This window comes from Haemophilus haemolyticus (assembly GCF_001008275.1).
In the GTDB taxonomy this organism is placed as follows: Bacteria; Pseudomonadota; Gammaproteobacteria; order Enterobacterales; family Pasteurellaceae; genus Haemophilus; species Haemophilus haemolyticus_P.
The window spans coordinates 1-53,089 of the sequence record NZ_LCTH01000002.1 but is presented as its reverse complement, the minus strand read 5'-3'; the positions used below and the strand labels follow the sequence as shown (position 1 = coordinate 53,089).

The window sequence follows — 53,089 nt, the reverse complement described above, 5'->3', positions numbered from 1 at the left end:
TTCAACTGCAGACAGCAAAGCAACTGCGGCGTCTACAGCAGCATCTACTGCAAACAGCAAAGCAACTGCAGCAGACTCTAAAGCAACTGCAGCGTCTACAGCGGCTTCAACTGCTGACTCTAAAGCAACAGCAGCTGACTCTAAAGCAGAAGCAGTGAAAGAAACTGTTAATCGTTCAGGTTTAGAAACTGATGGTCAAAATACGAAGATCGGAAGTGGAGCAACCTACGCAGGCGGTTCAAATGCAACTGCAATTGGTGGATCAGCTAAAGCAACTGCGGAAAATACAACTGCAGTGGGTCAAGGATCTGAAGCGACTGCAAAAGGTGCAACAGCAATTGGCCAAGGTGCGAAAGCAACCGCTGAAAATGCTGTAGCAATTGGTACTGGCTCTGTAGCTGCTGAGGCAAATACAGTGTCTATCGGTTCACAAGGTAATGAACGTCGAATCACGAATGTCGCTGCAGGTGTGAATCCAACTGATGCGGCTAATGTTGGTCAAGTCAATGCGGTAGAAAACCGTATCAATAATAAACTTGGTAAACTTGATAAGAAACTCCGTAGTGGTGTTGCAAGTGCAGTGGCAGTTGCAAACATTCCACAAGTAACCATCCCTGGAGCTAGCATGGTTGCACTTGGCGTAGGTAACTACAAAGGTCAAAGTGCCGTAGCAGTCGGTTACTCAAGAGCAAGTGATAGCAACCGAGTTATTATTAAGATGACAGCAGGTGCAAGTACACAACGTGATTACACATTCGGTGCTGGTATTGGTTACCAATGGTAATAACTAAATAGTTAATCTAAATTAGTTGATTAACTAAAAAAGAGCGGTATTTTTATCATTTATTTGGTAAAATAGCCGCTCTTTTATTATATGGGTATTGAGAATAAAATATGTCTAGGAAATACAACGTAGGTATTACGTTTAATTTAGAAAGCCAAATTAGAGATATTTGGTCTAATGGCGTTAATCAAAATTTAATTTTTTTATATCAATTATTTGAAGAATTAGATATTGTAAAAAATATTACCTTTGTTTGTTGGGGGCCTGAGGGCATAACAACACCAGATAAAAATTTTATGTTAGAAAATTTAAATCTTAAATTCTCACACATTGATGATGTTATTGAAGATTTAGATCTTTTGATTGAAGGATCATTGTCTATTGAGCCGAACCAAGCTGAGATCATTCATAAAAATGGCGGCAAGGTCATCTGTTATAAAATGGGAAATGATTATATCTATGATATTGAGGCTGTCATACATAATAAATCAGCAACAAGAATATTTAATGGTACTAAGTTTGATGCGAATTGGATTATTCCACAGAATATGAATACAAATTCGGCTTATTTTTCAATTATGCATCGTTGCCCATCTAGACAAATTCCATTTATTTGGTCTTCAGTTTTTTGTGATAAAGGAATTGCTGAATTGAATCGACCATTTGGTTATATAAATAATTTGGATAAGTCTAAAAAATCTCGTCGAATATCTTCTTTTGAACCTAATATATCTATTTTTAAAAATAGTTTTACTGATATTTTAATTGCAGAGCAAGCATATCGACAAAGACCTGATTTAATTGAACATGTTTATATGTGTAATACTTATGATATTAAAGATCATCCTACTTTTTTTAATTTTATAGGTAGAACAAATTTAGTTAAAGATGGCATTATGAGTGTAGAAAAACGATTTGCCATGCCATTATTTTTATCAGAATATACTGATATTGTATTAAGTACACAATGGGAAAATGGGCTAAATTATGCATACAATGATGCTCTTTATGGTGGCTATCCATTTATTCATAATTCTAAATTATTACCTAAAGGCGTAGGGTATTATTATGATCAATTTGATGCATTTGAAGGAGCAAGAGTATTAATTGATGTGATTGAAAATCATGATAAATATCACGATGCTTATGTTCAACGTGCGAATGAATATTTAGATTCTTTACACCCGCATAACCCTATAAATTTAGCGGTTTATGAACTTGAATTAAAGCGTTTATTTGAATAAAAGAGTAAAAGAATGAGAAAGTATAAGATTGGTATTACATTTAATTTAGAAGGGAAAATAAGAGACATTTGGGCAAATGGCGCAGGACAAAATATCATTTTTCTCTATAATTTATTAAAAAGCTTAGATTGTGTTGAATCTGTTGTTTTAGTGAGTGATGGGCCGAATAAAATCGCTGTACCTGATAAAGGTTTTATGCTTGATGATTTTGATTTATCTTTTGCTTATATTTATGATGTGATTGATGACTTGGATGTATTAATTGAAGGGACGTTAACTATTGAACCTGATTATGCTAATCGAATTCATCAAAGAGGAGGAAAAACGGTTGTTTATAAAATGGGAAATGATTATATCTATGATATAGAATCAACCATACATAATAAATCTCCTATTCATCAATTTAATGGAGCAAAAATTGATGCAAACTGGATCATTCCACAAAATATGAATACAAATTCGGCTTATTTTTCAATTATGCATGATTGTCCATCTATTAAAATTCCTTTTATTTGGGAAGCCTTATTTTGCCAATCTGCAATTGCTCAACGTCCTGATTTATCTTTTGGTTATTTAAGTAATATAAATAAACATAACCATAAGCGTAGAATATCCTCATTTGAACCCAATATTTCTATTTTTAAAAATAGTTTTACCGATATTTTAATTGCAGAACAGGCATATAGAGAAAGACCTGATTTGATTGAGCATGTTTATATGTGCAATACCTATGATAAAAGAGAACATAATACTTTCCATAACTTTATTGGCAGAACAGAGCTAGTAAAAGATGGAGTCATGAGCGTGGAAAATCGCTTTAGAATGACAGATTTCTTATCTATTTATACGGATATTGTCCTCAGCACTCAATGGGAGAATGGATTGAACTATGCCTATAATGAAGCACTTTATGGAGGATATCCTCTAGTACATAATTCGACCTTGCTTCCAAAGGGTGTAGGGTATTACTATGATCAATTTGATGCATTTGATGGGGCAAAAAAATTAATTTATGCGATAGAAAATCATGATAAAAATTATGATGAATATATGCAAAAAGCAAATGATTATTTAGATTCATTAAACCCTTACAACCCAGTAAATTTAGCTATTTATGAAAGAGAATTAAAACGTTTATTTAAGTGAGAAAAAAATGAAAAAATATAAAATAGGCATTACATTTAATTTAGAACATAAAATTAAAGATATTTGGGCAAACGGAATCAACCAAAATATTGTTTTTTTATATCAGCTATTTAAAGCATTAGATATTGTTGATGATGTTATATTATTAAGTTGGGGCCCTGAAAATATAAAGGAACCAGACAAAGGGTTTATGTTAGATGATTTAAATTTAAAATTTGCATTAATTGATGAAGTAATTGAAGAATTAGATATTTTGGTTGAAGGATCACTATACGTTGAACCGCGCCATGCGGAAATTATAAGAAAAAATGGTGGTAAATTAGTTTGCTATAAAATGGGAAATGATTTTATCTATGATATTGAAGCTTTTTTACATGATAAACCAGGCTCTGGAAGTTTTAATGGTACACTGTTTGATGCTGATTGGTTAATTCCACAACATATTAATACTTGTTCATCATATTTTTCAATTATGCATCGTTGCCCTGTTCGAGCAGTGCCTGCAATTTGGTCTCCTTTATTTTGTGACAAAGTAATAAAGGATATAGAAAAAGATGGGAATATATTTGGCTATCAAATTAAAAATAAAGATAAAAAATCTCGTCGAATTGCAACATTTGAATCTAACACTATAATCCTAAAAAACTGTTTTACAAATATATTAATTGCAGAGCAAGCATATAGAGAAAGAAATGATCTAATAGAAGATGTTTTTATTTGTAATGCATATTATAAAAGAGAAAACAAAGTTTTTAGTAGTTTTATTGGTAACACCGATTTATTAAAAAATAGAAAAATATTTGTTGAAGGGAGGTTTAAAATGCCTGACTTTCTTGCCCGATATACAGATATTGTTCTTAGTCATCAATGGGAAAACGGTTTAAATTATGCTTATAATGATGCGCTTTATGGTGGTTATCCATTTATTCATAATTCTAAACTTTTACCTAAAGGTGTAGGATATTATTACGATCAATTTGATGCTTTTGATGGTGCAAAAGTTTTAATTGATGTCATTGAAAACCATGATAAACATCATGGTGAATATGTTGCTAGAGCAAATGACTATTTAGCTTCGCTACATCCATATAATCCTATTAACCTTGCTATTTATGAAAATGAATTAAAGCGGTTGTTTAAATAGGTAAATATAAATGAAAAGAATTATTTTAACACCATTAGATAACAATAATACTATTTGGTATGATCAATTCTTACCCTTTATATTAAGTTTACAGAAAACAGATTTCTATACCGAGAAAAAAGGTGATATTGGTGTATTAGATTATGGTCTTTCCTTGGAAAAAAAGCTGTTTTAGAGAAAAATAATATTTTTTGTTTTACCCCTTATCATTGTTATAGTGAAATGCTTTTAGATAGACATATTTCTATTGCAGATATTGCAGACAAATATGCTTATGAGCAAATTGCATTTTATGATGCCGATATTTGTTTTCCCTCATAAACACTAACTGTTTTTTATCAGATTATTCATCAAGATCATTTATATTGTGCTTAGGATGCTTGGCGTTGTAGTTTTCTAGCAAATGTTATTTCAGAAAATAAAATTGATGAATTTAATAAAAAAATTGATATGTTAGAGGAAAAAATGGACATGTATGGCAGGTTGGGGGGGTAGGAAGTAAAAAAGCTTTTTTAAATTATAAAGAGTATGTTCAATATCAGCTAAATACAAATTTATATTTTAATATAAAGTACGATATTGATACATTATTAATTAATCTCTATTCCTATGATGAAAATAAAGTAAGTATACTACCTACTAAATATAATTGTACGCCTGTTTAGGGTGTAAACCATCTTTAAAAAAAATAACCAGCATCTTTTTCTTATAGAAAATGAGCAAGTAGAGGGATTTAATATTATAAGAATCGGGAAGATAAATTAATTACGTTTACCTGATAATTTTTATAAGAGGGGAAAAGCCTTCCAAACGAAAGATTATATATCTTTATAACATTACGAGAGTAAAATTTAGTGACAAATAATAGTGATAACCAGGCTAAATTATCACTAGATTATGCAAAAACTAATGGACATCTTTTAATAAAATTTGATGATAATGGTGACCTTTTTCAAAAAGGTGCGTTATGTATTAAATATTCAGGAGACGATACTATCTCCTTTATAAACCGTCAAGATTCTCCAGTAATTTTATATTAGCTTTATAATGAAATTGCAACTTATCTTGAATATACTCGCATCTATATCCATTGTAACGGTATATTTACTCCTAAACGTAATTATTATAAAACCAGATAAAAGCATTAGTTTTAACACTCAGGATTTGAATGTTAAGGATGGATTTTTGCGGATTTACAGATTATTTAATATATGGTGGAAAAGTATGAAAAAATATGTACTGTTTGATAAAAAAAAACCGAAACAGTTGGAAAATTTTTACCAAAATACAATTAAAGATGGTTTTATTGAAATAGAAAATACTCCGTCTGAACTAATAGACTTTTTTTCAGATAAGTCTCTCGTTTTTAATTGTTTAAAGTTTCAAGAAATCTTTAATAGAGAAGTAAAAACTAAGGATATTTGTCGCACACTATCTCATATTCAATGTTGGAAAGCTATTTCAGAAAATCAATTAATCGATGATAATGATATGGTTCTAGTTGCTGAGGCAGATATTATACTAGTACCAAATGCGATTGAATTATCAAATGAATATGCAAAGAAATATTCTTCTTATAATGTAATAAAATTACAGCGTGATTTTCCAACATATAATCAAGAAACTTTGTTTAAGAAGGGAGATATTATTGATGCATTAGTTTATGGAGATAAAGAAAACTATAATAATTCTGGCGCATCACTTTATCTTATTCGTAAAAGTATCGCTAGGAAGTTATTTGAATATACAATAAAAGAAAAGCCTTATTGGAAAGCTGATTATTTTGCTGATTTCATTTCTTTAGTTGATAGCATTAGTCATATTGCACAAGCAGAAAAATTATTGGGACATATACCAAAATACAAGAAAATACCTTCCTCCCCTTTATTTAGTATCATTATTCCTATTTATAATACGAGTAATTATTTAGATGAGTGTCTAAGATCTGTTGTAGAACAAAATTTTGATGATTATGAAATAATTCTTGTTGATGATGGATCAACAGATGATTCATTTGATATTTGTGCTAACTATATGAAGCAGTATGGAAATATTTCACTGGTAAGTAAGCCAAATGGCGGATTATCTGATGCGAGAAATACAGGAATCCATTTGGCAAGAGGAAAATACTTAATCTTTCTAGATGGCGATGATTATTGGCATGGTACAGAGATATTATCTGATTTATTTAAGATTTATCAAGATTCTAACCCTGACTTAATTATCAATTTCTTTACTTCGGTTTACCCTGATAGGATTGCTCCTCATGAACCTTGTAAAGAAAAGTTCGGTGATTTTAATAGCGATTTTGAATTCTTATTTACTCAAGAGGTTTATCTAGGGTTTGCTTGGACAAAAGTGATAAAAAGAGAAATTATAGTAAATAATAATCTCTATTTTATTAAAGAAAGAAAATTTGAAGATATTCCTTGGAGCTTTAATTTAGTTAAACATATTAATAGTTATGCGGTTTATCCTAATGCATTTTATATGTATAGAAGAGAAAGAGAAGGTTCCATCAGTAGATATGTTAGTGTAACGAATCAAAAAAGTTTATTTGATAATTTTATAGATGTAAATAAAGAATTAGCTTTTTTTAAAGAAAATATTCCATCCCTTTATTCTATAATGCTAAAGTACGTATTGAGTATAGATGAATATATAATGATTTGTTATAATTTACTTAGTAAAGAAGAGAAAGAAAAACTCCATGATATGAAGACAAGACATGATAATTTAATGGCTAAATTATAATATATATTATAATGGTCGCTATTTAATATAGCGCCCATTTATTCTTATTTTTCGGCATTATGTAAAGTTTCACAAAGTAATTTTTATCATAAACATCATCGTTTTTCCATAATGTTAGAGATATATCTAAAATTACATAGTGGTGATAAACTATACCTATATAAGAACATCAAGTCAATTGTACAATTTCTATACAATACCATATTTTTAGTTACTTATTCTTTATAAATAAGTTTATTCTCAGTAAAATAAATAAAGCTATTCACATCATTGATATGAGAATTAAAGATCCCTAACCTATAGTTCGTTCTATAAAATCATTCCAAGAAAATAATTGTTCTTCTTTTACACATTCAGTTCTGAGTAATATGTCAATAAACTTCTGGTTAGAAATTTCATGGCTATAATATTTTTTATCAGTAAACACAACGTGATTAATATTCTCTTTTGGCAATGAGAAAAAGACGGAACTATTTATTCCGCCAACCTTGCTAGGAAGTAAATCTGTTATTAACAGTACTTCAATGGGAAGTTCTTTTGGGATTTCTATAATATTATCAATAGCTTGTAATATAGGATAATTAAATTTATCGGATAAATAACTTGGGTGACCTTTAAAAAATAACGCATCATAATCACCAGATGTTGATTTTTGTGCTATCTTTAATAACTCATCTAGATAATTAATTTCAACGTCATCTAGATAGTAGGTTACTCCACCGATGAACATAAACCCATTACGACTTTTTCTAAGTTTATTTTGAAGTTGCTCATTTAGCCCCACCATTTTACATAAACAATCTTTATTTTGTGCAGAAAGTGATTGTTCTGAAAAATCGATAGACAGACAGTTTTGCTCAATTTGTTGAAAAATAGGTTGAATAAAATCAGTTTTTATAAAATAGTCTTTTTTTAGTAAGTAATAGGTGGTGGGATAGAAATGTCCCCAAAGGTATTGGGCTATAATCGGGTTCGTAAGAGTAACGCCTGCCTTTTTTAAATAGGCATGCATATCCATTAAGCTTATATTCAATAAATAATGCAAGTTTGTGTGTTTGAGTGATTCCAAATCGAGGTACTCTTTACTGCCATCATCATAAAGATGAAGATGGTCAATATGAATATTTTTATTTTTTTGAGCGAGTTGTGTTATTGGGGAGATAAGGGTTAGCGAATGCCCTAAGTTCGCGTGAATTTCCAGGGATATATTTTCTTTTAATGCGCAATCACTAATTAATGTTAAAACACTTTCAGGGCAATATGCCCACATGCCACTTTGTGGAACGTCAGAAAAGAAAGCCTCAATCCCCATTTCATTTTTGATCACATTTTCTAATAATGGATAGCGGTTATAACAAAATATTCTAAAGGTCTCTTCCTCTTTATTCTGTAAAAAATGGATAAGCTGAGCTAACGCAGGTAATGTTGCTGGATCTAAATAGAGTGTAATTTTTTTCATAACCTAAAACATAATAAATAAATTCTGCAGCATTGTATCTCAATATAACTAAAATTTACAGATATTAACTATTTAAATAAGCTATTGATCATTTCATTAGGTTATCTTTAATCCGTTCAGCAAACATACCGATGCTCAACGCAAAATAATTAGATTTATTCCAATCCAAAATAGTACGGAAATTATTTGAAACTAAAAATGCTCTGCCCGCTTCACGATCAGGGCGAACTAACCAAAGCTGAGCATTTTCAAGTGTATTTAATTTTGCTTGCTCCTGTGGATTGGTGCTTTTTAATATTAGCCCCATCGCTTGCCAATCTTTTAAAGAACGAGTTTTATTGCTTTCTGTACCAGAATAACTCAAATCAATAGGTTGCGTAAGCATCACCTCTACGCCCCAAGGCAAACTATTATCCCAGCCGACTGTATGCAAATAATTTGCAATAGAAGCAAAAGTATCAAATTGGTTTTTCCAAATATCTTTTACGCCATCATTATTTCCATCAGCCGCATAACGTAAGAAAGTGCTTGGCATAAACTGAGTTTGTCCCATCGCGCCCGCCCATGAACCTAACATACGTTCACGTTGAATATGATCTTTTTCAAGCATTTTCATAGCTGAGATAAATTCTTTCATAAATAATTTTTCTCTACGACCTTCAAAAGCCAAGGTTGCCACTGCAGAAAGTACATCATATTTACCTTGATAATGCCCGAAACTACTTTCCATTCCCCATAACGCAAGTAAATACTCCTGCTGAACACCATATTTTTGGCTTGCTTTTTGCAATGGCGCTTGCACTTCCCAATAACGCTCAGCCGCGACATTCACTTTATTTTGAGTTAGCACTCTATTGAGATAATTGCTCGTGCCATTCGGATTAGACACTGGAGGGGAATTAGGATCTCTTTTACGAATTTTACCGGCTTGTTCACGATCTAAATCTACTGCCTTTTGCATATAGAGAATATTATTTTGAGCATTCAATACCGATAATGACACACCTTCAGCGGCTGCTTTACCTTTTAAAAATTGAACATAATCATTAAAATTTTCTGGTGTTCTTTGCTTAGTATAACTAGTGCTATTAACTACAGGCTTAATATCAGACGAACTAGAACAGCCAACTAAAAAAAGTGCGGTCGATAATACAGAAATTTTAAATAACATATTCAATTTCATTGGATTTCCTATTTACGTAAAAAAGTTTGATAAAGGTTTTTTAATAACGAGGTTGGCAATAAACGAGAACCAAAACGCAATGCAAAAGTAAATAATCCAGATAACAATCCTTGAATTCCCAAACGATATTTTAATTTGAATAAACGCCATTCTGCTTTGGCTTGATTGACACCACGACGGCGACTCACCATGCCATTTCCTACTCGTGCATAAACTAAAATATCAGGCAAATTCGCGACATGTAAACCTTGCGCGACAAGTTTTATCCACAAATAATAATCTTCTTGAAGATCTTCATATCCACCACAATTAATGACCGCACTTTTTTGATATGCCACCGTCATGTGATTAAACGGACAACGTTTTTGCGTGAATTTGATAATTTCTTGAGCTGACGTTGGCACATTACGATATGCCACAATATCATTTACATTTTCACCAAATTCAGCAATTTGTCCGCCAAAAATAATGGTTTCAGGATGATTTTCAATAAACGCCACTTGCTTTTCAAAACGATCAGGCACGCAAATATCATCGGTATCCATACGGAAAACCCAGTCATAATCACAATGCAATAAACCTTCGTTCAAGGCTTTGCCTAATCCTCGATTTTGCGGCAATTTAACTAATTTTAGTGGCAGTTTTGTTTCAAACTCCGTCACAACAGATTCTAATTCTGGCGTTACTGCGCCATCAAAAACCAATACAATTTCATCTGCTTGACGAGTTTGTGCAACAAGACTTTCAAAACACTCCCGTAAGAATTGAGGATTTTCCTTAATATATAAGGACATTAGGACTGAAAATTTCATTTTATTTTCCCAACCGTTTTAAATTAATGGCTAATTTTGGCGAAATTAAAATAACCAAAGTAATAATAAATTGTTTAATGCTTTTTGTTTTCTTAAAAATATCAAAATAATATTTTGCTGCTTTACGCGATAAATTCATGATATGGGGATAAGCCAAAATATAGCTCGCGTTAATATCAAAATTACGAGCTTGCTCTACCGTTTTCACATAATGCTCGCGAATATAATCAATGGCTTTTTGTGTGTTGGTAGTATCCGTAGACACACTTGAACGTTTGGTATGGAAAGTACAATAAGTTAGAGGTTCATTAATTTTATAAGGGGTAAAACTTGGCTCTTGTAGCAGTTTTAATAAGAAATCATAGTCTTCCAAAGAACGAAGTGCGGTGGATAATCCACCTATTTTTAAAAACATCTCTTTTTTAATTGCAACCATTGGCATGCCACCAATCTTATTGGCTAACAAAATACGTTCTGTCGAGATTTCTTGGGGTTCAATCGGTTGAGTCACATAAGTAAACCCTTCATTGACCATTTCACACTTAGCTGGATGATAAATAAAATTAATATCTGGATTTTGCTCAATCACTTGTAATATTTTTTCGCATTTTTTCGGCATAAAACGATCATCATCATCGAGAAAAAGCAACCAATCTCCCTTTGATGCACGCGCGCCAATATTACGACTTTCTGCTGCACCTTGATTGGTTTCGTTACGGATGACCTTTACCACAAATGGATAAGATTGTGTCACTTCAACGGGGTCTTTCGAGCAATCATCCACAATAATCACTTCAAAATTACTTGATGTTTGTTGAGTTAAACCTTCTAATAAAACTGGCACTTCTGCTTTTCGATTATAAGAAGGCACAATAATGCTTAACATAATTCCTTCCTTTAATTAACCAAATTTTTCTTAATCGCAAAGATTTTTTTCAATGGATATTTCATTAATTTTTTAAACAAATTATTGGATAAAGATCCACGAACACTTTCTAAATTGCTTATCAATACAGGATTTTCAATGACCATGAGAGGGCGAACCACTTTATTTCTTATATTAAAATCCTGTTCAAAGAGTAAAAAATCATCCGCTAACCAAAATGGTTTGTTTTGAGAAATTTGCTGAATAAATCTTCTTGCAGCTGATTTTTTAATAAGATAGCCCACCGTTCCTGCAAAATAACTTTTATAAGGGAAAGCGTAATTTACATTGCCTGTTTTTTTGCATAAAAAAGAAAAGGTTGTCGGATAATTAATTTCTAAATCAAAATCATTGAAATCATTAATTTTTGACTGCCCAACCAATACAATTTCAGACTCAAGTTTTTCTGCTAAAAGTGCGGTTAAATTTTGCTGAAAATTTGAGTGCAATAAAGCATCATCTTCACAAACTAACGCATAGCTATCTTCAGCGATGTCGTTATCTTCGACAATTTTTTGGTACACAGAAAGATGACTTAATGTACAGCCTATTTCGCCCTTAGTGACATTACGGCCATAATGTGCTTTAAATTGTTCAATATTAAAAATATCAGCTAATTCATCCCAATCTTTTTGCATGGTATTAATGGCCGGAAAAATTTGAAAATCCTCAGTGTTTTTTTGAGAAAAGAATAATTCCCGACGCTGAATATCTTTATCTAAAGAGATCAAATATTTTTTTAACATAAAATTATTCCTTATAAAATCGCTTTCCATTCTTCAATAATTTTCTCAATGCCATAATCTTCACTCATTACACGAGATTTGTCTGACATTTGTTGATAAAGCTCAGGATGATTCATTAATAAATCTAAACCGTTAACCATTTCTTCAATATTATTTTTTTCACAAAGAAAACCATTTTCTTTATGCTCCACTAATTGCTTGACGCCAGGAGAACAATTAAAGGCAACAATAGGTAAGCCAAATGCCATTGCTTCAATAACAACTAAAGGCAAGCCTTCTGTTTGTGAAGGCAAACAATAAATTGAACTGCTTTCATAATAAAAAGCGACATCATTGGTACGAGGAATAAAATTAACTGAATCTTCAATATCCAATGCTTTAGCAAGATTTTTTAGATTCCCTTCTTCCTCACCCGATCCCACTATTTTTAAATTCCAATCTGGGTGATTTTTTGCTAAAACTTGCCAAGCTTTTAATAAATAATCAAAACCTTTATAAGAAAATAAATGCCCTACAGATAAAATAGTTTTATTTTCCCATTTTGCTAATTTATTTTTTGGCAAAAGCGTATTTGGATTAGCAATACTGATTATATTGTTCGTTTTAAATTTTTCTTGCCACAGCGTTTTTTCTGCGTCGGTTAATGTGACGACTTTATCACATCTTGTTGAAGCTAAATATTTACCGAGAGTGCGAACTAGGCGATTACCAGTAAAGTTAAAAGAATAATGCTCCCATAAAATATGCTTTACATGTAAATTGACCAACGCCAAAGCAGAAAAGAGCATAATCGCACCATCAACCACAATTAAGGTATCCAGCTGCAATTCTTTAACCAATTCTCTTAATTTTTTTGTGATAGAAAAATAATCTTTTTTCAATGAATAGGGCAATTTATTCATTGCATAAATATTAACTCTTTCATCAACTTGGAAAAAAGGCTTGTTGCCGCCAATGCTAATAAAAGAAACATCATATCCCTGTTTAGCAAGAGCATTAGCAACATTAATGGAAACACGCTCCGTTCCACCCGCACTTTCGATATTCATAATAAAGAAACCAATTTTTTTCATCTTAAATTTCCTTATAAATCGTTAATCCAAGGTCTGGAAATGAATCGTAACAGAATTGCCATCTTGGAATACTCGTTCTAATAAAACGAATTTCTACATTAGGATGACTTAATAAATTAAATGCAACAGAACTGAAGAACGTGTAAATAATCACCTTTTTATTCGCTAAATGTTTAAATACGTAATCTTCAAAAATGAGTTCTGATTCAACATAATTTACCCCATCCACTCGGTAATCTTCTGCTGGATGAGGAAAATAATAGTCAAAAGGAATTTGTTCTTTTAACTTTTTAATTAATGAGATGTTTTCCTCTTTTGTATTTAACAATGGTTGCCCAATAAAAAATGAGACCTCGCCATCTATCTCACAATCTATTTGATTATCCCATAGAGATATTGATTCAACATTGGAAACAATATTTTTGTAATCAGGATAAACAGTATAATGTTTTTTGATTTTATTAAATAATTTATGCACACTATATTTATCGCCAATAAAGGCTTTAATCAGTTTATATTTAAATGTATCAGGCTCTCTCAATAAATTGGGGTGTGGGAAAATATTATCTGAGCCATCATCAAAGGTATAAAGCTCTTTAAATGAAACATGGCTAAGATAAGTTTGTAGCCATAATGAATTAAGATTGGCGAGAAAAACCTTATCAAAACTTTTATGCGTAATTTTATTCTTAAGCTGACGCATTAACTTGAGAGAATCGAAACCTTTTAAATCTTTTCTTGTATCAATATTGATCGAATCATTACAAACTTCTGCTAATTTACTCGCATACAAGGTTCTTTTTTTATCCCATACACCACCAAACATGACGCCAAAGAATTGCTCGTTAGGATGTAATTCAATTATTTTTCTCGCAATTAATACTTGCAATGGTGTGCAACAAAGAATGAGATTCATAGGGTTTTACTCACTTTAGATGTCATAAAATAAAGAATAGGAATAATGGAAAGCGAACCAATAATTCCAGCATAAGGGATATATTTAATTTCTGTAAAAGTTAAAGCCACAAGGCTCGCTACATAAATGATTGTAGATAAAACCGAACATTGGGAAATAAGTTTATTTTTTCCATAATAGAAAAGATAATTAACTAAAATCAAATAAGGAATACTTAATGTGGTAGAAATTAAAAATAAAATAAAATAATATTTCGTCCCCACAAATTGGCTACCTAAAATCCAAACTAACACATCTTCAGGAATAATCCACATGACTAAAGCAGGAATAGGTATCAGTAAAAAGGAAAATAGCGCCCATTTATGTAATTGTTGAATCACTAATTTTTTTTGTTTTAAGGCTTCATAAAAATAGGGAATAATCGCTTTATTAAGTGCTTGAATCGCAATAGAAACGACCAAAGCAAGTTGAGCGCCCATGGCATAAAGCCCTAAATCTGTTTCACTGAATTTATGATAAATAAAAATACGGTCTAACTGCCCTTTTAAGAAAAAGCTCGCATGATGCAAAATAAGCGGCAATCCAAATCCTAAAATATAAAATAATGCAGATTGATAATGTTTAAATTGATATTTTTTAGATGTCGCACTCTTTCTGTAAAGAAAATAAGAAAAAAACCAAACGACTAAATTACTCAATAAAATGGCCAAAATTCTTTTTTCAACAAGATCATTTTGATAATACTCAAGCAATGCGACGGTAAATACCGCACCAGTAACAGTGAGTGAAAATTGAATAAAAGCATAGGACCAAGCCTTTTTCTGGCATTGTCTTACACTTAGCTGAACATTTAAGAAAGATTGAAAAATTGAGGAAAGTGCAGCATAAAATAATATTTCAGACTGAGCAATCCAACAACCAATTAAAATAATACTGCCAATTATCGTGGTATAAGCATAACCAGTATTCACCACTAAATTTAATGAACGTTTTCCGTAAAAATAAAAATAACGGGAAATTGCGCCCTCTTGAGTTAAGGAAACCACAATTAAAAATAAACTTAAAAAAGTTTGATAATAAGAAAGTGAGCCATACCCTTCTACGCCCAATTTACGCGATAAATAAGGCAAAAGTAAAAAAGGAACTAACTTTGACGATAATTCCCCAACAAGGTAAATGACACTGTCTTTAAAAACTTTCATAAATATAACCGCACTTTTTGTAAATTCGAGCGTTTGTTTATCAAAAAATAAGTGGCTCATTTTAACAAAATCAACATGGACAAGCTATGACTAATCATTATAATGAAACCGCACTATATCAAGGATCTTATCTATGTTGGAACTAGGAAAACTTCTTACTACGCTTATCGCACCACCTCTCAATACCTTTGTATTACTGATTATTGCAGCGATTCTTTATCGTGTTCATTTTAAAAAATTAGCCAAATTTATTGCGCTTATCAGTTTCACTTGGCTTTATGTCATGAGTGCGCCTTTTACTGGTTTATTGCTAACAGATAATGATGATTCTCCAGCCCTTGCCCTAGATGACTATAAACAAGCTCAAGCCATCGTCATATTAGGCGGTGGATCTTATCCCACTAAAGAACTGTATGCAGAAACGGCTTCTGGCGCAGCGCAACTAGAACGTTTACGTTATGCGGCATTTTTACAAAAAGAAACGGGCTTACCTATTTTAACCACGGGCTATTCTCTGATAGGCATTTCTGAAGGCGACTTAATGGCAAAAGAACTGAAACAATTCTTTAATGTGCCAACGCAATGGATCGAAAATAAAGCCCGTAATACGGAAGAAAATGCCAGTTTCACTAAAAATATTTTAGTGAAAGATAATATTCAAAAAATCATTTTAGTAACAAATCAATGGCATATGAAACGGGCCAAATACCTTTTTGAAAAACAAGGATTTGATGTGCTTCCTGCTGCAGCGGCAAGCTATGGCAGCAAAGGAAATCTATCTGCAAAATCTTTTGTTCCTGACCTAGGTGCGTTGAATAGCAATATGGTTTTACTAAAAGAGTGGATTGGTTATTGGAAAGCCTATTACGCACAATAATTTGCTTATAAAAACGAATCTTCTTTGATGAAAATCACAGCTTGCACATATATTTTCGGTTACCATAAAAATCACTCAATTTGATGTAGAGAACAAGTTATGAACGGAATCGAATTACGCATTAAAGGCAAAGTGCAAGGTGTGGGATTTCGCCCTTTTGTGTGGTTGTTAGCAAATGAATATGGCCTAAAGGGTGATGTAAATAATGATGGACAAGGGGTATTAATTCGATTTGTAAATCCAGAAAAAGAAGCACTCACGCATTTTTTAAAAGATTTACAGGAAAAACTACCGCCTTTAGCACTGATCACAGATATTCAGCAATATGAAAAACACTGGGAAAATCTACCGTACTTTGCTGAATTTGTCATTCGAGAAAGCGAAAACAATGCAATGGACACGCAAATTGTGCCTGATGCCGCCACTTGTCCCGCTTGCGTAGAAGATTTATTTAATCCTGAAAATCGTCGTTATCACTACCCTTTCACTAATTGCACCCATTGCGGGCCTCGTTTTACGATCATCAAAAAAATTCCTTATGATCGTAAAAATACATCGATGTCGGATTTTCCTTTCTGCCCAGATTGTGAACACGAATATAAAAATCCAGCAGATCGCCGATTTCATGCCCAACCTAATGCCTGCCCAGTTTGCGGCCCGCATATTTGGCTACAAGATACCGAACATCAACTTGCAACACATCAAACAGCCTTAAAACAAACCGCACTTTTGCTCAAAGAAGGAAAAATTTTGGCAATCAAAGGGATCGGCGGTTTTCATTTAGCTTGTGATGCACAGAATTTCGATACAGTTCAATTACTGCGAGATCGTAAACATCGTCCGAGCAAACCTCTTGCCATAATGGTGCCAAGTTTAGATTTTTTACAAAATTTAACAGAAACCGAAATCAAATTACTCACTAGCACAGCTGCACCAATCGTTTTGTTACAAAAAAATAAAGTGTCAAATCTGGCAAAAAATATCGCCCCAAATCTAAATGAAATTGGGGTAATGTTACCGAGTAATCCATTACAGCATTTGCTTTTACGTGAAATCAATCAACCGCTCGTTATGACATCTGCCAATCCTAGTGGTGAGCCACCTGTTTTAGACAACGAAAGTGCGGTGAAAAAATTGAGTAATTTGGCAGATTTCTATCTTTGCCATAATCGCGATATTTTGCAACGCGCTGATGATAGCTTAGTGAGATCTTCTTTTGATGGCATGGAAACGCTACGTAGAGCACGCGGCTATGTTCCTGATGAAATGCTATTGAAAACGGAAAATACAAAAAATATCTTAGCGTTGGGTTCCGATCTTAAAAATACATTTTGCCTACTAAAACAAAATAAAGCCGTTGTTAGCCAACATATTGGTGATACCGCCAATGAGCTTGTGCAACAACAATTAGAAAATAATATCGACTTATTTTGCCAAATTTATCAATTCAAATCGGATTTAATCGCGGTGGATGCTCACTCAGGTTATTTTTCATCAAAAACGGGGAAAAACCTCGCACAAAAATTATCGGTACCTTATGTGGAAGTGTTACATCATCACTCACATATCGCCGCTGTATTGGCAGAACATCATTGTGACGAAAAAGTCATTGGTCTTGCTTTAGATGGAATTGGAATGGGGGCTAACGGGCAACTTTGGGGCGGTGAATGTTTATTAGTAGATGGCGAACAATCTCAACATTTAGGTGGATTACCCGCCGTTGCTTTGCCAGGAGGCGATCTTGCAGCCACCCAACCTTGGCGTAATTGGCTTGCTCATCTTCAAAAATTTGTACCCAATTGGCGTGAAATTGCGGCTAAAACTTGTTCCAAATTGCCTTGGGAGCCTCTTTCCAATGCCATTGAACGTAATCTTAATTCCCCTCTTATTTCATCGGCTGGTAGATTATTTGATGCCGTAGCTTATGGGTTAGGTATTGTGGGTGACAAACTCTCTTGGGAGGGGGAAGCAGCTTGTTATTTAGAAGCGCTAGCCACAAAATCTGACTTTATCAAAGATGAAAAAAGTGCGGTCAATATTCACGTTAAAATGCCAATCAAAAATAATCAATTAGATTTAGCCACATTTTGGCAAAGTTGGCTGGCTTACAATGATTCAAAAGAAAATAAGGCATTTGTTTTCCATTATGCTCTGGCAAAAGGTTTTGCTGAGTTAGCTAGTCAGCAAGCAAAACGCCACAATTGCAAAACCATTGTACTTTCAGGCGGAGTAATGCATAACCAATTATTACGTCATTTATTGAAGCAGGAGCTTGCAGAATTTAATGTGTTAAGTGCACATCAATATCCAATGGGAGATGGCGGATTAAGTTTAGGGCAAGCGATGATCGCAGCGAGATTGTCTAACGAATACTAAATTCATTTAAGCAAATGCTCTTATTCGCATATAAAAAAACGATCGCAAGTTAAGCGATCGCTTTTTATGAATGAAGGCAATTACAATCGAGTAATTTCGCCTAAATCGCCCCCATCCTTCAAAAATTCATAGAAAAACTCCACCGCACTTTTTACAGCTTCACTCATCGGAAAACCAAAAGAAACAAGATCGGGTTGAATACCAATAAAAATAACCTCTGGAATATCTTCCTCTAATTGCTCGATTAAAAAATTAAGTGGCAAATTATGCGTGCTGACGAAGAACATTTCGGCGATAAGTTCTTTGTCGATAATGCGAATTTTGCCAACGGGAAGTTCCATTTCTGTGGCATCAAAGATAATTAAACGCTTTGATTTCATGGCTCGGATCTGATGCACAAGATTTTCTGGTGCTGAACCACCATCAAGTGCGGTCCAATTTGGCAACGGATTTTCACTACAAAGCTGAGCAAGATAAGGGCCTGCACCGTCATCGCCCATCATTGTGTTACCAACAGTTAGGATTACATTTTCATTCATCACGACGTTTCACCATAATATACATCACAGGTTCACGCTGGATGGAAGCAAGCGTGTCCATTAAAATATCGACCCATTTTTGATGTTCAGGCGAAAAATTATCTCTATTTTCATCAAGTGCCTTAGCCAATAAATTCACATGACTTGAATCAATCACTATTTCACCAAATTTCATTAAGCCCGCAAACTTACGCTTTGCATCCCCTTCAGGGAAGGTATCTACAAAACGTTGGTAATCTGCATAATCGCAGATGAGTAATTTTTTAAAGCAATCAATTACACCAACATGATGACCAATCGCAAGGGAATAATACATTACTTGCTTGGCTTGCTCTGGAACTTGCTCATCGTTTTCAACAAAACGCTCATTGAGTAAATAGAAAAAAACTTGGGTTGTCATGGTACGTCCTATAAAACTTGTAAAGTAATTTCTTCGCTAATCAATACTGCCAAATCTCCCCTTACCCCTCTTTGCTAAGAGGGGGATTTCTATTTAGCAATAAAGCATCTTCTCTCTGATTTTAATTTTCTGTTGTTAATACAGAAAACTAGATTGAAATTGACCGTTCTTATTCCCCTCTTTAGCAAAGAGGGGTAAGGGGAGATTTGGCAGAAATCAAAACGGAGCTATTAGTTTATTTAGCAATCGTTAGACTATCCCGAAAACGGCATACTAATTGCATGTAATCGGTTTACGATTTCACTCAAGCGTGGATCCGCTTCACGTTCCAAAAATTCGCCAAGGCGAACACCAAATGGAACCCGATCTTTTTCAGACATCATACTCATAAATTGATTAGCAATGTCTCCACCTTGTCGATAACCCGCCAAACGACGCGCTTCACGTTCTAATTCCACGCGTAAATCTAATGGAATATTTGGGAAACGTAATTTAGCCTCGGCATTAGGATCGGCAATTTCTTGTTTACCTTTGAGTTTTTGATCAAGTAAACCAAGTGCCATTGCAAAACCATAAATAGTCGCGGCTGGAGTTGGAGGGCAACCAGGAATATACACATCAATTGGCACAATTTGATCGCTACCGCCCCACACGCAGTACAAGTCATGGAAAATACCGCCACCACAACCGCACGCCCCATAAGAAATACAGATTTTTGGATCAGGTGCAGCTTGATAAGCACGCATTGCCGGTGTACGCATTGCACGAGTTACCGCACCAGTGAATAATAAAATATCCGCATGGCGAGGTGATGCAACAACCTTAATCCCAAAACGTTCTGCGTCAAAGGTTGGTGTAATAGTACTAAAAATTTCAATTTCACAACCATTACAACCGCCACAGTCAACGCGGTAAACATAAGCGGAACGTTGAATATTTTTCAACAAAGTTTGTTTCATTTTCGCAATGTTTTCATCCACACTAAATGGCGTTGAAATACCATTCACGGGCATTGGGATTTGTGTGTTCATCTTGCAATCTCCCTAACGTGATCAAATAACGCCAATTTCACGCGCATATTGGATTCCATATCGGCGGTTTTTTCCAAACTGTTTTGGCGTTTACAGGTTGGGCAAGTGTTGAGCACCGCTAATTTATGTTTAACCAGTTCATCGTTATCCAATGTTTGTTTGAATAAATCTACTGCATAATTAAGTTCTTTATGAGAAACGAAAGGTTGACCACATTGATGACAAATCGTTGTAGTAAAGGTTGTTTCTTGATAAAGATCCTGTTTATTGCTGACTGATAATTCAAAATCTTGGCTTAAACGAATGGCTTTTGTTGGGCAAACTTCTTCACAACGGCCACAGAAAATGCAGCGACCTAAAAATAATGACCAAGTACGTTCGCCTGTTTCTGGATCGGTACGCATGGTAAGCGCATTAGCTGGACATGCCATTGTACAGGCTGCACAAACAATACATTGATCAGAGTTCAGTTCTGGTTTACCACGGAAATCAGGATCAACTTCATAGGGTTTAAACGGATATTTAGTGGTAACATCCCCCGCATTTAATACGGTTTTAAGTAATTTAAACATTGTGCGCCCCCTATTTTAATGGTGAATTTTTACGTTCAATGCCGTAGCGTTCGATTTCTTTGTAAGAAACCGTTTGTGCTTTGCATTTACGAACATCCACCACGGTCACACGGTCAGTACAAGAATAGCAAGGGTCAAGGCTACCAATGATAAGTGGCGCATCTGATACCGTATTGCCACGCAACATATAACGTAAAGTTGGCCAGTTTGCATAAGTCGCTGCACGACAACGCCAGCGATATAATTTTTGGTTATCACCAAGCATTGACCAGTGAATGTCTTCACCACGCGGTGCTTCCGTGATACCTAAGGCAAAACGTCCAGGGGTGTAATTGAAACCTTCAGTGATAATCGCACCAGTAGGCAAGTTATCTACCATATAATCAATGATATTCATGGATTCAAATACTTCATTTACCCGCACTTTCACACGAGAAATCACATCGCCACCTTGTTCGGTGAACATATTGAATGGTACATCGCCATAGCCAGAGAAGGGGTGAATTTTACGCACATCACGTGCGAAGCCAGAACCTCGAATCATCGGTCCGACCGGGCTGAAATCACGCGCAACTTGACGATCAAGCACTCCTACGCCCACAGTACGTTGTTCCATATTTGGCGTATTGAGTAAAATATCTACCAAAGTTTTAAGCTCTTCACGCATTTCTGCAATAAGCTTAATGCATTGTTCACGTTGGTGTTTCAACATATCGCGGCGTACACCGCCGATTAAGTTAATACCATAGGTTTTACGCGCACCAGTAAGCACCTCCGCAAGTGTCATCGATTTTTCACGAACACGGAAGAATTGCATAAAGCCTGTATCAAAACCAGTAAAGTGGCTAGATAAACCTAAGTTCAATAAATGACTGTGCAAGCGTTCAACTTCCAACAAAATTGCACGAATCCATTGTGCACGTTCAGGAATTTGAATACCTAACGCATTTTCGACTGAGTTAGCATAAGCAACACTATGGGTAAAACCGCAGATACCGCACACACGGTCAGCCAAGAAATTGACCTGATCGTAATCCATTCGGGTTTCTGCCAATTTTTCCATACCACGGTGTACATAGAATAAACGGTAGTCCGCATCAATAATATCTTCCCCATCGACAAACAAACGGAAGTGTCCAGGTTCATCAGATGTAATATGGAGAGGGCCGATAGGCACAATACGCGCTTCGCCTTTTTCGTTAATAAACTCATAGGTTTCCGTTGCCGTAGTCGGATCTGGACGCAAACGGTAATCCATCGAATCTTTACGTAATGGGTAAAGATCATCTGGCCAATCATCTGGTAACACTAAACGGCGTTGATCGGGAAGACCAACGGCTTTTAAACCGTACATATCAAATAATTCACGTTCACCCCACACCGCCGCTTTGACTTTCGGTGTGACGGAAGGAAATTCCAGTGTGACAGGATCCACTAGTGCTTTAATCGTCACAAAAGTTTTGACGACACCTTCCATAGAAAGCACGTAATACACTGCATAATGACCATGAATTGAGCGTTCATCGTTACCAAAAACTAATGGCAACCAGCCTTCATGTTGATAGTAAAGATATTCCACCACATCAGGTAACATATTAGTTTTCACCGTTAACGTTACTTGATTCGGTGTAGACCACTCCTCATCTAAAATGGTATTCGGAAATTTTGCATTAACGGCTTCAATATAATTTTTGCCGAGCATTTTTACCGGATCGACCGATGTATTTTTAGTTAATTCCATTTTTTCCCCCAGTTGTCGATCATTTCGCTAAACTTTGCCAAGGTAAAACTAGCATATCGCCAAAGGACACATGTTCAGATCCAAGCACAATTCCTACCGCACTTTTTAGTAACTGCAAGATTGGCTCTGCAATATGGATACCCATTACAAACATTAACAACAATAGTATGGCCATTGCCGCCAAAAAGACTTCACTGACTTCGCCTGCTTCAACATTGTCAGGTTGTTTACCAAGCACTGTTTTTAATAGCATTAAGGCAAGTCCTGCAAGCACGATAGTGAGTAAAATTAAGCATAAAATAACTAACCAAGTTTTACCCGCTGTAATCCCTGCGACCACAACACTAAATTCACTCACAAATACGTTAAATGGAGGGATACCGCCCAATGCCAACGCACCACCGGCAAAAAGCACCGCACTCACTGGTGCAACACGCCATAATCCACGCACTTGATTCATATCACGGGTTTTATATTTCAATAGAATATTACCCGATGCACAGAATAATAAAGTTTTAGCAAGACTGTGGTTGATGGTGTGAAGTAAACCTGCAAATACCCCAATTGGACCACCAAGACCGAAAGCAAAGCTGATTAAGCCCATATTTTCGATACTTGAGTAAGCAAGCAAGCGTTTAATATCAAATTGCACGATGATAAATAACGCCGCCACAAGCACTGAAAGTAAACCGAAGATCAACATTAAAGTTTGTGGAAATTCTGCGCCAACTGCTTTTGAAACCAATGTGTAGTAACGCAACACCACAAGCATTGCACAGTTTAATAACACCGCTGATAAAATTGCACTCACTGGGCTTGGTGCTTCACTGTGTGCGTCTGATAACCAAGTATGCATTGGAAATAGACCGCACTTCGTGCCGAAACCAATCAATACGAAAGCGAATGCGATATACATCAACATTGGGTTTAAACCTGTGGCTTGTTGATTCACGGCTGACCAGAAAATCGCTTGGCTTGGATCGGCAAGCACGCCATTTGCATTAGCAAAGGTTAAAAGTGTGCCGTATAAACCGAAGGCAACGCCCACAGAACAGATGATGATGTATTTCCACGCGGCTTCAAGAGATGTTTTTTGTTTGTAAGTACCGACCAAAAACGCGGAGCTTAATGTTGTCGCTTCAATGGCAACCCACATTAAAATCAAGTTATTGGTGATAACTGACACAATCATCGTAAAGAAGAATAAATGTAAGAAACCGTGGTAATGAGCATAGGTTTTAAAATCAATATGCCCTTCTTCCAATTCTGTGTTCATATAACCGATGGAATACACACCAGCAAGTGAACCCACGACAGCAATTAAGCCTAAGAAGATGGCAGAAAGACTATCAACATACACCCAGTTGTTAAATGCACTGATACTGCCTTTTTCCAACACGCCAGAAATGACTTGTATGGAAAAGAACAACATCAAAATTAACCCAGTAATATGGAATGCGGTACAAACTGTCCGATTTTTTGTTCCGCGTAGTGCAAAGCTTTCAAAAGCGATGACTAAAGGTGCGACTAATAACGCAATTATCCATTGTTCATACATAGCGTTACCCCTTCAAACTCATAAGTTGTTTGGCATCAACAGTGTTGAAAGTGCGGTAAATTTTATTCACCAACACCACCATAATGATGACCGCAAAAATCGCATCGGTGGCAATGCCGATTTCAACTAATTCTGGCGCATTGTTGGCAAGTAAAGCCAAAGTTAAATGCGCACCGTTTTCCATTAAACAATAACCGAAAACTTGCTTCACAATATTGCGTTGGCTCATAATACACACTAAACCTAAAAGGAAGTGGCTAAGTGATACTGACAACGCAGGTTTTAAATGTTCAACTAACGGTAAGTTCACTGGAATGACAACAAAGTAACATAAGCAAACGATGATAGATGTGATCGGGATCAACCAAGCGACATTCATTCCTGCAGGAGTTTGACTTTCGTCAATTTTTCGTAAAGAAAAGATTAAAATTCCTGGCACTAATAATACTTTCGTGATGAATGCACTAATGGACCACATATAAAGTTCGTGAGCTTGCATTTCAAATGCCAAATAAACGAATAACACCACCAATACAAGAGACTGTAAGCCATAGCACAACGCGGATTTTTTTGCGGTTTTTGCCATAATGACACAAAGCGATGTAATGATGAGTAAACTCGCTAATACATTAATCATTAACATAATTCTCTCCTTAACCCGCAAGGCCTAACCAATAGGCAGCGATAAAGCTAGAACACACAGACATCACCATTAAAATCACTAAAACAAATGTCATAGAGAATGGCAATGGTTGTGCATTTTGCACGTCTTCAGATGGTTTACCGATAACACATTGACCAAATTTATAAAGCAACCAAACAAATGTTGCTGTAGATTCAATCAACGCAATCACCATTAACCAAGTTACCCATGAATATTCTTGCCCGAGGTCGAAACCAGCGGCAAACAATGGGAATTTGCTGAAGAAACCGTTAAACGGTGGCACACCAGCAATAGCCAATGCGGCAATACCAAATCCTGTACCAACAACAGGCATGGTGCGCATAATCCCTTGTAAACGAGGCATTGAACGTGTACCTGTGGCATAGCTCAATGAACCTGCAACTAAGAAGAATAAACTTTTCGCAAAGGCGTGGTTAAAGATATAAGCAATCGCTGCAACAAAAGCTAATTTAGAACCTAATGCTGCAAGAGAAAGCCCGATGAAAATGTAAGAAAGTTGAGTAATGGTTGAATACGCAAGTAAGCGTTTTAAATCTGCTTGTGGCAAGTACATTAAGAAACCATAAATCAATGTAATCATTGCCATCACAATTCCCACTTCACCCACAATGTGCGGAATTTCACCAGCTGACATCACGGAACGCGCGAAAATATAGACGCCCACTTTTACCATTGATGCCGCGTGCAAATACGCACTGACTGGTGTTGGCGCTTCCATCGCATTTGGTAACCAAATTTGCATTGGAAGTTGTGCTGATTTACCCCATGCGGCAAACATCACACCAAATAACACAATGGTTTTCGCTTCTGGCGCAAGATGTTCTAACGCTGTGATAGAGAATGTGCCAGATTGGCTAAATAAATAAGCCGCAGCAAGATATAAACCTAATGAACCTACGTGAGTGATAATCAATGCTTTCATCGCAGCCGCCATTGCTTTTTGGCTTTGATAATAGCTGATTAATGCCCAAGAACATCCCCCAGTGATTTCAAAGAAAAGCAACTGGCCCGCTAAAGTAGATGAATACACCAAGCCTGCCATTGCACCAATGAAAATCAATAAGAAAGCATAAAAACGAGGTAATCCGTTATGCGGATGTTCGCGGTTTTTATCGGTTAAGTAGCCACAAGAATATAAGCAAATTAAGAAACCTAAACCTACAACGGCAAAGGCAATTAATGTACTCACTGCATCTAAGGTTACGCCGAAGATGGCGGTATCACCAAATTTAACTAAATCATAGGTAACAGATTGTGCGCCATTTGCATACCACTGCCCCGCCACAGCAAGTGTGCCAAGGGTAGCAAGTGCGGCAAAAATTGTGGCAATTTTTGGGAAAGATTGTTTGTTCAACCCCACAATAAACGCACCGACAAACGGCAAAATGATTGTAATTAGTGCTAAACGTTCCATATTTTCTCCTTACAATCCTGTGAAGTAAAACACAAACGCCAACACTGAAATGCCGAAACCGACCACAGTTAAACGTCCTGTTAGCATAAAGCGGGTACGTGCCAATGTGTTTTCAAACACACATGCAGCGATAAATACCACGAGCAATTTCACAAAGAAAGAAACGATACCTAAAATGACCGCACTTACCGTGAACTCTTGTGCTGCACCGAATGGGAAAAGCACGCTCACAAAGATAGAGGCAACCACCATTGATTTTAAACTCAAACCGACTTTCAATAAGGCGAAAGAAGGGCCTGAATATTCAGTAAGTGGGCCTTCTTGAAGTTCTTGTTCTGCTTCAGCCAAGTCAAATGGAATTTTGCCCATTTCAATAAAGATCGCAAAAGCGGCGGCAACTAAGGCAATGACTGTTGCAACAGGATATTGCCAAGGTTGGCTAGAAAGTGCGGTGCTAATTACTGCAAAATTTGTAGAACCTGCTATTAAAGCGATCACAATGAATGCCAACATTAAGATTGGTTCAACAAGTACGCCTAATGTCACTTCACGGCTTGCACCTAAACTTGAGAAAGTACTGTTAGAATCCAAACCCGCAATTGAAAAGAAAAAGCGGAACAACGCAAACAAATAAATAACGGTGATTAAATCACTGCCTGCCCCAAACGGTGAGTGATGAGTAAACATGGGTAAACTCATCGCAACCACCATGACGGTGCTAATTAACACATAAGGCATAACACGAGATACCCAGCCCGCATTATCTGGACAAATATTTTGACGTGTCATTAATTTAGCAATGTCGCGATAATCTTGTAACAAGCCTGGGCCACGACGAGATTGAATACGAGCCCGAATCATCCGTGAAATGCCTGAAAAGAGCGGAGCCAAAGCAAGAAGAATTAACGCTTGCACAATGGCTAAAAAGAACATTCCAGCGGAAGTGGAAATTTCTGAAGGTAATGAAATCATAATTTCCTCCTACATCAACGCAATGGAAAGTAATAACACAACCAAGGCAATCACGAAGTACACGCAATAAACGCGGAAGTCGCCTTGTTGTAGCCATTGAATTTTACGACCTAACCATGGGATAAAATGCGCAATCGGCATTGTTACTTTTTCTTCCCAGAATGGTTCTGTTTTGGTCGCACCTGAAATTAATGCATTGATACCTTTTTCACCAGCAGGCGCAGGATCAAGCACTTGACGCAAGGTATAAAGTGGTTTGAAGATAATACGAAGCGGACGAGTAAAACTACCCGCAGAGGCTGCCATATCCATTTCGTAAGCATAACCACAAGCCCAAGGATTGCCTTTGGCACGATCTGACATACGATTGCCTTTGGTATAAGCGTAATACATAAACGGCAACACAAAGAATGCAATCAACATAATGCTCACCATTGGTGTAGAAAGCACAGTATTCGGTGTATTGCTTGCTACCACTACGCCATTTTCAGCTAAATTAAGCATTTCATTATGAGAAAGTGCGGTTGCAATATTGGCAATAATTGGGGTTACCACAGAAGCGCCCACGCCTAAAAGTACGCAGAATAATGCCAAGATTGCCATTGCAATCACCATTGGTTTTGGCACTTCGCGTGCATGTGCTGCTTTTTCGCTACGTGGTGCACCACCAAAGCTAATGCCATACACTTTCACGAAACAAAGTGCGGCAAGTGCACCTGTTAAGGCAAGCATAATAATTGCAACAGGGCCAGCGATACGTAATACCACATCATTGTGTTGGCTTAGGCTGAATAAAGATTGATAAGTAAACCATTCACTCACAAAACCGTTAAACGGTGGTAACGCAGAAATTGCCATAGTACCTATCAAGAAACAGAAAGCAGTAAATGGCATTAATTTGCCAAGTCCGCCCATTAAATCCATATCTTTTGAATGTAAACGGTACATCACAGAACCAGCACCCAAGAACAATAAGCCTTTGAATACCGCATGGTTAAGTAAGTGATATAAACCGCCAAGTAAACCGACAATAGCAAGTACAGGATTATGGATTGCCATACCAATCATACCGACACCCACACCCATCATAATAATGCCGATGTTTTCTACGGTGTGATACGCCAAAAGTTTTTTGATGTCATGTTCAGCTAAAGCATAAAGTACGCCAAGCACAGAAGAGACTGCGCCAAAAGCAAGCACAATCACACCAAACCACATATTGTGTGCGCCAAGTAGATCAATACCGACTTTGATAATCCCGAAAATACCGATTTTAACCATCACACCAGACATCATTGCAGAAGCATGAGAAGGTGCAGCTGGGTGAGCTTTTGGTAACCAGCTATGTAACGGAATCATCCCTGCTTTTGCGCCGAAACCAAGAAATGCCAAAATAAATACCGTAAAGGCTAAAGGCATTGAAAGCTCAGTGTGGCGGAAGGCTTCAAATTCAAAGCTACCTGCGTAGCAATAGAAAATAAAGAAAGCGATCATAATCAACACAGAACCAGCGTGAGCAATGAAGAAATACAATAAGCCCGCATTAGTTGCGTTATCATCTTGTTCGGTTAGTACTAAGAAGTAAGATGCCAAAGACATCATTTCAAAGAACACTAAAAAGTAGAAAGCGTTATCGCTGGTGACTAAAGCAACCATTGAGGCGATAAACAAATTCATAAAGAAGCCCATCGTGCCAGCGCCTTTGCCAATGTATTCTTTCACATAGGAAAAGGAATAAAGTGCGGTGATAATAACCATTAAAGAAATGACACACACCATAAACGCAGCTAATCCGTCAATGCGGATTGAAAATTGGGCGAAGTCGAAAGGGGTTGAAAACACATCAACGACCGTATCGTTGCTGATAAGCACGGGAATGCAGGCAACAATGCCTAACAAGCCACCAAGTACACCGGTCACGCCGGATATATTGATTGAAAGTTGTTCATTTTTTCGCATAGCGAGAGAAATAAACGCACCAACGACATAAATCAACAAGGACGTGATGAGTAAACTGATTGAAGAACTCATAATTTCACTCCATTGATTAACGAGTAAACAAACAATAAACTTTTATCTTGGCACGACAGGTGAACCCATCATTGCCATTTCGCGTTTTTTGCGATTTGCTTGTTCGATACTCTCATCACTAATTAAGAATAAAGTTTTTGTTGGGCAAGTTTGCATACAAGCAGGACCTTCTTCACGGAAATAGCAAAGGTCGCATTTCACCGCAATGGCTTTTACACCTGGTTCCCATGCAAGCATATTATGAACATCGGTATTATTCGGTGCAGTGCGAATATCACGTTTTACCGCATCAGTGAAAGAGAAACTGTCGTAGTGGTTTGGTGCGTCTAATGGCGCGCTACCATGTTGAGTAATCGCCCCGAATGGACAAGCAATGGCGCAAAGTTTACAGCCAATGCATAAACTTTCATTAAGTTGAATGGTGTCATTATCATGCTTTATCGCGTGTACAGGACATACTGTAGCACAAGGTGAATCATCACAATGACGACATAAGATCGGCACAGTAATATCGTCGTTGCGCATTACTTGTAACCGCGGAAAGGATTGTAATCCAAAAGCTTTGTGTACTTCGCTGCAAGCAGCCATACAGGTATTGCATCCAATGCAATCTTTCGGATCACCTATAACAAAACGGTTCATATTTTCCCCCAAATTATAATAGATAGAAACAGAAAGTAAGTGGAGGGCATTACACCCAAACGTCCAATAACCACTCTGAAAATAAGGATACTCCTTCAGAGTTACCCAGACTAGAGTAAAACGATTGTTTTATTGACTGAGATCATAAATTTTTTTGTTTTTATCGAAGGGAAAATTTGGTATTGAGATTGACTCTCAATTCAATTTGTTAATATTGTAAGTAATTGAAACTATTAAACTAATTATTGAAAAACAATTGCTAATGCAATGTTAAAATCCTGTTGGTATTTTCTCATTTAACACAAAAGTGCGGTAGGTTTTTCGCAAGTTTTGGAGACTGCTTTGAAGTGGATTTTCATTATAAAAATCCTCTTTTCTAAATGGGAATAAACAGAATAGGCATAAAAAAGACCGCAAAGTGCGGTCAATTTTTTTAAAATTCTTTTGAAATTAAACTTTCTGCTAATTGCAAATCAAGTGTGGAATCAATATCAATGGAACGATAAGTTGGCATTAAATAAAAACGCATTGGCGCAATAAAAAAGCGTTTTTCTTCAAAGAGACTTTCGATGTCATTAATATAAATTGCGCCATTTGCACGATAAGATTTCGGTAATTTTTGGCGAGGGGCTTCAAAATCCGTTAATTCGTGAATAGGCTGAACTTCGGTGCCTTCTAAAGTGAAGGATTTATAAGGATGGTGCTCACATTCACAAGCGGAAACCACGGATTTATATTTGCCACCAAGGAAAATTTCCATTGCATTACGAATATCTAAAGCATTGCGTAATGGGCTGGTTGGCTGCAAAAGTGCGGCGGTGCCTTGTGAAATATTGAGTGTTTCTAAGCAATGCAAAATCGCATCAATGGTGCGTGTATCACTTTGTGCCAAACTTTCAGGGCGTGCCACGGCTTTTGCGCCGTATTTTGTGGCTTCTTTTAAAATATTTTCACCGTCTGATGTCACCACAATTTGATCAAACATGCCCGATTCTTGCGCCGCTAAAATCGCTCGCCCGACCAAAGAAACGCCACCCACAAGCTGTAAATTTTTGTCTTTAATTCCTTTAGAACCTGCTCTAGCAGGAATAATTGCAATTCTTGTCATTATTTTCACCCTCTGTGATAAAAGTGCTGACTATTCTAGAATCTTTCCCTTGTTTTAGCAAAAACTAATCTTTAATATGGCAGCACATTTTGTTTAAAAAAGAGGAAATAAAATGACTCAACTTACTCGTGAACAAGTTCTTGAACTCTTCCATCAGCGCAGCTCAACACGTTATTACGACCCAACAAAAAAAATCAGTGATGAAGATTTTGAATGTATTTTAGAGTGCGGTCGATTATCGCCGAGTTCTGTAGGCTCTGAGCCTTGGAAATTTTTAGTGATTCAAAATAAAACCCTGCGCGAAAAAATGAAACCTTTTAGCTGGGGAATGATGAATCAGCTTGATCATTGCAGTCACCTTGTGGTGATTTTAGCGAAGAAAAATGCCCGTTATGACAGCCCATTTTTTGTGGATGTGATGGCACGCAAAGGCTTGAACGCAGAGCAACAACAAGCCGCCCTCGCAAAATACAAAGCCCTGCAAGAAGAAGATATGAAATTGCTGGAAAGCGACCGCACTTTATTTGATTGGTGCAGTAAACAAACTTATATCGCCCTTGCCAATATGCTTACTGGCGCTGCCGCCCTTGGCATCGATTCTTGCCCTATCGAAGGTTTTCATTACGATAAAATGAACGAATGCCTCGCCGAAGAAGGATTATTCGATCCTCAAGAATATGCGGTTTCTGTCGCCGCAACCTTTGGCTACCGCTCACGCGATATTGCGAAAAAATCCCGTAAAGGGCTGGATGAAGTGGTGAGATGGGTGAAGTAAATAAAAATTGCCCTAGCAAAACTAGGGCATTTTTTAATCTCTTAAAATCGCTTCAACAATGTCTTGAACTTCAAATAAAACATAATCTGGTACAGATTCAACTTTTTTCGCGTCTCTACCTCGAAAATCAATTATTCTGGCTTGATATGCAACAACGACACCTTGTGTCTTACAGCCTGTTCCACTTAGCGTTACCGCAAAACCATTTTCTCTGGCAAGCGCCGCATTTCCTTGTGTAATCGGTGCTATCATCATAAATCCCAAATTATGAAATTTATTATCGCTTAATACTAATGCAGGACGCTTCTCACCCTGCAATTCATTTCCTACAACGGGATTTAAGCAAACCGTGATAATATCGCCTCTTTTAAATTGTTGTTTAGCCATCAAATTTCCTGCCCTGTCGGCTCAAGTAAATCCCATTCTTGAATGACGGGTAATTGTTTTGATGAGGTCATTGCAAGGCGTTCATCTAAGGTTAATCTTTTTCTTTTTTTCAGTTTATTAGGAACAACAATCACTTTAATTGTAGTGTCGCTGATTTTTTCTAGTTCCAAAAAATCCCCCATATCTAAATTCATAGAATCGGTAAAGTCCTTAGGCAAACGAATCGCTTTACTATTTCCCCACTGTTTTACTTGTAATCTCATATTCATCGTTATATAGCTGACAAAAGTTTATTTTTAATAAAAAATAAGTCAAAAATCAGCCTCTCCTTATACTAATTAACTATTGGCAATAATGTATCACTTAATGATACTCTGCTAGTGTAGCTTTATATTTGTTTATGTCAAATAAAAGGATCATTTCATCGTATTCAAGGTAAATTAGATGAAAATAAATTTTAAGGGCTGCAAATGCAGCCCTATCTTTTTTTCGATTATTTCACTTCTTTAAATAAAATCTCACTTGGGATTACGGAACCTTGCCAGTAAAGTTCTGTGGAGACTTTTTCTGCAAGTTGTAGGAATGCTTGTGAAATTTCATTTTCAGGCACTCGCACAACAGTTGGGTTGCCCGCATCTAAATCTTCACGGATACGAATGTGTAAAGGAAGTTGAGCTAATACTTTTACATTGTATTTTTCAGCCATTTTCTCTGCACCGCCTGTACCAAAAATCGCTTCGTGGTGACCGCACTCGCTACAAATATGCATTGACATATTTTCCACAATACCCAACACTGGTACGGAGACTCGCTCAAACATTGCAATACCTTTCACCGCATCAAGCAAAGCAATATCTTGCGGGGTTGTCACTACCACGGCGCCAGTCACAGGGATTTGTTGTGATAAGGTAAGTTGAATATCGCCGGTGCCCGGTGGCATATCGATAACAAGATAATCTAAACTATCCCATAGGGTTTCATTTAATAATTGGCTTAATGCGCTACTCGCCATTGGGCCGCGCCAAATTGTTGCGCTATCTTCATTCATCAAAAAGCCAATGGAATTTGCAGATAAACCATGTGCTTTAATTGGAGTGATGTGTTGATTATCTGGCGAAGTTGGACGTTGATCCGCTGCGCCTAACATATGAGGAATAGATGGGCCATAAATATCCGCATCTAAAATCCCGACACGTGCGCCTTGTGCTTGTAATGCTAAAGCGAGATTAACAGAAACCGATGATTTCCCTACACCGCCTTTGCCAGAACTCACCGCAATAATATTTTTCACACCTTTTACGGCGGGTTGATTATTCGCACGTTTGAGTGTGGCGATTTGATAAGTCACCGCCCATTTAATTGCTTTGCAATCTGTTGCTTTCAATAACGCATCTGAAACCGCTTGTTTTAACTGTTCTGCACCCGAATTCCACGCAAAAGGTAATTTCAATTCAATGCGTAAAGTATCACCGCCCTTTTCCACTTTTTTCAAAGTATTAAGCGCAATCAAATCCTTTTGCAGAGTTGGATGCTGAAATTGTTGAATAATCTGCTGAACTTGATTTTGCTGCTCAGCAGTCAAATTATCAGAAAAGTAGGTTGCCATAATAACTTCCTGTTTAGTAGAGTAAATTTGTCGGGCATATTTAATCACGGAAAGTGCAGTATGTTAAGTTAAAGTTTTTCAAACTAGAAAAAAAGCCCTGTATCGGGTAAGATGTCCACAGTTTTTATATGCTAAAAAAGAGAATAATAAATGACAACTCAACCCCGTAAAATTTTAGTCACTTGCGCCTTGCCTTATGCCAATGGGGCAATTCATTTAGGCCATATGTTAGAACATATCCAAGCGGATATTTGGGTGCGTTTTCAACGTATGCGTGGCAATAAAATCCATTTTGTCTGTGCAGACGATGCGCATGGCACACCGATTATGCTGAATGCTGATAAATTTGGCATTACACCTGAAGAATTAATTGCTAAAGCAAAAGCCGATCACGTTCGTGATTTTGCAGGTTTTAATATTAGTTTTGATAACTATCATTCCACTCACAGCGAAGAAAACAAACAACTCACTGCAGAAATTTACAATAAACTCAAAGCCAATGGATTTATTAAGAGTAAAGTTATTTCTCAGTTATTCGACCCTGAAAAAAATATGTTCTTGCCTGATCGTTTTGTGAAAGGCACTTGCCCGAAATGTAAAGCAGAAGATCAATATGGAGATAACTGCGAAGTGTGTGCTTCAACTTATAGCCCAATGGATTTAATTAATCCTCGTTCAGCTGTTTCTGGCGCAACACCTGTTGTAAAAGAATCTGAACACTTTTTCTTTGACTTACCTGCATTTGAAGGTATGTTAAAAGAATGGACACGTTCTGGCTCACTTCAATCTGAAATTGCGAACAAAATGCAAGAATGGTTTGAGAGTGGTTTACAACAATGGGATATTTCACGCGATGCGCCTTATTTCGGTTTTGAAATTCCAGGCGCAAAAGATAAATTCTTCTATGTTTGGTTAGATGCGCCAATCGGCTATATGGCTTCATTCAAAAATCTATGCAATCGTGAAGGCATTGATTTCAATGAATTTTGGGCGGAAGGCAGTAATGCGGAGCTTTATCATTTCATCGGTAAAGATATCGTTTATTTCCACAGTCTATTCTGGCCGGCAATGCTTGAAGGCAGTGGCTATCGTAAACCGACTAATGTGTTCACTCACGGTTATGTCACGGTGGATGGGGCGAAGATGTCAAAATCTCGCGGGACTTTCATTCAAGCCAGCACTTATTTGAATCATATCGATCCTGAATGTTTGCGCTATTACTATGCGGCAAAATTAAATGATCGCATTGAAGATTTAGACTTTAACCTTGAAGATTTCGTACAACGTGTAAACACGGATATTGTAAACAAATTAGTGAATTTGGCTTCACGCAATGCAGGCTTTATTGCGAAACGCTTTGAAGGCAAACTTGCAAATAAACTGGAAGATGAAACATTATTTGCAGAATTTACCGCTCAAGCCGAGCAAATCGCCGCTTATTACGAAAGCCGTGAATACAATAAAGCCATTCGTGAAATTATGGCATTAACAGATAAAGCCAATAAATACATTGATGAAAAAGCCCCTTGGGTGATTGCAAAAGAAGAAGGCAAAGAGGCAGAATTGCAAGCCGTATGTTCAATGGGTATTGAGCTTTTCCGCGTGTTGATGTCTTACTTAAAACCTGTTCTTCCAAAACTGGCAGAACGTGCAGAAGCCTTCTTACAAGCTGAATTACGTTGGGATAATATTCATCAACCATTGCTTGGCCATACTCTTGCACCATTCAAAGCCTTATTCTCTCGTTTAGAGAAAAAACAAATTGATGCCGTTGTAGAAGAAACCAAAGCCTTATTTGCCGCAGCCAATAAAGCCGCCGAAAAAACTGAAGCAAAACCAACCGCACTTTCTGCTGTTGAACCTATTGCGGAAACCATCACTATTGATGATTTCGCTAAACTTGATATGCGTGTAGCAAAAGTATTGAAATGCGAAGCTGTGCCAGAATCTAATAAACTTTTACGTTTTGAATTAGATCTTGGCGATCATACTCGTCAAGTCTTCTCTGGCATTAAAGCGGCTTACAATAAACCTAAAGAATTAGAAGGTCGTTTTGTGATTATGGTGGCAAACCTTGCGCCACGTAAAATGAAATTCGGCGTATCTGAGGGAATGATTCTATCCGCAGGCACTGGCGGTAGTGATTTATTCTTGTTGTCTGCCGATAGCGGTGTCACTGCAGGCATGCAAGTAAAATAATCAATTCAATCTAAATGAGGGCAACATTACGTTGCCCTTTTATTTTCTTGTTGAAAATAGGCGACTTATAACCTACTATAACACTCAACTATTTATCTGTTTGGAGAATATTATGAAAAACGAATTAATTTGCTATAAACAAATGCCAGTGTGGACAAAAGACAAATTGCCACAAATGTTCCAAGAAAAGCACAATACAAAAGTCGGTACTTGGGGGAAATTAACCGTATTAAAAGGTAAGCTCAAATTTTATGAGCTAACAGAAAATGGCGATGTCATTGCCGAGCATATTTTTACACCAGAAAGCGACATTCCTTTTGTTGAACCTCAAGCATGGCATCGTGTTGAAGCACTTTCAGATGATTTAGAATGTACGCTAGGTTTCTATTGCAAAAAAGAAGATTATTTCAGTAAAAAATACAACATGACTGCCACTCACGGCGATGTAGTGGATGCAGCAAAAATTATCTCGCCTTGTAAAGTATTAGATTTAGGTTGCGGACAAGGGCGTAATTCACTTTATTTAAGTTTATTAGGCTATGATGTGACCTCTTGGGATCACAATGAAAACAGCATTGCCTTTTTAAATGAAACCAAAGAGAAAGAAAATCTTAATATTTCTACCGCACTTTACGACATTAACTCTGCCAACATTCAAGAAAACTACGATTTTATTGTTTCAACAGTGGTGTTTATGTTCTTAAATCGTGAACGTGTGCCGTCAATCATTAAAAATATGCAAGAACACACCAATGTTGGCGGGTATAACTTAATCGTTGCCGCTATGTCCACAGATGATGTGCCTTGCCCACTTCCGTTCTCTTTCACCTTTGCTGAAAATGAATTAAAAGAATATTACAAAGATTGGGAATTCTTAGAATATAACGAAAATATGGGCGAATTACACAAAACCGATGAAAACGGCAATCGCATTAAAATGAAATTTGCCACAATGTTAGCGAGAAAGAAATAACCCGCTAATTAAAAAAATCACCGCACTTTGTCCTCACCCAATATTAGAAAATATCTTTGGCCTTACGAAGTGCGGTAAATTCTTCAAGTGTTTTTGCTTGTAAAAACGGATTAATTTCTCGCTCTAGTTTTAAGGTTGTCGGCAAACTAGGTTTATTTTCAGACCGTTGTTTTTCAACAAAAATACGTTGTTTTTCTACCGCACTTTTATCCATCAGCACTGTTTCTGCAAACGCTAAATTCCCCAAGGTGTATTCGTGAGCAGGGCAAACAATCGTCTCATCAGGCAATGTGTTCAAACGCTGTAAACCTTCAAACATCTGTGCGTAATTACCCGTGAAAACACGCCCGCAACCAGCTGAAAATAACGCATCACCACAAAATAAATGGTTATCCACTAAAAAACTAACGTGCTGTTTAGTGTGTCCACCAGTCGGAATGACATCAATTTGATAATGTGCGGTAAGGATCTTCCCTTTGTTCACTATTTGAGTTGCGCCTTTTTTCTCACATTCTTGCGACCCATAAATCGGCACCGTTGGATAACGTTTTTTAAATGCCGACACACCTTGTGTATGATCATCATGTTCGTGAGTAAGCAACACAGCTTCAACCGTTGCGTTTTGCTTATCTAGCCATGTAAACAGCTTGTCCGTCTCAGGCAAATCGACAATAATAAGAGGCAGATTTTCTCGTTGATAAAGCCAAATGTAGTTATCATTCAGCGCAGGCAAAGCAAATAACATAATCGTCCTTTTCATTTGTGATGGAGGAATAAAATGATTGTAAACTGGAATGCCAAAGCGACCAAGCCTTTCATTCAGCCTGAAAGTTGGCAAAATTTGCCAAAGGGGGATGATTATTGCCAAGCCTTACGCCAAACGTTAATGCCTTGGATGCCCAAAATTTTAGGTCATCAGGTTTTGAAAATCGGTGGGTTAAGTGGCGAAGTTACAACGAATTTGCCTATGCACCACCAGATTATTCTGAGCGAAAAAATCACGCCAAATCTTGCCGCACTTTGCCATGCTAAAAATAGCTTGGTTCAAACAAGCCTCACCGAATTGCCGTTCATTCAAAAAGAAATCCATGCCGTATTCTTAATGAATACGCTTAATTTTGCGCAAGATCCTCATCAAATTCTGCGTGAATCTCATCGCATACTAGCTGACGATGGCTGGATTTTTATTGCTTTATTTAATCCATTAAGTCCGCTGATTTTCAAAAGAAAAATGGGAAATTATCCGTTGCGTCACTACCCTGCTTGGCGAGTCATGGATTGGCTTTCGTTGCTCAATTTTGAAGTGATTGAAAAATGCCCTATCGCAACCAAGAATAAACGCGCAACAATCTTTTCGCCACTCACGTTAATCATTGCGCAAAAACGTATCTATCCACTAACTCTTAACCCAGAAAAAGTGCGGTCAAAAATACCGGTATTTTTAGAGCCGGTAAATGCATTCAATCTTGAAAGTTAGGCACGTTCCACATTCCACCAAATCAACGCCCATTTTTTCTGTCCGTGAGAAATAGGTTCATTGTTGGCTTGTTTACGATCGTAAAAGGCTTTTAAACCCTGTTTTTCTTTTTCGGAAAGTTCGCCTAAAGAAAATTCCACCGAGGCTAATAAATCCTCGTAGCTTTCACCTTGAAAATAACCCGATTCGGTTTCAATAAAATTCAAATTTGCCTGAATGCCTTTTTGATACAACCGATTGAGTAAATAAATATAAGTCGGGAAACCAATATCTTCACGGCCAATCGCCTCAAATACGCCCTCATCTAAGAAATGACGTTGTGTGACAGAAGTCAAAAACACACGTTTTTTCGCTTTGGCACAGAGTTTTTCGATCATATCCTCCAAATCGTCCACCAAGGTTGAACGAGATGCCAACACCACATCAGCTTGCGGCACATCATCCCAATTATCCGCCCAAGATTTATGAAATGTCGTGAGATGATGCAAACCAAATTTCAGCTTGAATTGAGCCAAGCAATCTAACATTCCATTACTATAATCTAAGGCATATACGGTTGAGCCTTGTTGTGCGAGAGGCACAGCAAAAGTACCGGGGCCACAGCCAATATCCAACACGGTTTCATCGGCTTGCACATTCATAGCTTGCAATAATTGCTGATTATATGCAGAAGGTTTGCCAACCAAATTTTCTGCCATTTTCACGGCTTTTTTATCCCATTTTGTCGGAGGTAAGTTGTAATGATTACAAGCGATTAAGTGTTGTTGATAAAGTTTAGCAAAATTGATGTCGTAAATAGTCATAGTGATTTTTCAATGTGGTTATTCAAATGTTGATGTAAAAGTTCTGGAGAAGTGCGGTTAAAATGGTAAGCGTTTTTTCATTTTAACTTTTTAAAAACGAGACATTGCAACCAATTCTACAGTATCGATATATTAATTCAAATATAACGTAGTAAAATGAGTTAAAAGAATTCTATAATATTAGGTGTTCTATATTTTCCTATGGTTATTTTGTAGAAAAGGACAATTCAATGAAATTTGAAGTAATTTATAAATTTTTCTTAGTGTGGGGATTAGCCTAAAGTTTGCTTTTTGTTGTTGCAAGTGGCATTTCAATGTGGTTAGGCTTTCCTTTTACTCAAGCCCTAGATATTCATCTTTTCTTTGCTGGATTTACCGTATTTGGTTTGTTACTGCATTTTTATAGCCGTAAGAAGAAATGGGTAAAAATCAACACGCAATTTGCCGATCTCATCACGCATAATCGTATGCCGTCTTACTGCAATTTAGATCGCTTGATGATGACTTTCGAACATTTTTCTATTCAACAAATCGCTGAGCAGCTCAATCTTTCGCTCCCCATGTTACTAGGTGAATTATCACAAGCTCAAATAAACATAACTGATTCCCACCGCACTTTACGCGAAAACTTTCCTCTTAACGATGAGAAAATTTTCGCCACCATTACGATTGCCTTGAAAATGCGGTTCAATCCAACATTACTTTAACGCCAATCAAATATACATTAAAAGTTCGGTAGAAAACCCCGAAGTGTTTCGGGGTTTATTTTTGCCGAAAAAATCTTGCCCAGCCATTAAAACTCCCCTATTATTCACCGCACTTTTTTCGCGTTTAGGAACAAAAAATGACAGAACAAACGTTTATCCCTGGCAAAGATGCCACATTAGAAGATAGCATTGCAAAATTTCAGCAAAAATTGACCGCACTTGGTTTTAATATTGAAGAAGCCTCTTGGCTTAATCCTGTGCCAAATGTATGGTCTGTGCATATTCGCGATAAAGACTGCCCTCAGTGTTTTTCTAATGGTAAAGGGGCAAGCAAAAAAGCGGCGTTAGCTTCTGCCCTTGGCGAATATTTTGAGCGTCTTTCCACTAATTATTTCTTTGCTGATTTCTATTTAGGGCAAGAGATTGCAAACAGCGATTTCGTGCATTATCCCAATGAAAAATGGTTCCCGATTGAAGAAGATGCTTTACTGCCTAATGGCATTTTAGATGATTATTTATTGGATTATTTTGATCCTAATGCCGAACTTACGCCTGAATTATTAGTCGATTTACAGTCTGGCAATTATGATCGCGGGATCGTGGCGATGCCTTATGTTCGTCAATCGGATGAACAAACCGTTTACATCCCACAAAGTATTATTGCTAACCTTTATGTCTCAAATGGCATGTCTGCGGGCAATACAAAATTTGAGGCACGCGTGCAAGGCTTGTCAGAGGTATTTGAGCGTTATGTGAAAAACAAAATTATCGCTGAAGCGATCAGCTTGCCGGAAATTCCAAAATCTGTAATGGATCGCTATCCATCTATTCAGGCCTCCATTGCAAAATTAGAGGAAGAAGGATTCCCAATTTATGCTTTTGATGCTTCACTTGGCGGAAAATATCCTGTTATTTGCGTAGTGTTATTAAATCCTAATAACGGCACTTGCTTTGCCTCTTTCGGTGCACATCCAAATTTCCAAGTGGCATTAGAACGTACGGTGACTGAACTTTTACAAGGCCGTAGCTTGAAAGATTTGGATGTCTTCTCACCGCCATCTTTCAATAACGATGATGTGGCTGAACACGCTAATTTAGAAACCCACTTTATTGATTCAAGCGGTTTAATTTCTTGGGATTTATTTAAACAAACACCAGATTATGAATTTACTGATTGGGATTTCAGCGGTACAACGCAGGAAGAATACAATAATTTAATGGCGATTTTCCGTGCGGATGAAAAAGAAGTTTACGTAATGGATTACAACCATTTAGATGTATATGCGTGCCGTATTATTGTACCAGGCATGTCTGATATTTATCCTGCAGACGATTTAATTTACGCCAACAACAATATGGGAATGGATTGGCGCGAAATTTTACTGGATTTACCAAACTGGCATCACGATGCGGAAACCTATCAAGAGTTATTAGAAGAATTAGATGGCCAAGATATTGACGATGCAACTCGCGTACGTGAATTTATCGGTATCGTTGCCCCTAAAAATAGCGGCTGGACAACTTTACGCGTCGGTGAATTAAAATCAATGCTCCACCTTGCATTAGGTGAATTAGAACAAGCATTAGATTGGGCAAACTGGACGCTGAATATGAACAGCTCCGTATTCACCACAGAACGTGTGAATTATTACCGTGCATTAATTTCCATCATTGAATTACATTTAGATCAAAATCGCGACCCAGCACAATATCGTGCAGTGTTTGAGAAAATGTATGGTAAAGATGCAGTTAAACAAGCTTGGGCAGCTGTCTCTGAAGGTGGTAATCCGTTCTACAATCTTCCAGCAAGTGATGAAAATTTGGAAAACTTTAAGGAACATCAAGCGTTGCTAGAGGCTTATGGGAAGTTGCAGAAAGCAAAGCGAACACATCAAAAATAAATTAGGCTTATATCGTACTTTCAATTCTTGAAAGTACGACCTACTTTTCTTTGCTTCGCCAAAGAAAAGTAGGCAAAAGAAAAACGTCCCTGCTTTTCCTTATTTCCTTTGTTTCATACAATTTGCTTAACGGAAATTTTCTGAACTCGCCGCAAACGGCTCAAACAGACGAAAATTTCCTACAAATTCTATGAAACAAAGGAGAAAAAGAAGGGAACCCATTTAATTCTACCTACAAATAAAATGACCTATAAAAACCGCCCTAAAACCAACCGCACTTTTAAATGATCCTCCGATAAACTCGGGACCCATATAAATCGCCTTTGCGACTTTCAATTTTTAAGCAATTTTCATCTGTCTGAGCAACGTAGTTGCGAGTTTAGAAAATTGCCGTAAAGAAAATTGAAACAAAGCAAAGATCAGCGATTTAACTGGGGGTACTTTTCTTTGCTTACTTTCTTTTGTACAAGCAAAAGAAAGTAAGTCGCCATTAGGCGAAATCCTAATGTAAAAAAACATACCTTTATGCTATAATCCGCCACAATTTTTGATCAAAAAAGGAATACCAATGACGGATTCAATCCAATCATCTATCACCCCTGTCAATATCGAAGAAGAACTCAAATCTTCCTACCTTGACTACGCGATGTCGGTTATCGTTGGGCGTGCATTACCTGACGTTCGAGATGGTTTAAAACCTGTTCACCGCCGCGTACTATTCTCAATGGATCGCGAAGGCAATACCGCCAATAAAAAATATGTAAAATCAGCGCGTGTTGTGGGTGATGTAATCGGTAAATATCACCCGCATGGTGACTCAGCCGTGTACGATACAATCGTTCGTATGGCGCAACCATTCTCACTTCGCTATATGTTGGTTGATGGGCAAGGTAACTTCGGTTCAATTGATGGTGATGCGCCAGCTGCAATGCGTTATACCGAAGTGCGTATGCAAAAAATTACGCAAGCATTGCTTACGGATTTGGATAAAGAAACCGTCAATTTCTCGCCAAACTATGATGGCGAATTAATGATTCCAGATGTATTGCCAACTCGTATTCCAGCACTTTTAGCAAATGGTTCTTCTGGTATTGCGGTAGGGATGGCAACTAACATTCCTCCTCACAACTTAAACGAAGTATTAAATGGCTGCTTGGCGTATATCGACAACAATGAAATTACCATTGATGAATTAATGCAACATATTCCAGGACCAGACTTCCCAACCGCTGCATTAATTAATGGTCGTAAAGGGATTGAAGAAGCCTATCGCACTGGTCGTGGTAAAGTGTATGTTCGTGCTCGTGCAACAGTAGAAACCAACGAAAAAGGACGCGAGCAAATCATCGTGTCTGAATTGCCATACCAAGTAAATAAAGCAAAATTAGTCGAGAAAATCGCTGAATTAATTCGTGAGAAAAAAATCGAAGGCATCAGCAATATTACTGACCTTTCAAACAAAGAAGGGATTCGTATTGAAATTGATATTAAACGTGATGCAGTAGGGGAAGTGGTATTAAACCATCTTTACTCGCTTACTCAAATGCAAGTGACCTTTGGTATCAATATGGTGGCATTGGATCACGGTCAGCCACGTTTATTTAATCTTAAAGAAATCATTGAAGCCTTTGTTTTACACCGCCGTGAAGTGGTGACACGTCGTTCTATCTTTGAACTTCGCAAAGCGCGTGAACGTACGCACATTTTGGAAGGTTTAGCGGTTGCTCGTTCTAATATCGATGAAATGATTGCGATCATTCGCAACTCTAAAAACCGTGAGGAAGCGGCAACAGCAATCAGCTCACGTTCTTGGACGTTACATAGCGATATTATTAATCTTCTTGATGTTTCTGCTCGTCCTGATGATTTAGAAGAAAATCTTGGTATTCAAGGCGAACAATATTACTTATCGCCAGCGCAAGTAAACGCAATTCTAGAACTTCGTTTACACCGTTTAACTGGCATTGCCTTTGAAGAAGTTGTAAAAGAATATGAAGAATTATTAGTTAAAATTGCGGATCTTCTTCATATTTTAAGTAGCGCAGAACGTTTAATGGAAGTGATTCGTGAAGAATTGGAAGAAGTGAAAGCACAATTCGGTGATGATCGTTTAACTGAAATTACTGCAGCTTCTGGCGATATTGATTTAGAAGATTTAATCGCACAAGAAGATGTGGTTGTGACACTTTCTCACGAAGGTTATGTGAAATACCAACCATTAACTGACTATGAAGCACAACGCCGTGGTGGTAAAGGTAAATCTGCAACGAAGATGAAAGAAGAAGATTTCATCGAAAAATTACTGGTGGCAAATACTCACGATACGATCCTCTGCTTCTCTAGCCGTGGCCGTTTATATTGGTTGAAAGTATATCAACTTCCTCAAGTAAGCCGTGGCGCACGCGGTCGTCCAATTGTGAATATTCTTCCATTACAAGAAAACGAGCGTATTACTGCAATCTTGCCAGTTTCTGCTTACGAAGAAGATAAATTCGTAGTCATGGCAACTGCTGGCGGTATTGTGAAGAAAATCGCCTTAACCGAATTTAGTCGTCCACGTTCAAATGGTATCATCGCATTGAATTTACGTGACGAAGATGAATTAATCGGCGTGGATATTACTGATGGCAGCAACGAAATTATGTTGTTCTCATCACAAGGTCGCGTGGTACGTTTTGCAGAAAATGCTGTGCGTGCAATGGGGCGTTTAGCAACTGGGGTTCGTGGTATCAAACTGTCTTTAACAAATGATATTTCTGACGATGAAAGTGCGGTCGAAATTGAAGATATTTCTGATGACAACGCTGAAGCATCATTAGACTTAAATATCGATAAAGTGGTTTCTCTCGTTGTACCAAAAGGTGAAGGTGCAATTTTAACCGCAACGCAAAACGGCTACGGAAAACGCACACAATTAAGTGAATACCCAACTAAATCACGTAATACAAAAGGTGTGATTTCAATTAAAGTGAGTGAACGCAATGGTAAAGTCGTTGCCGCAACTCAAGTAGAAGAAACAGACCAAATTATGTTGATCACTGATGCAGGAACACTTGTTCGCACACGCGTAAGCGAGGTAAGCATCGTAGGCCGTAATACTCAAGGTGTTCGTTTAATTCGTACTGCAGATGATGAACATGTAGTAAGTTTAGAGCGTGTTTGTGATGCAGATGAAGAAGATTCTTTGGAAGAAAGCGGTTCTGAAGAATAACCTATTATAAAATAGCAATCCGCACGTAAAACGTGCGGTTTTTATGTAAAATCTTTAAGAGCATGTAGATATAGTCTAACATTACATGCTCCTCTACTATCTCCACATTTTTATAGCGAGGATTTTTTCTGTTCATCGCTTAAGCTATTTACCTCCATACGTATAGTTTTTATAGTCAGACTTTCGTCTGGCTACAAGAAAAAACCGATTTTCAATCACTGAAAATCGGTTTAAAGAAGAACAATTTTATTGAACGATTTCGCCAACAATACTGCGAGTTGTTTCTTTCACTTCCGTAAGTTTCACTTTCACTATATCGCCTATTTTATAAATACGCTCACCTTTAATATAAAGGGCAATCTCATCGGAATTCACCTGCATTTCTTCTTTATTATTATGTAAAGTTGAAGCAGGTATAAACATTGAGGCGCCATTTTCTAATAATTGCACACGTAAGCCACCGCGCATCACATCTTGCACTTCCGCATCAAAGTCAGCATTTTCTGCGACTTTATCAGCAAGATAGCGACAATATAACCAATCTGCGATATCACGCTCAACCAAGCGATTTTGACGACGAGCCTCTTGTAAACGGGCCAGCACTTCATCTTGTGGCTTATTACAAGCTTGTTGTATCAATACTGCTTTAATTAAACGATGGTTCACCATATCAGAATATTTACGAATTGGTGATGTCCATGTAGCATACCCTTCTAAACCAAGACCAAAGTGCGGTGCTAATTCCGATTTAAATTCGGCGAAAGTTAAATAACGACGTAAACGGAATTCTAAATAGTCACCTTCAATTGGTTCAATATCATGGCGCATTTGACAATAACCGTTTAATGTTGCCAAATTTTCTACCGAATAACGCTCAGCAAGTTCAGCTTGATTTTGTTCATTGGCTAAATTTGCCATTAAGAAATTGTGCGCATTCTCTAAGAATTTTTTATCAAAACCGCTATGCGTATTGAAAATACCAGTCTGTGCATGCTCTGCTAAAAATTGCGCGGCACAAATGTTAGCAATAATCATCGATTCTTCGACAATTTGATTGGCTATACGACGATATTCAGCTTTGATTTCTGCCACTTTGCCATTTTCAGCGAGCACAAAAGAATAATCCGGTTTTTCTTTAAATAACAAAGAATGAGTCTTACGCCATTGAATACGTGCTTTGGTAAATTGATGTAACCAATCAATTTGCTGTGCAATTTCTGAAGTTTCGGGCTGCGATGCGTTATCTGCCAGTTCTAAATAATCCGACACTTTGTTGTAAGCCAATTTCGCTTTAGATTGAACATAAGCCGAAACAAAATGCGGTTTAGCTGTGATATTGCCTTCAAGATCCGTTTCGATATAACAAACAAGGGCTGGACGCGTTTCATTTGCGATTAACGAACATAATTCATCAGATAATTCGCGTGGCAACATAGGAATGTTAAAGCCCGGCAAATAATTGGTGAAACAACGCTGTTTCGCATCTTTTTCAATTTGAGAATCTAACGATATATAAGCAGTTGGATCGGCAATCGCAACAACTAATTTCCAACCTGTTTGTTCACCATTTTGTTCGATAGGCTCAATATATAAGGCATCGTCCATATCCATTGTGCTTTCTGAGTCAATCGTCACAAAATGAAGTGCAGTCAGATCTTCACGGGTTTGTTGATCTAACATTTCATAACTTTCAGCGCCTTGCACAGGATAACGAGATTGCTCATGACGTGCCAATGTTACCCACCAAGGGGCAAATTCATCGTCAGCGCGGCAAATAAATTGATTAATAGTGGCATAGAAAAAACGATCATCACGTAATGGGTGCGTTTTTAAATTCGCGACGACCCAATCGCCTTCTTGTAATTCTTCTTTAACTGATTTAGCTTGTTGTGCGCCAATGGGTTGGTTGATACTTGGATGATCCACCAAAACTTGCAATTTCTTGTCTTTATTGAACCGCACTTTTGCAATGAAACGTGTCAACATTGGCTCAATTAAGGATTCCGGCTCGGCTTGTTCTTTATCGCCTTGCTTTTCAATGGTGGCTTTGATTTTGTCACCGTGCATCACCTTTTTCATTGAAGGCGGCGCGATGAAATAGGTTTTCTTATCGCACTCTAAAAAACCATAGGCTTTATCTGTGCTTTTTACCACGCCTTCTACATGCTCTTTGCTGTCGTGGATTTGTTGCTTAAGTTGTGCGAGTAATGGATTATCTTGGAACATAGTTATATTTTAAAAAAGAGAAAAGGCAGACTGAAAAGCCTGCCTAAAAAGAATGTAAGAAAAATTATTCTTCGCCTAATTCGCCCATTGCGGTGATGCTGAAACCTGCATCTACGTGAACGATTTCACCGGTAATACCCGATGCTAAATCAGAGCATAAAAATGCCGCTGAGTTACCCACATCTTCGATAGTCACAGTGCGACGTAATGCAGCGGTTTTCTCAAAGGTAGAAAGCATTTTCTTGAAGTTTTTAATGCCTGATGCTGCTAAAGTACGGATTGGACCAGCAGAGATCGCATTCACACGAATACCGTCTTTACCTAAATCAGCAGCCATCACGCGAGTTGCAGCTTCAAGAGACGCTTTCGCTAAACACATGACGTTGTAGTTAGGAATTGCGCGTTCTGCACCTAAGTAAGATAACGTTAATAATGCAGCATTTGGATTTAAGTAAGGGCGGGCTGCTTGTGCCATAGCAACGAAACTGAATGCACTGATGTCGTGAGCGATACGGTAGCCTTCACGAGTCGCTGCGTTTACGTAATCACCATCTAATTGATCGCCTGGTGCGAATGCGATAGCGTGTACGAAACCATCAAATTTTTCCCAACATTTGCTTAATTCTGCAAAGCAGTTTTGGATGCTTTCATCGGTTGCCACATCTAAAGGAAGCACGATATCAGAACCAAATTCTTTGGCAAATTCTTCTACGCGCGGTTGTAATTTATTGTTTAAATAAGTGAAAGCTAGTTCTGCACCTTGTTCTTTCATTGATTTTGCGATCCCATAAGCGATAGAACGATTGCTTGCAAGACCGGTTACTAAAATGCGTTTACCTGTTAAGAAACCCATAATTTTTCCTATATTGTTAGCGTAAAAAACTTGCGTAGTATAAGCGAAAATTTGTCTTTGTACAAAGCAGACCAATTTTTCTAAAAAAACCAACCGCACTTTATTTACAAATTCGTTTGAGCAAAAACCTAAAATCAGCGAAAATAGCCCACATTTTTAATTGAATGAAGAAGAAACAATGAGTTATCCATTAGAAGAAGTTAATAAACGTCGCACTTTTGCGATTATTTCCCACCCCGATGCAGGTAAAACAACCATCACCGAAAAAGTACTTTTATACGGAAATGCGATTCAAACAGCAGGTTCAGTAAAAGGCAAAGGCTCGACTGCGCATGCCAAATCTGACTGGATGGAAATGGAAAAACAACGTGGGATTTCGATTACCACTTCCGTAATGCAATTTCCTTATAATGATTGCCTTGTGAACTTACTTGATACCCCAGGGCACGAAGATTTCTCTGAAGATACTTACCGCACTTTAACTGCTGTGGATAGCTGCTTAATGGTTATCGACTCCGCAAAAGGGGTTGAAGAACGTACAATTAAACTAATGGAAGTAACTCGCTTACGTGATACGCCAATCATCACCTTCATGAACAAACTTGACCGCGATATTCGTGATCCGATGGAATTGTTAGATGAAGTTGAAAATATTCTGAAAATTCGTTGTGCACCAATTACATGGCCTATTGGTTGCGGAAAATTATTTAAAGGCGTTTATCATATTGCTAAAGATGAAACCTATCTTTATCAATCCGGTCAAGGCTCAACCATTCAAGAAGTTCGCATTGTGAAAGGTTTAAATAGCCCCAAATTAGATGCCGCTGTTGGCGACGATTTAGCACAACAACTTCGCGATGAATTGGAATTAGTGCAAGGCGCAAGTAACGAATTTGAACATGATGCCTTTATTAAAGGTGAACTTACACCAGTATTTTTCGGGACAGCATTAGGTAACTTTGGTGTGGATCATTTCCTTGATGGTTTAACACAATGGGCGCCAAAACCACAATCTCGTCAAGCTGATACAAGAACAGTCGAAAGTTCAGAAGAAAAATTCAGTGGTTTCGTATTTAAAATTCAAGCTAATATGGATCCAAAACACCGCGACAGAGTTGCCTTTATGCGTGTTGTTTCAGGCAAATATGAAAAAGGCATGAAACTAAAACATGTTCGAATTGGCAAAGATGTGGTGATTTCTGATGCCTTAACCTTTATGGCGGGCGACCGCTCTCACGCAGAGGAAGCGTATGCGGGCGATATTATCGGCTTGCATAACCACGGTACGATCCAAATTGGCGATACCTTTACGCAAGGCGAAACTTTAAAATTTACCGGTATTCCAAACTTTGCGCCTGAGCTATTCCGCCGTATTCGCTTAAGAGATCCGCTCAAACAAAAGCAATTACTTAAAGGTTTAGTACAACTTTCAGAAGAAGGGGCTGTTCAGGTATTTCGCCCATTAATGAACAACGATTTAATTGTAGGTGCGGTGGGTGTCTTGCAGTTTGATGTGGTGGTTTCTCGTCTAAAAACTGAATATAACGTAGAAGCGATTTATGAAAATGTGAACGTTGCAACCGCACGCTGGGTGGAATGTGCCGATGCGAAAAAATTCGAAGAATTTAAGCGCAAAAATGAGCAAAATTTAGCTTTAGATGGTGGAGATAACTTAACCTATATTGCACCAACAATGGTAAATCTGAATTTAGCTCAAGAACGTTATCCTGATGTCGTTTTTTACAAAACTCGTGAACATTAAAACGACAAAGTGCGGTGAAATATCACCGCACTTTTCCAGAAAAAAAGCGTTGAAATTTAATTCAACGCTTTTCTTTTATTTATAGAGTTTTTCTTGTCTTAATCGCCAAAGTTGATAAACATTCACAACAACTAAAAATGCATTTAATAATGCTACAGGATAAGCGGCGATAATTACGCTATAGATGACAAATAAAATTGCACCAATGCTGTTCACTATGCGTAGATGTACGATAGATTTAAACAAAAATGATACTGCAACAAAAAAGGTTGCGATATAACCCAATAATTCAACTAAATTCAATTCCATAATTCTGTTCTCTTCGATTAAAAATAAAAACGGGCGCCATGATAAAAGATTTTTAAAATAAGGAAAAGATCAGAAAAAAAAGCAACCGATTGCAAGATAAAATTATTTTACCTTACAAAGAATAAAGGTATTTTTATCATCATGAGCAAATAAAAAGCCGGGACGAGTGCGCACATCTAAAATCTTGGGAAGCTTATCCAATTTGGGGGAATTAGATAACATTAGCTCGCTCAACCCGCACTTTGTCACCGGCTAAATTCTTTTAGCAATCTAGATGATCGTACTATGAACAATAAAAGAATTTAATAAAACGAGGTTCTATCTTTTTTAATAACTAGAATTCCAATTTCTACCATTCTAGAAATTAGATTGATTATAAACTATGAAGTAACTTTAGATTCAAGAGAATTCTAGAGAAATGAAAGTTATGATTTTATTCTAAATAAAGACAACTTGAACTAAAAGCATATAGAAAAGCGTGCCAATGGCAATAGATAGGAACATATTTTTCTTCCAAAAATGCAGACCTAGCACCACTATGCCAGCAAGAAAATCAGGGATACCATGATAACCAGTTAAAACATCAATATTCTTATAGCAATAAACTACAAGCATACCAAACATAGCTGGAGGTAAAACTTTCCCAAGATAGCGAATATATTGTGGAATCGGACGATTAGCTGGGAATATAAAAAATGGCAATAAGCGCGTAAATTGTACAGTAAGCACACAAATTCCAATAGTCATAATCTGTTCTGCAAGTGTCATTTTAGCGACTCCAATTTTGTGTCTAATTTAGGCCCACGCATAGTTAGAATTAACCAGATACCAATTAATGTTGGAATTAAGAAATATTCTTTTCCTACAATCAGTAAAAAAGCCAATGCAATCCCTAAACCTAAAAGAGAGCTTTCATGAGATTTTTCCTTTATCCAATTTTCTGCAAAAATGACTAAGAAAAGAGCGCTCATCGAGAATTCCACACCTTTTAAATCAAAAGGTAAAACAGAGCCAAATAAGTTACCCATTGCTGCGCCAACCACCCAATAAATATGCAAATATAAGCTGACAAAAAACATATACCAACCTTTATCTAAGTGCGGTGGAATTTTGGCCATATAATTTAAAGAAAAAGATTCATCTACAAGAGTAGTAATTAAATACCAACGTTTATGACCAATATATACCCCATATTTTTCTAACATTGATATGCCATAGAAAATCTGGCGAGTACTGATCATCAAGGTAATTAATAACACACTGATTGGAGAAAAAGGCGCGATAAGTGCTCCAGCAGCAATAAACTCAACAGAACCAGCATAAATAAGTAAAGCCATCAAAGTAGGATATAAAAATCCGAAACCTAGTGCCTTCATATAAATACCGTATGCCACACCAAGAAATAAAAATCCTGCAATCATTGGCGCACTATAAGGAAAAGCAGCTTTAGCCGCTGCACTAATCGGATGGGGCTGCTGATTTTGTTGAGAAAAATTCATTTATTACTTCTATAAATCTAAAACAGATAGCCCAGGTAAAGTTGAAAAACTTTGAGCCTTTACGGTTTGATAAAAATCTTCTAAATAAGAAAGGGATTCATCTTCTTTGCGAATTGCTGCATATAAGTTGCTATATAAACCTTCCTTTGTGACTTTTCTTGCCACGACATAGCCCTTTTCCAAATAAGGCAACGCAGCCCAATAAGGGATAGTCGCAATGCCACGACGACTTGCCACTAATTGAATCATAGCAATAGTCAATTCTGTTGTGCGGCGAGTAGGATTAATTCCTTTTGGTTTAAGCACTTTACGCAATAGATCTAACATATCATCAGGAACCGGGTAAGTTACCCAGGTTTCATCTGCAAAATCTTCCGCATCCCAAATTTCTTTTTCTGCTAAAGGGTGATCTTTTGAGCAAATCCCAACCATTTCATAAGAAAAGAGCGGTTTAAAAATTACATCATCATTATGCTCTACTTCTGATACTATCGCCCAATCTGCTCGGTGAGAAAGCAATAAACCAACAGGATCCGTATGAAAACCAGATACAATATCCAACTCAACTAGCCCCCAATGCCGGCGAAATTCGTCCATAGCAGGCATTAACCAATCAAAACAAGTATGACATTCCACAGCTATTCTCAGCTGACCCGCATCACCATGTTTAACGCGTGCAAGATCACGTTCAGCATCAACAACTTTTGGCATTACCTCATTAGCAAGACGAATTAAACGCTCTCCTGCCGAAGTAAAACGAAGTGGATTACTTTTACGTTCAAACAAAGGCAAACCAAACTGTTCTTCTATTAATTTAATTTGGTGAGAAAGAGCAGATTGCGTTAGATATACTCGTTTTGCTGCTAAAGAAACGCTCCCTGTCTCTTTTAAGGCTAATAAAGTTTTAAGATGTCTAAATTCTAGAAAGGTTGGTTTCATTAAAAATATTCATATAAAATAGAAAATTAGATGATAGATATAATACCTTAAAATACGAAATATTCGAATTAATATTCTATAGAGAAAACAAAAACCCCAGTTATCCAACTGGGGTTCTTCTATTCTTA

General features: G+C 37.1%; 47 protein-coding genes. 16 read left to right on the top strand and 31 right to left on the bottom strand.

Annotated features, from left to right (window positions below):
• The 6 genes from AAX15_RS00235 to AAX15_RS00215 all read left to right on the top strand — a co-directional run.
• On the top strand, positions 1 to 784 hold a 784-nt coding region (locus AAX15_RS00235; protein ID WP_230599581.1), incomplete at its 5' end, for a YadA family autotransporter adhesin.
• A 110-nt stretch (positions 785 to 894) separates the two neighbouring features.
• Positions 895 to 2,028, top strand: a complete 1,134-nt coding sequence (locus AAX15_RS00230; RefSeq protein ID WP_046938568.1) for a DUF2827 family protein — start codon at positions 895 to 897, stop codon at positions 2,026 to 2,028.
• Between the two features lie 12 nt (positions 2,029 to 2,040).
• Positions 2,041 to 3,174, top strand: a complete 1,134-nt coding sequence (locus tag AAX15_RS00225) for a DUF2827 family protein (protein ID WP_046938567.1) — start codon at positions 2,041 to 2,043, stop codon at positions 3,172 to 3,174.
• A gap of 7 nt (positions 3,175 to 3,181) precedes the next feature.
• Complete coding sequence (locus AAX15_RS00220) at positions 3,182 to 4,318, top strand: DUF2827 family protein (protein WP_046938566.1); 1,137 nt, start codon at positions 3,182 to 3,184, stop codon at positions 4,316 to 4,318.
• 10 nt (positions 4,319 to 4,328) lie between these two features.
• Positions 4,329 to 4,493: a hypothetical protein gene (locus tag AAX15_RS09400; protein WP_155397791.1), complete on the top strand. Its 165-nt coding sequence runs from the start codon at positions 4,329 to 4,331 to the stop codon at positions 4,491 to 4,493.
• Positions 4,494 to 5,542: 1,049 nt separating this feature from the next.
• Positions 5,543 to 7,072, top strand: a complete 1,530-nt coding sequence (locus tag AAX15_RS00215; protein WP_046938570.1) for a glycosyltransferase — start codon at positions 5,543 to 5,545, stop codon at positions 7,070 to 7,072.
• A 292-nt stretch (positions 7,073 to 7,364) separates the two neighbouring features.
• Here the strand turns inward: AAX15_RS00215 and AAX15_RS00210 are convergent, their stop codons facing one another.
• The 8 genes from AAX15_RS00210 to lsgA form a co-directional block, all read right to left on the bottom strand.
• On the bottom strand, positions 7,365 to 8,531 hold the full coding sequence (locus tag AAX15_RS00210; RefSeq protein WP_046938565.1) for a hypothetical protein: 1,167 nt from the start codon (positions 8,529 to 8,531) through the stop codon (positions 7,365 to 7,367).
• 88 nt (positions 8,532 to 8,619) lie between these two features.
• On the bottom strand, positions 8,620 to 9,714 hold the full coding sequence (locus AAX15_RS00205; RefSeq protein ID WP_046938564.1) for a lytic murein transglycosylase: 1,095 nt from the start codon (positions 9,712 to 9,714) through the stop codon (positions 8,620 to 8,622).
• 8 nt (positions 9,715 to 9,722) lie between these two features.
• Entirely contained in the window at positions 9,723 to 10,526 is an 804-nt protein-coding gene (gene lsgF, locus AAX15_RS00200; protein ID WP_046938563.1) for a lipooligosaccharide biosynthesis galactosyltransferase LsgF, read from the bottom strand.
• Between the two features lies 1 nt (position 10,527).
• Positions 10,528 to 11,412 (bottom strand): lipooligosaccharide biosynthesis N-acetyl-glucosamine transferase LsgE, encoded by an 885-nt coding sequence (lsgE, locus tag AAX15_RS00195; RefSeq protein ID WP_046938562.1) that lies wholly within the window; start codon positions 11,410 to 11,412, stop codon positions 10,528 to 10,530.
• Between the two features lie 11 nt (positions 11,413 to 11,423).
• A complete protein-coding gene (lsgD, locus tag AAX15_RS00190; RefSeq protein ID WP_046938561.1) occupies positions 11,424 to 12,197 on the bottom strand; it encodes a lipooligosaccharide biosynthesis galactosyltransferase LsgD in 774 nt (257 codons plus the stop codon).
• An 11-nt stretch (positions 12,198 to 12,208) separates the two neighbouring features.
• Positions 12,209 to 13,270: a lipooligosaccharide biosynthesis family 4 glycosyltransferase LsgC gene (lsgC, locus tag AAX15_RS00185; RefSeq protein ID WP_046938560.1), complete on the bottom strand. Its 1,062-nt coding sequence runs from the start codon at positions 13,268 to 13,270 to the stop codon at positions 12,209 to 12,211.
• Between the two features lies 1 nt (position 13,271).
• Positions 13,272 to 14,186, bottom strand: coding sequence for a lipooligosaccharide biosynthesis sialyltransferase LsgB (gene lsgB / locus AAX15_RS00180; RefSeq protein ID WP_046938559.1), 915 nt, complete (start codon positions 14,184 to 14,186; stop codon positions 13,272 to 13,274).
• Positions 14,183 to 15,388 carry a lipooligosaccharide flippase LsgA gene (gene lsgA, locus AAX15_RS00175; RefSeq protein ID WP_046938569.1) on the bottom strand — a complete coding sequence of 402 codons (1,206 nt, stop codon included), beginning with the start codon at positions 15,386 to 15,388 and terminating at the stop codon, positions 14,183 to 14,185. The genes lsgB and lsgA overlap by 4 nt, the downstream gene beginning before the upstream one ends.
• Before the next feature lie 133 nt (positions 15,389 to 15,521).
• Here lsgA and AAX15_RS00170 point away from each other — a divergent pair, with 133 nt between their 5' ends.
• Together AAX15_RS00170 and hypF are read left to right on the top strand one after the other, a co-directional pair.
• A complete protein-coding gene (locus AAX15_RS00170) occupies positions 15,522 to 16,265 on the top strand; it encodes a YdcF family protein (protein ID WP_046938558.1) in 744 nt (247 codons plus the stop codon).
• Between the two features lie 99 nt (positions 16,266 to 16,364).
• The gene (gene hypF, locus AAX15_RS00165) at positions 16,365 to 18,641 is read left to right on the top strand and encodes a carbamoyltransferase HypF (RefSeq protein WP_046938557.1); all 2,277 of its coding nucleotides are present in this window, start codon (positions 16,365 to 16,367) and stop codon (positions 18,639 to 18,641) included.
• Between the two features lie 80 nt (positions 18,642 to 18,721).
• On the opposite strand, the gene hycI is transcribed toward hypF, so the two are convergent.
• The 12 genes from hycI to siaB form a co-directional block, all read right to left on the bottom strand.
• Positions 18,722 to 19,180, bottom strand: a complete 459-nt coding sequence (hycI, locus tag AAX15_RS00160) for a hydrogenase maturation peptidase HycI (RefSeq protein ID WP_046938556.1) — start codon at positions 19,178 to 19,180, stop codon at positions 18,722 to 18,724.
• Complete coding sequence (locus tag AAX15_RS00155; protein WP_046938555.1) at positions 19,173 to 19,580, bottom strand: formate hydrogenlyase maturation HycH family protein; 408 nt, start codon at positions 19,578 to 19,580, stop codon at positions 19,173 to 19,175. The genes hycI and AAX15_RS00155 overlap by 8 nt, the downstream gene beginning before the upstream one ends.
• Before the next feature lie 254 nt (positions 19,581 to 19,834).
• A complete protein-coding gene (locus tag AAX15_RS00150; protein WP_005634686.1) occupies positions 19,835 to 20,611 on the bottom strand; it encodes an NADH-quinone oxidoreductase subunit B family protein in 777 nt (258 codons plus the stop codon).
• The gene (locus AAX15_RS00145; protein WP_005626087.1) at positions 20,608 to 21,183 is read right to left on the bottom strand and encodes a formate hydrogenlyase complex iron-sulfur subunit; all 576 of its coding nucleotides are present in this window, start codon (positions 21,181 to 21,183) and stop codon (positions 20,608 to 20,610) included. Before AAX15_RS00145 ends, AAX15_RS00150 begins: the two co-directional genes overlap by 4 nt.
• Positions 21,184 to 21,193: 10 nt before the next feature.
• Positions 21,194 to 22,924, bottom strand: coding sequence for a hydrogenase large subunit (locus AAX15_RS00140; protein WP_046938554.1), 1,731 nt, complete (start codon positions 22,922 to 22,924; stop codon positions 21,194 to 21,196).
• 19 nt (positions 22,925 to 22,943) lie between these two features.
• On the bottom strand, positions 22,944 to 24,482 hold the full coding sequence (locus AAX15_RS00135; RefSeq protein WP_046938553.1) for a hydrogenase 4 subunit F: 1,539 nt from the start codon (positions 24,480 to 24,482) through the stop codon (positions 22,944 to 22,946).
• 4 nt (positions 24,483 to 24,486) lie between these two features.
• Complete coding sequence (hyfE, locus tag AAX15_RS00130; RefSeq protein WP_046938552.1) at positions 24,487 to 25,125, bottom strand: hydrogenase 4 membrane subunit; 639 nt, start codon at positions 25,123 to 25,125, stop codon at positions 24,487 to 24,489.
• 10 nt (positions 25,126 to 25,135) lie between these two features.
• Positions 25,136 to 26,581 (bottom strand): hydrogenase 4 subunit D, encoded by a 1,446-nt coding sequence (locus AAX15_RS00125; RefSeq protein WP_005631962.1) that lies wholly within the window; start codon positions 26,579 to 26,581, stop codon positions 25,136 to 25,138.
• A 9-nt stretch (positions 26,582 to 26,590) separates the two neighbouring features.
• Entirely contained in the window at positions 26,591 to 27,553 is a 963-nt protein-coding gene (locus AAX15_RS00120; RefSeq protein ID WP_046938551.1) for a respiratory chain complex I subunit 1 family protein, read from the bottom strand.
• A 9-nt stretch (positions 27,554 to 27,562) separates the two neighbouring features.
• A complete protein-coding gene (gene hyfB, locus AAX15_RS00115) occupies positions 27,563 to 29,584 on the bottom strand; it encodes a hydrogenase 4 subunit B (protein ID WP_046938550.1) in 2,022 nt (673 codons plus the stop codon).
• A 42-nt stretch (positions 29,585 to 29,626) separates the two neighbouring features.
• Positions 29,627 to 30,226, bottom strand: coding sequence for a 4Fe-4S dicluster domain-containing protein (locus AAX15_RS00110; protein ID WP_046938549.1), 600 nt, complete (start codon positions 30,224 to 30,226; stop codon positions 29,627 to 29,629).
• Positions 30,227 to 30,659: 433 nt separating this feature from the next.
• On the bottom strand, positions 30,660 to 31,334 hold the full coding sequence (siaB, locus tag AAX15_RS00105) for a 5-acetyl neuraminic acid cytidyl-transferase (protein ID WP_005646563.1): 675 nt from the start codon (positions 31,332 to 31,334) through the stop codon (positions 30,660 to 30,662).
• A 112-nt stretch (positions 31,335 to 31,446) separates the two neighbouring features.
• Between siaB and AAX15_RS00100 the strand changes: the two genes are divergently transcribed.
• Positions 31,447 to 32,109, top strand: coding sequence for an NAD(P)H-dependent oxidoreductase (locus AAX15_RS00100; RefSeq protein ID WP_046938548.1), 663 nt, complete (start codon positions 31,447 to 31,449; stop codon positions 32,107 to 32,109).
• A 33-nt stretch (positions 32,110 to 32,142) separates the two neighbouring features.
• Here AAX15_RS00100 and AAX15_RS00095 read toward each other — a convergent pair whose 3' ends face one another.
• From AAX15_RS00095 to apbC, 3 genes are all read right to left on the bottom strand, one after another.
• Entirely contained in the window at positions 32,143 to 32,496 is a 354-nt protein-coding gene (locus AAX15_RS00095) for a type II toxin-antitoxin system PemK/MazF family toxin (RefSeq protein ID WP_006995906.1), read from the bottom strand.
• Positions 32,496 to 32,765 (bottom strand): AbrB/MazE/SpoVT family DNA-binding domain-containing protein, encoded by a 270-nt coding sequence (locus AAX15_RS00090; protein ID WP_046938547.1) that lies wholly within the window; start codon positions 32,763 to 32,765, stop codon positions 32,496 to 32,498. Before AAX15_RS00090 ends, AAX15_RS00095 begins: the two co-directional genes overlap by 1 nt.
• A 224-nt stretch (positions 32,766 to 32,989) precedes the next feature.
• Positions 32,990 to 34,102 carry an iron-sulfur cluster carrier protein ApbC gene (gene apbC, locus AAX15_RS00085; RefSeq protein ID WP_046938546.1) on the bottom strand — a complete coding sequence of 371 codons (1,113 nt, stop codon included), beginning with the start codon at positions 34,100 to 34,102 and terminating at the stop codon, positions 32,990 to 32,992.
• A gap of 150 nt (positions 34,103 to 34,252) precedes the next feature.
• On the opposite strand from apbC, the gene metG reads away from it, so the two are divergent.
• Both metG and tehB read left to right on the top strand, forming a co-directional pair.
• Positions 34,253 to 36,301 carry a methionine--tRNA ligase gene (gene metG / locus AAX15_RS00080; RefSeq protein WP_046938545.1) on the top strand — a complete coding sequence of 683 codons (2,049 nt, stop codon included), beginning with the start codon at positions 34,253 to 34,255 and terminating at the stop codon, positions 36,299 to 36,301.
• Between the two features lie 112 nt (positions 36,302 to 36,413).
• Entirely contained in the window at positions 36,414 to 37,274 is an 861-nt protein-coding gene (gene tehB / locus AAX15_RS00075) for an SAM-dependent methyltransferase TehB (protein WP_046938544.1), read from the top strand.
• Between the two features lie 43 nt (positions 37,275 to 37,317).
• Here tehB and gloB read toward each other — a convergent pair whose 3' ends face one another.
• Positions 37,318 to 38,019, bottom strand: a complete 702-nt coding sequence (gene gloB, locus AAX15_RS00070) for a hydroxyacylglutathione hydrolase (protein ID WP_046938543.1) — start codon at positions 38,017 to 38,019, stop codon at positions 37,318 to 37,320.
• A gap of 33 nt (positions 38,020 to 38,052) precedes the next feature.
• Here gloB and AAX15_RS00065 point away from each other — a divergent pair, with 33 nt between their 5' ends.
• Positions 38,053 to 38,751, top strand: a complete 699-nt coding sequence (locus AAX15_RS00065; protein WP_046938542.1) for a methyltransferase domain-containing protein — start codon at positions 38,053 to 38,055, stop codon at positions 38,749 to 38,751.
• Here the strand turns inward: AAX15_RS00065 and AAX15_RS00060 are convergent.
• On the bottom strand, positions 38,748 to 39,554 hold the full coding sequence (locus AAX15_RS00060) for a methyltransferase domain-containing protein (RefSeq protein WP_046938541.1): 807 nt from the start codon (positions 39,552 to 39,554) through the stop codon (positions 38,748 to 38,750). The genes AAX15_RS00065 and AAX15_RS00060 overlap by 4 nt on opposite strands.
• A 314-nt stretch (positions 39,555 to 39,868) precedes the next feature.
• On the opposite strand from AAX15_RS00060, the gene AAX15_RS00055 reads away from it, so the two are divergent.
• From AAX15_RS00055 to gyrA, 3 genes are all read left to right on the top strand, one after another.
• Positions 39,869 to 40,261: a hypothetical protein gene (locus AAX15_RS00055; protein WP_046938540.1), complete on the top strand. Its 393-nt coding sequence runs from the start codon at positions 39,869 to 39,871 to the stop codon at positions 40,259 to 40,261.
• A 137-nt stretch (positions 40,262 to 40,398) separates the two neighbouring features.
• A complete protein-coding gene (ycaO, locus tag AAX15_RS00050; protein ID WP_046938539.1) occupies positions 40,399 to 42,162 on the top strand; it encodes a 30S ribosomal protein S12 methylthiotransferase accessory factor YcaO in 1,764 nt (587 codons plus the stop codon).
• A 568-nt stretch (positions 42,163 to 42,730) separates the two neighbouring features.
• Positions 42,731 to 45,373, top strand: a complete 2,643-nt coding sequence (gene gyrA, locus AAX15_RS00045) for a DNA topoisomerase (ATP-hydrolyzing) subunit A (RefSeq protein ID WP_046938538.1) — start codon at positions 42,731 to 42,733, stop codon at positions 45,371 to 45,373.
• A gap of 246 nt (positions 45,374 to 45,619) precedes the next feature.
• Here the strand turns inward: gyrA and rnb are convergent, their stop codons facing one another.
• Positions 45,620 to 47,599: an exoribonuclease II gene (rnb, locus tag AAX15_RS00040; RefSeq protein ID WP_046938537.1), complete on the bottom strand. Its 1,980-nt coding sequence runs from the start codon at positions 47,597 to 47,599 to the stop codon at positions 45,620 to 45,622.
• Positions 47,600 to 47,663: 64 nt separating this feature from the next.
• Positions 47,664 to 48,452, bottom strand: a complete 789-nt coding sequence (locus tag AAX15_RS00035; protein WP_046938536.1) for an SDR family oxidoreductase — start codon at positions 48,450 to 48,452, stop codon at positions 47,664 to 47,666.
• Between the two features lie 178 nt (positions 48,453 to 48,630).
• Between AAX15_RS00035 and prfC the strand changes: the two genes are divergently transcribed.
• Entirely contained in the window at positions 48,631 to 50,214 is a 1,584-nt protein-coding gene (gene prfC / locus AAX15_RS00030; protein WP_046938535.1) for a peptide chain release factor 3, read from the top strand.
• A 75-nt stretch (positions 50,215 to 50,289) separates the two neighbouring features.
• On the opposite strand, the gene AAX15_RS00025 is transcribed toward prfC, so the two are convergent.
• From AAX15_RS00025 to AAX15_RS00010, 4 genes are all read right to left on the bottom strand, one after another.
• Positions 50,290 to 50,523, bottom strand: coding sequence for a YgjV family protein (locus AAX15_RS00025; RefSeq protein WP_046938534.1), 234 nt, complete (start codon positions 50,521 to 50,523; stop codon positions 50,290 to 50,292).
• Between the two features lie 438 nt (positions 50,524 to 50,961).
• The gene (locus AAX15_RS00020; protein ID WP_046938533.1) at positions 50,962 to 51,291 is read right to left on the bottom strand and encodes a branched-chain amino acid transporter permease; all 330 of its coding nucleotides are present in this window, start codon (positions 51,289 to 51,291) and stop codon (positions 50,962 to 50,964) included.
• Complete coding sequence (azlC, locus tag AAX15_RS00015) at positions 51,288 to 52,022, bottom strand: azaleucine resistance protein AzlC (protein WP_046938532.1); 735 nt, start codon at positions 52,020 to 52,022, stop codon at positions 51,288 to 51,290. Before azlC ends, AAX15_RS00020 begins: the two co-directional genes overlap by 4 nt.
• Before the next feature lie 9 nt (positions 52,023 to 52,031).
• A complete protein-coding gene (locus AAX15_RS00010) occupies positions 52,032 to 52,961 on the bottom strand; it encodes a LysR family transcriptional regulator (protein ID WP_005635860.1) in 930 nt (309 codons plus the stop codon).
• Positions 52,962 to 53,089 lie beyond the last annotated feature (128 nt).

What these genes read in the sequence shown, in the direction of transcription:
- AAX15_RS09400 (WP_155397791.1), top strand. Translation starts at nt 4,329, where the DNA reads ATGAAAAGAATTATTTTAACACCATTAGATAACAATAATACTATTTGG.
- AAX15_RS00090 (WP_046938547.1), bottom strand. Translation starts at nt 32,765, where the DNA reads ATGAATATGAGATTACAAGTAAAACAGTGGGGAAATAGTAAAGCGATT.
- lsgD (WP_046938561.1), bottom strand. Translation starts at nt 12,197, where the DNA reads ATGTTAAAAAAATATTTGATCTCTTTAGATAAAGATATTCAGCGTCGG.
- lsgE (WP_046938562.1), bottom strand. Translation starts at nt 11,412, where the DNA reads ATGTTAAGCATTATTGTGCCTTCTTATAATCGAAAAGCAGAAGTGCCA.
- AAX15_RS00100 (WP_046938548.1), top strand. Translation starts at nt 31,447, where the DNA reads ATGACTCAACTTACTCGTGAACAAGTTCTTGAACTCTTCCATCAGCGC.
- lsgB (WP_046938559.1), bottom strand. Translation starts at nt 14,186, where the DNA reads ATGAATCTCATTCTTTGTTGCACACCATTGCAAGTATTAATTGCGAGA.
- AAX15_RS00055 (WP_046938540.1), top strand. Translation starts at nt 39,869, where the DNA reads ATGTGGTTAGGCTTTCCTTTTACTCAAGCCCTAGATATTCATCTTTTC.
- AAX15_RS00095 (WP_006995906.1), bottom strand. Translation starts at nt 32,496, where the DNA reads ATGGCTAAACAACAATTTAAAAGAGGCGATATTATCACGGTTTGCTTA.
- rnb (WP_046938537.1), bottom strand. Translation starts at nt 47,599, where the DNA reads ATGTTCCAAGATAATCCATTACTCGCACAACTTAAGCAACAAATCCAC.
- hyfE (WP_046938552.1), bottom strand. Translation starts at nt 25,125, where the DNA reads ATGTTAATGATTAATGTATTAGCGAGTTTACTCATCATTACATCGCTT.
- siaB (WP_005646563.1), bottom strand. Translation starts at nt 31,334, where the DNA reads ATGACAAGAATTGCAATTATTCCTGCTAGAGCAGGTTCTAAAGGAATT.
- AAX15_RS00150 (WP_005634686.1), bottom strand. Translation starts at nt 20,611, where the DNA reads ATGAACACACAAATCCCAATGCCCGTGAATGGTATTTCAACGCCATTT.
- lsgC (WP_046938560.1), bottom strand. Translation starts at nt 13,270, where the DNA reads ATGAAAAAAATTGGTTTCTTTATTATGAATATCGAAAGTGCGGGTGGA.
- lsgF (WP_046938563.1), bottom strand. Translation starts at nt 10,526, where the DNA reads ATGAAATTTTCAGTCCTAATGTCCTTATATATTAAGGAAAATCCTCAA.
- AAX15_RS00225 (WP_046938567.1), top strand. Translation starts at nt 2,041, where the DNA reads ATGAGAAAGTATAAGATTGGTATTACATTTAATTTAGAAGGGAAAATA.
- AAX15_RS00135 (WP_046938553.1), bottom strand. Translation starts at nt 24,482, where the DNA reads ATGTATGAACAATGGATAATTGCGTTATTAGTCGCACCTTTAGTCATC.
- hycI (WP_046938556.1), bottom strand. Translation starts at nt 19,180, where the DNA reads ATGAATGAAAATGTAATCCTAACTGTTGGTAACACAATGATGGGCGAT.
- AAX15_RS00125 (WP_005631962.1), bottom strand. Translation starts at nt 26,581, where the DNA reads ATGGAACGTTTAGCACTAATTACAATCATTTTGCCGTTTGTCGGTGCG.
- AAX15_RS00205 (WP_046938564.1), bottom strand. Translation starts at nt 9,714, where the DNA reads ATGAAATTGAATATGTTATTTAAAATTTCTGTATTATCGACCGCACTT.
- AAX15_RS00120 (WP_046938551.1), bottom strand. Translation starts at nt 27,553, where the DNA reads ATGATTTCATTACCTTCAGAAATTTCCACTTCCGCTGGAATGTTCTTT.
- AAX15_RS00220 (WP_046938566.1), top strand. Translation starts at nt 3,182, where the DNA reads ATGAAAAAATATAAAATAGGCATTACATTTAATTTAGAACATAAAATT.
- hyfB (WP_046938550.1), bottom strand. Translation starts at nt 29,584, where the DNA reads ATGAGTTCTTCAATCAGTTTACTCATCACGTCCTTGTTGATTTATGTC.
- AAX15_RS00035 (WP_046938536.1), bottom strand. Translation starts at nt 48,452, where the DNA reads ATGGGTTTCTTAACAGGTAAACGCATTTTAGTAACCGGTCTTGCAAGC.
- AAX15_RS00060 (WP_046938541.1), bottom strand. Translation starts at nt 39,554, where the DNA reads ATGACTATTTACGACATCAATTTTGCTAAACTTTATCAACAACACTTA.
- AAX15_RS00215 (WP_046938570.1), top strand. Translation starts at nt 5,543, where the DNA reads ATGAAAAAATATGTACTGTTTGATAAAAAAAAACCGAAACAGTTGGAA.
- AAX15_RS00170 (WP_046938558.1), top strand. Translation starts at nt 15,522, where the DNA reads ATGTTGGAACTAGGAAAACTTCTTACTACGCTTATCGCACCACCTCTC.
- AAX15_RS00140 (WP_046938554.1), bottom strand. Translation starts at nt 22,924, where the DNA reads ATGGAATTAACTAAAAATACATCGGTCGATCCGGTAAAAATGCTCGGC.
- azlC (WP_046938532.1), bottom strand. Translation starts at nt 52,022, where the DNA reads ATGAATTTTTCTCAACAAAATCAGCAGCCCCATCCGATTAGTGCAGCG.
- tehB (WP_046938544.1), top strand. Translation starts at nt 36,414, where the DNA reads ATGAAAAACGAATTAATTTGCTATAAACAAATGCCAGTGTGGACAAAA.
- gloB (WP_046938543.1), bottom strand. Translation starts at nt 38,019, where the DNA reads ATGTTATTTGCTTTGCCTGCGCTGAATGATAACTACATTTGGCTTTAT.
- AAX15_RS00010 (WP_005635860.1), bottom strand. Translation starts at nt 52,961, where the DNA reads ATGAAACCAACCTTTCTAGAATTTAGACATCTTAAAACTTTATTAGCC.
- AAX15_RS00155 (WP_046938555.1), bottom strand. Translation starts at nt 19,580, where the DNA reads ATGACAACCCAAGTTTTTTTCTATTTACTCAATGAGCGTTTTGTTGAA.
- AAX15_RS00110 (WP_046938549.1), bottom strand. Translation starts at nt 30,226, where the DNA reads ATGAACCGTTTTGTTATAGGTGATCCGAAAGATTGCATTGGATGCAAT.
- prfC (WP_046938535.1), top strand. Translation starts at nt 48,631, where the DNA reads ATGAGTTATCCATTAGAAGAAGTTAATAAACGTCGCACTTTTGCGATT.
- apbC (WP_046938546.1), bottom strand. Translation starts at nt 34,102, where the DNA reads ATGGCAACCTACTTTTCTGATAATTTGACTGCTGAGCAGCAAAATCAA.
- AAX15_RS00020 (WP_046938533.1), bottom strand. Translation starts at nt 51,291, where the DNA reads ATGACACTTGCAGAACAGATTATGACTATTGGAATTTGTGTGCTTACT.
- ycaO (WP_046938539.1), top strand. Translation starts at nt 40,399, where the DNA reads ATGACAGAACAAACGTTTATCCCTGGCAAAGATGCCACATTAGAAGAT.
- AAX15_RS00145 (WP_005626087.1), bottom strand. Translation starts at nt 21,183, where the DNA reads ATGTTTAAATTACTTAAAACCGTATTAAATGCGGGGGATGTTACCACT.
- lsgA (WP_046938569.1), bottom strand. Translation starts at nt 15,388, where the DNA reads ATGAAAGTTTTTAAAGACAGTGTCATTTACCTTGTTGGGGAATTATCG.
- hypF (WP_046938557.1), top strand. Translation starts at nt 16,365, where the DNA reads ATGAACGGAATCGAATTACGCATTAAAGGCAAAGTGCAAGGTGTGGGA.
- AAX15_RS00230 (WP_046938568.1), top strand. Translation starts at nt 895, where the DNA reads ATGTCTAGGAAATACAACGTAGGTATTACGTTTAATTTAGAAAGCCAA.
- AAX15_RS00025 (WP_046938534.1), bottom strand. Translation starts at nt 50,523, where the DNA reads ATGGAATTGAATTTAGTTGAATTATTGGGTTATATCGCAACCTTTTTT.
- gyrA (WP_046938538.1), top strand. Translation starts at nt 42,731, where the DNA reads ATGACGGATTCAATCCAATCATCTATCACCCCTGTCAATATCGAAGAA.
- AAX15_RS00065 (WP_046938542.1), top strand. Translation starts at nt 38,053, where the DNA reads ATGATTGTAAACTGGAATGCCAAAGCGACCAAGCCTTTCATTCAGCCT.
- metG (WP_046938545.1), top strand. Translation starts at nt 34,253, where the DNA reads ATGACAACTCAACCCCGTAAAATTTTAGTCACTTGCGCCTTGCCTTAT.
- AAX15_RS00210 (WP_046938565.1), bottom strand. Translation starts at nt 8,531, where the DNA reads ATGAAAAAAATTACACTCTATTTAGATCCAGCAACATTACCTGCGTTA.